This is a genomic window from Frankia sp. AgB32 (assembly GCF_023243045.1).
Lineage (GTDB): Bacteria > Actinomycetota > Actinomycetes > Frankiales > Frankiaceae > Frankia.
Genome location: NZ_JALKFX010000001.1, coordinates 1 through 57,671 on the forward strand (window position 1 = coordinate 1; position 57,671 = coordinate 57,671).

Consider the following 57,671-nt stretch of genomic DNA (forward strand, 5'->3'; position numbering starts at 1 on the left):
TCTTGGTGCGCCGCGGAACACTCGGATCTTGGTGCGCCGCGGAACACTCGGATCTTGGTGCGCCGCGGAACACTCGGATCTTGGTGCGCCGCGGAACACTCGGATCTTGGTGCGCCGCGGAACACTCGGATCTTGGTGCGCCGCGGAACACTCGGGGGTTGTCGGGTGATTAATGGGGTGCGGTCGTCCGGTGACTCCTATAGGAAACCTGTCATGGACAGCGGATTCCTTGGCTCCGAGGTGTATGGCGACACGATCGCTGACGTCTACGACGACTGGTTCTCCGGCTCGGACCGGCAGGTCGCGATCGACGCGGCCGCCGACTTCCTCCATGCCAGCGCCGGGGCGGGGCCGGCGCTGGAGCTTGGTATCGGGACCGGCCGGGTCGCGCTGCCACTGGCCGCGCGGGGAACGAAGGTGGCCGGTATCGATGCCTCGACACGCATGACGGCCCGCCTGCGCGAGAAACCCGGTGGATCGGACATTGACGTCAAGCTTGCCGATTTCGCCGAGATCGGTTTTCCGGCGGAGTCCTTCGGCCTGGTCTATGTCGTGTTCAACACGTTCTGTGTGCTCCCCGACCAGGACGCGCAGGTCCGCTGCTTCAGCGAGGTGGCCGACGTGCTGTGGCCCGGTGGGTCGTTCGTGATGGAGAACTTCGTCCCGGACCCCACCCGGTTCGACCGCGGGCAGCGGGTCGAGGTCGAGCGGGTTCTCGGGGACGCCACGCATCTCCACGCGGCGGTGCACGATCCGGTCGAGCAGCGGGTCCGCAGCCGGCGCCTCGTCTTCGGGTCGGACGGGGTGCGGACCTTCCCCGTCGAACTGCGCTATGCCTGGCCGAGCGAGTTGGATCTGATGGGCCGCCTCGCCGGCCTGACGCTGGCCGAGCGCTGGGCCGGCTGGACACGCGAGCCGTTCACCGGAAGCAGCCCGTCCCACGTCTCCGTCTGGCGCAAGCCGTAGCCGTAGACGTCCGCGCAGGCCGTGCCGCGGCCGGAGCGCGAGGGCGGTGCTGCGTGGGAGACGAGCTACCTGACTCCTCCACAGGGACGAATCGGGCGCGTAGCCCTGTGGAAGAGTCAGGAATCCCCGCTCCCACGCAGGAAGCGGCTGCCGGATCGCGGGCGGGTCAGGACTGGGCGGGCTCCGGGCGGCCGGGCTGTTCGCCGCCGCGGGCCTCGCCGTAGGCGCGCTTGGGGACCATCACCTTGCGGCGGTAGATGCAGACCAGGGTGCCGTCCTGGTTGTGGCCGCGGGTCTCGACGGTGACGATGCCGCGGTCGTCCTTGCTCTTCGACTCGACCTTGCCGAGCACGGTCGACTCGCCGTAGATGGTGTCGCCGTGGAAGACGGGGGCGACGTGACGCAGCGACTCGACCTCGAGGTTCGCGATCGCCTTGCCGGACACGTCCGCGACCGACATGCCGAGCAGCAGCGAGTACACGTAGTTCCCGACCACCACGTTCCGCTTGAACTGCGTGGTCTTCTCGGCGTAGTTCAGGTCGAGGTGCAGCGGGTGGTGGTTCATCGTGAGGAGACAGAAGAGATGGTCGTCGTACTCGGTGACCGTCTTGCCGGGCCAGTGCTTGTAGACGGCGCCGACCTCGAACTCCTCGTAGTAACGGCCGAACTGCATGAGTCTCCTCGATCTCGTCGTTGGGGTCGTGGGCGGAGCCGGCGGTCAGCCGCCCAGGCGGTAGTCCTTGAGCAGCGCCTTGCTGATGATGCGCTTCTGCACCTCGGAGGTGCCCTCGCCGATGAGCATGAACGGCGCCTCGCGGTAGAGGCGCTCGATCTCGTACTCCTTCGAGTAGCCGTAGCCGCCGTGGATGCGGAACGAGTCGGTGGTGACCTCGTAGCAGTACTCGCTGGCCAGGTACTTCGCCATGCCGGCCTCGACGTCGTTGCGCTGCCCGCTGTCCTTCTTGCGCGCCGCGCTGACCATCATCAGGTGGCCGGCCTCGACCTTGGTGGCCATCTCGGCGAGCTTGAAGGCAATGGCCTGGTGGTCGGCGATCTGGCGGCCGAAGGTGCGGCGCTGCTGGGCGTAGGCGATCCCGAGCTCGAAGGCGCGGATCATGATGCCGCAGGCGCGGGCGGCGACGTTGACCCGGCCAACCTCGACGCCGTCCATCATCTGGTAGAAGCCGCGGCCGGCCTTGTCCGCGCCGCCGAGGATCGCCGACGCCGGCACGCGGTGGCCGTCCAGGATCATCTCGGTGGTCTCGACGCCCTTGTAGCCGAGCTTCTCCAGCTTGCCGGGGATGCTGAGCCCGCCGTGGGTGCCGAAGCCCGGCTCCTTCTCCAGCAGGAACGTGGTCATGTTCTTGTAGACCGACTCAGCGCCCTCGTCGGTCTTGACCAGGGTGGCGACGACGCCGGAGCGGGCGCCGTTGGTCAGCCACATCTTCTGGCCGTTGATGACGTAGTCGTCGCCCTCGCGGGTGGCCCTGGTGGTGATCGCGGAGACGTCGGAGCCACAGCCGGGCTCGCTCATCGAGAACGCGCCGCGGACGTCCCCGGTCGCCATCTGCGGCAGCAGGCGGGCCTTCTGCTCGTCGCTGCCGTGCTGGAGCACGAGGTACGCGACGATGAAGTGGGTGTTGATCACGCCGGAGACGCTCATCCAGCCGCGGGCGATCTCCTCCACGACCAGGGCGTAGGTGAGCAGCGACTCGCCGAGGCCGCCGAACTCCTCGGGAATCATGATCCCGAAGAGGCCCATGTCCTTCATGTGGTTGATGATCTCTTCGGGGTACTCGTCCTTGCGTTCGAGATCACCCGCGTTCGGAAGGATCTCCTTGTCCACGAACGTGCGCACGGCCGCCAGGATGTCGGCCTGGACTTCGGTGAGCCCGTCGGTCTGCGCGATCCTGCCCATGTGTCCAGCTCCTCGTCTGGCGCGGTGGCGCCGGTCGTGCGGGTGGCCCTGCGGCCGTGGCGCGCTGCGGGGCGGCCGGGCCTACTTCGCCACGTCGGGACCGGCCCGGCGAAGCCCGGCGCGGTCCGTGGTTGACGGTAAGGGAAGCAGGGGTGTGGGTGCCTGCGTTCGGCGTCGAGGTCGCGTTTGGCACTGTGCCGGCGTGCGGCCGGGTGGCCGTGGCCGGCCGGACTGTCGCACGGCCGCACCACCTCGTCCCGCCGAGCCTGCCAACGCCAACGTTCCGCTTCGTCACGCGCCCGGAGCGGTCGCGCATCCCCAGCGCCGTAACGGGTCGTACGCGGCTTTCCGCGCGCGGCTCCGCTCAGGCAAGACGAGATAGCTAGCTTGTTAACATGATTGCGGTCTGCCGGGCAAGAAATGCCCGGCCCGGGTGACCTCGTCGGTAAAACCGATTCCGCCGGTCAGGTGTCGCACCACTCCAACCGGTCCCGGCCGCCGCCGCCGGGCACGACCTCGAAGGACTGGCCGGAGCGGGCGACGCGCAGGAAGTACCTGCACCGACTGATCGTGCCGATGTTCGTCGCCAGATCGATGGGATCGGCGAGCAGCCCGCCGGCATCGTAGTCGTGGACCTGGCGCAGCCCGGTCACGAAGGAGCTACGGGTGGGGCATGGCCCCGCGGCGGCCAGCCCGCGCAGGAACATGTCGGCCTCCGTGTAGGCCTCCCGCTGGATCGCCCCGTCGGGGTCGTTCACCTCCGGCGCGAAACTGTTCATCGTCGCCCGGTACGCGGTCTGGGCGGCGGACTGTGCTGTCGGGTTGAAGCCCAGCGCGATCGTGACGCCCGCGATCGACTGGCCGAAGTCGTGCAGCAGGCCGGCGTCGTACCCGAACAGTGAGAAGGCGGACTTGACCTCTCCTCCGTTGTTCCGGATGGCCTGCACCGCGGCGGCGAGGACGTCGGCCGCCCCCGAGGAGGCGAGGACGTCGGCCCTGGCCGCCTTCGCTATCGCGGCGATCTGGTCCGCGGAGAGGAACCCGGTGGTGTGGTCGATGGTGGAGACCACCGAGATGTTCTGCGAGGCGAGGCTCGCGCTGAGCTGGTCGCCGCCCTCGGTCGACGCCTGGTTCGCGCCCTCGCGGATCACCATCGCGCGGGTGCCGCCGCTGCGCGCGGCGAACTGCCCGAAGGCCGTCGTGGGCTGGTCCACGTAGCGGTAGCTGGCGGAGAACATGTTGCGGTGCCGCGCCCACTCCGCCTCGGTCGCCACGCCGGTCACCGGCACGTCGGCGGTGTCGAGGAACTGTGCCGAGCCCGTCGCCACGGCGGTCATCTCGATCAGGCCGAAAACGTCCTGGTGGTCGATCAGATCCCGGGCCGCGACGAGGTTGCCGGCGGCGGTCGACCCGTCGTCCTGCACCGTCAGCACAATGCGCCGACCGTTGATCCCGCCCGCGGCGTTGGCCGCCGAGATCCGGGCCTGGACGGCCGCCCGGGCCGAGGTGAATGCGGGGGCGATCGGACCGGTATTGGGAACGATCAGGCCGACCTTCACCTCGTCGGCGGTGACGCCGGGGGCCACGCCGGGACACTTTCCGGCCTCGGTCGATGAGTGATCGACCGAACACGCACAGGAGATGGTTGCGCTTAGCAGTGCCGCCATCGCCAACAGTAAATGCCGGCGAACCGGACGTATTGGCACGGTCCCTCCCCGTAAATCTACCGAAATGGGTAGGCGTAAGACGTATCACGTTGGCGGAGGACGTGGTCCCTGCTCGTGTGGCGGGGGAGATCATCCTTGGTCGGACAGTTGCCCGCCGGGCACACTCGGGTGGCGCGCGGACGCGGGGTGGCATGGCCGCCGGCATGCCGATCAGTTGCGGGTGGCCCAGTGGGCCATTACGATTTAAGAGGCATTTTGCTGTCTGTTGCGAGCCGGTTCTGTCGGGGAAGAACTCCTCGGCTGTGGCGCGCCGCGGCGGCGTCGACGCTGGCATTCTCGGAATGAATTTGGGCGGTGACGGTCGGGTGAGTAGTGAGATCGACGAGATAATCGCGTCGGTGCGCCGTTTCGTGCGGGACGAGGTTGTCCAGGCGGAGTCGGAGATCGAAGCCGGCGATGTTATTCCGGACCGGCTGCGGGTGGCCGCGGCGGATATGGGCCTTTTTGGTTTTGCGATTCCCGAGATTTACGGCGGGCTCGGGCTTTCGATGAGCGACGAGGCGCGCCTGGTGTTCGAGCTGGGCTACACCACGCCGGCCTTCCGCTCCATGTTCGGGACGAACAACGGCATCGCCGGCCATGTGCTGCTGGAAGGCGCCACCGAGGAGCAGAAGAAGGCGTACCTGCCTAAGATCGCGTCGGGCGAGTGGGTGGCCTCCTTCGCGCTGACGGAGGAGGGCGCGGGGTCGGACCCGGCGGGCCTGGCGACGACAGCGCGGCGCGACGGTGACGAATGGGTCATCAACGGCGCCAAGCGGTACATCACGAACGCGCCGAACGCGGACGTCTTCATGGTGTTTGCCCGCTCCGAGGAAGGGTCCACGGGCGGTCGCGGGATCAGCACCTTCATGGTCGAGCGGAACACTCCCGGTCTCAGCGTGGCCCCGAAGGACGCGAAGATGGGCCAGGCCGGCGCCTGGACCGCGGACGTCTACTTCGACAACATGCGGGTTCCGGCGGACACGCTCATCGGCGGCGCGGAGGGTGAGGGCCGCGGTTATGTGACCGCGATGCGCTGCCTGGCCCACGGCCGGATCCACATCGCCGCGCTGTGCGTCGGACTGTCGCAGCGGCTGGTGGACGAGTCGGTGTCGTACGCCTCGGCACGGGTCCAGGGCGGCAAGGTGATCGGTGAGCACCAGCTCATCCAGGGCCTGCTGGCGGACTCGGTGACCGACCTGTACGCGGCGCGCGCCCTGGTGAAGGAAGTGGCCGCGGCGTTCGACGACGGCAGCGACCAGCGGACCGGCCCGTCGTGCGCCAAGTACTTCGCGTCCGAGGCGGTCGGGCGGATCGCGGACCGCGCGGTGCAGATCCACGGCGGCAGCGGTTACATGCGGGGCGTGCCGGTGGAGCGGTTCTACCGGGACGCGCGACTGTTCCGCATCTACGAGGGCACGAGCCAGATCCAGCAGCTCGTGATCTCCAGGCAGGTCCTGAAGGACGCCGCCAGCTGAGACGGAGATGGCCCGCGCGGGTGCGCGGGCCATCCGTCCCGGTGCCGCCGGAGCTGCCGGCGGCACCGGGAGCAGGTCAGCGCCGGACGTGCTCGTGCAGCTCGGCCAGCAGTTCCCTGTCGAGCTCGTAGGGCGTGTAGAAGGCGGTCCGGGTGGCGTAGCTGCCGACCTTCGCGACGAGCTCGGGCCCGACCTCGGCCGGCGTGCCGACAAGGGCGAACGTTCGCAGCATGTCGTCGTCGATGAGGGTGCCGATCGCATCCCACTCGCCGAGCTTCGACAGCCGGGTCAGCTCCGGCTGCAACTCACCCCAGCCGTGCAGCTCCAGCACCGGCCGGTAGGCGGGGGTGGAGGCGTAGAAGGCGATCTGCCTGCGGGTGCCGGTCATCGCCTTCGTCAGCTCCTCCTCCGTGCGCCCGACGGCGACGAACGACGGCCCGGCGATCTCGAACCCGTCCAAAGTGGCGCCGACCTTGGCCCGGCCGCGCCGCAGCGCCGGCAGGGTCACCTCCTCGACGTACTGCCGGGTGGTGAACGGGTGCGCGAAGAACCCGTCCGCGGCCTCGCCCGCGACCTCGGTCATCGCCGTGTTCACGCCGGCGAGGTACACCGGCGGCGGGCCGTACTCGTGCGCCGTCGGGGAGAAGAACGGCGTCATCAGCGTGTGGGTGTAGAACTCGCCCTGGAAGTCGAGCCTGGACCCGTCCTGCCAGGCGGTCCAGATCGCCCTGAGGGCGAGAACGAACTCCCGCATCCGGGCGGCGGGGCTCGACCAGGTCATCGAGTACCGGCGCTCGATGTGCGGCTTGACCTGTGAGCCGAGGCCGAGGACGAACCGGCCCCTGGAGTACTTCGCCAGGTCGTACGCCGAATAGGCCATGGTCATCGGGCTGCGGGCGAACGCGATCGCGATCGACGTGCCCAGGGTGACGTGCTCGGTGTTCTGGGCGACCTGCAGCAGCTGCAGGAACGGGTCGTGGCCGAGTTCACCGACCCAGACGCCGTCGTAGCCGGCGGCCTCCAGCGCCCGGGCGCCGGCGGGCGTCGCGTCGATGTCGCTGCCCAGCGTAGAGTCGATCTTCATCGGTCCTCCTCAGACCACCTTGTCCGCGCGCAGTTCGGCGATCTGGTCCGCGGTGAACCCGATCTCGGCCAGCACCGTGTCGGTGTGCTCGCCCAGGCCTGGAACGGCGCCCATCGGCGACGACCAGCCGGTGGTGATCGGCGGCGGCAGCGGCGCGCGCCACGGCCCGGCCGGCGTGGCGACCTCCCGCCAGCGGTCGCGGGCGGCCAGGTGCGGATGGTCGATGACGTCCCGCACCCCGTTGAGGCGGGCGTTGCCGAGACCGGCGTCGTCGAGGATCTGCTGGGCCTGCTCGACGGTCACCGTCGTCGTCCAGGCGCGGATGGCCTCGTCGATGCGGGGCCGCAGCCGGACCCGGTCGTCGTTGTGGGCGAGCGTCGGGTCGTCGGCGAGGTCGTCGCGCCCCAGCACGGTGCGGGCGAGGCGCTGCCACTCGCCGTCGTTCGTCGTCCCGAGCACGACGTTGAACCCATCCGACGTCGGATAGGAGCCGTAGGGGGAGACCGCCGGGGAGCTCACGCCGTTGGGCACCTGCTCCTCGCCGGTGCCCAGGGTGATGTTCATGGTGTAGCTCATCCACTCGACGACCGTGTCGAACAGGCTCACGGAGATCGCCGCGCCGCGCCCGGTCGCGGTGCGGGCGTGGATCGCGGCGAGGACCGACATCACCGTGTACATGCCCGCGCCGATGTCGGCCAGCGGGATGCCCGGCTTGGCCTTCGCGTCGCCGTTACCGGTGATGGCGCAGGAGCCGGCCTCGGCCTGGACGAGCAGGTCGTAGGCCCGCTTGTGGGACAGCGGCCCGCCTTCGCCGTAGCCGGAGATATCGACGGCGACGACCCGGGGGAAGCGGGCGGCGAGCTGCTCGGCGGCGAACCCGTAGCGCTGTGCCGCGCCCGGGGCGAGGTTCTGCACGACCACGTCGGCGCGGGCGAACAGCCGCTCCAGGACCTGCGCGCCGCGTGGGTCGCGGAAGTTCAGGCTGACCGACTCCTTGCCCCGGTTCGCCCAGGTGAAGTGCGCCGAGAGCTCGCCGTGCACGGCCCGGTCGTAGTCCCGGGCGAAGTCGCCGCCGCGCGGGTTCTCAACCTTGATCACCCGGGCGCCGAGGTCGGCGAGGTGACGGGTCGCGATCGGGGCCGCGACCGCCTGCTCCAGCCCGACCACCACGAGGTCGCGCAGGGGGAGGAAGCCGGCGGTGGCCGGCGGGCCGTCAGTCGACAGGGACATCATCACTCCGGCGGGCGCGTCGTTCGGTGGCACGAGTCTGAAGCAGCCTGGTCACTGGAGCTGCCCGGTTACTGGGGCGCGCGCTGCCAAAGCGTCTCCCCCGCGTCGTGGCCAGCTCCGCGCCGAGCAGTAGTCGTAATCAATAAACCAGATGGGCGGGCCCGGTGCGGCGGTCCGCGCGGGCGTGAGGTCATAAATGTCACAGTCGGTAATTGCAGTGAAAGCGAGTGAATCGTCGAGCTGGTAGTGTCGCTCGCCGTCGGGCGTCGTGCTGATCACTGGTAGTCACACCCGCACTCCAGCCAGGTTGCCCACCCGGGAGACTTCAGATGCGCAGTGCCAAGGACTTCTTCGCTCCGCTCGCTGTGGGCGCGCCGGTGCCGCCGCGGGATATCCCGTGGCGGCCGTCCAGGGTGATCCATTTCTTCGATCCCAGCAACGCGAAGATGGCCGCGAAGCTGCCGACCCTCATTCCCAAGGTCGACGTGCTGCTCGGGAACCTGGAGGACGGCGTCCGGGCGGACAACAAGCTCGCGGCCCGCGAGGGCCTCATCAAGATCGTCGAGGGTGGCGCGGACTTCGGCGACACCCAGTTCTGGATCCGGGTGAACAGCATCGACTCGCCCTGGGGGCTGGACGACCTGCTCACCCTGGTGCCCGCCATCGGCGCCAAGCTTGACGTGATCATGCTGCCGAAGGTTCAGGGCGCCGAGGACATCCACTACGTCGACCGGCTGCTCGCGCAGCTGGAGGCGAAGGCGAACCTCACCCGGCCGATCCTCGTGCACGCGATCCTGGAGACCGCCCGCGGCGTCAGCAACGTCGAGGAGATCTGCGCGGCCTCCCCGCGCATGCAGGGCCTGTCGCTGGGCCCCGCCGACCTCGCCGCCGACCGGCGGATGAAGACCACCCGCGTCGGCGGCGGCCACCCCGGCTACCTGGTGCGCCAGGACCCCACCCCGGACGACCCGGCCGCCGCGCGCGCCACCTTCCAGCAGGACCCGTGGCACTACACCCTCGCCCGGATGGTCGACGCCTGCGTCGCGCACGGGATCATGCCGTACTACGGGCCGTTCGGCGACATCGCCGACACCCTTGCCTGCGAGGACCAGTTCCGCAACGCGTTCCTGCTCGGCGCGGTCGGTGCCTGGTCGCTGCACCCGGTCCAGATCGACATCGCGAAGAAGGTCTTCAGCCCCGAGGTGAAGGACGTCGCCTGGGCGAAGCGCGTCGTCGACAGCATGGGTGACGGGACCGGCGCCGTGATGGTGGACGGCACCATGCAGGACGACGCCTCGGTGAAGCAGTGCCGGGTCATCCTGGATCTGGCCCGCCGGCTCGCCGCCCGCGACGCCGACCTCGCCGGGGTCTACGACCTGCCCGGACCGTCGGCCTGAGCGGACTGACGTAATCCGCCGTAGTCGGCTGGGAACACCGGGTTCGCTCCGCGTCGGGAGGTCGCCGGGCCGGCCGGGACGGATCCGGCGAAGCGACCGGCCGGCCCGGCCCTTAGTGTGGCCCGGGAAGCGCGGATCCTCGGGCCAGCGGCGCCGTCGGTCCGCGAGACGCCGCGTGCGGGCCCGGCTCGCGGGATGCCGCCGCACCGGGCTGGGGCGGAGGATGAACCGGTTGGCGGACGACGAGCACGGCGACGAGGCCGGCCCGGCGATGAGTCCTGACCCAGCGGTCAACCCGGACCCGGTGATCGGCCCGGAGCCGGGCGACCGCCCCGCGGCGCGGGCCACCGGCCGGCGCTCGCGTCCGGGCGGTGGCCGGATGGTCCGACCCGACGTCGTTCCCGGCGGGCTGAGCTGGACGCGGGTCGCCGGCCGGGTCATCCCGCTGGTCGTCACAGCGGTGGCGCTCTACCTGCTGACCCCGCAGTTGCTGACGGTGTTCTCCGCCTTTCCCCGGCTGCGCGGGTTCCGACCGATCTGGTACCCGGCGATGGTCGCGCTGGAGGTGGCGAGCTTCGCCTGCGTCTGGCAGCTCCAACGGCTGGCCTTCGGCAACCTGAGCTGGTTCCTGTCGGTCACCTCGCAACTGGCCTCGAACAGCATCAGCCGGATCATCCCCGGTGGGATCGCGGTGGGTGGCGCGGTGCAGTTCCGGATGTTGAGCCGGGCCGGTTGCGATCCCGTGGCCGCCGGCTTCGCCCTCACCGCGGTCTCCATGGTGACGACCGGGATCGTGTTCGGCCTGCCCCTGTTCGTGCTGCCGTGGCTCATCTTCGGCCAGCCGGCGCCCGGTGGCCTGACCGCGGCGGCGACCCTCGGTGGCATGGCGTTCGCTGTGCTCGTCGTGGCCGGACTGGTGCTCGCCCGGTCGGACGGCACGGTCCGGCTGCTCGCCCGCGGCCTGGACCGGCTGCTGCGACTCGCGCGGCGACCGGTGACATCCGGGCTACCCGACCTGCTGGTCATCCGCCGCGACGAGGTGCTGCGCTCGCTGGGCCGGCGCTGGCCCGCCGCGGTCCTCGCGGCGGCCGGCAAGTGGGGACTGGACTATGGCGCCCTGCTCGCCGCGCTCGCCGGGTCCGGCCAGCATCCGCGCCCGTCGCTGGTGCTGCTCGCCTACGTCGCGGCGAGTGTCCTCTCGATGATCCCCATCACGCCCGGCGGCCTCGGGTTCGTCGAGGCCGGCCTGACCGGCACCCTCGCGCTGGCCGGGGTGCCCGCCGCGGCGGCGGCGCTGTCGACCCTGGTCTACCGGCTGGTGTCCTTCTGGCTGCCGCTCGCGGCCGGCGCGCCGGCGTGGATCGCGTACCGGGTCCGCTACCGCTGACCGGCCAGGCCGGTGGGGGTGGCCGGCGCGTTCCCGCGTCGACCACCCCCGACCAGCACCTTTCACCTCTGCCCTTCTGCCCTACCTCGGCCGGCCCGTCGGTTGCCGCCCGGGCCGGGCCGGTCAGTCGCCCAGCGCGGCGACCGTGTCGAGCGGGTGGCCGTCCGAGGACGTGCCGCCCAGCACGTAGACCCGGCCGTCGCCACCGGTGGTGGCGGTGCCGCCGGCCCGGCTGGACGCGTCCCCGGTGGAACCGGCCGTCCACTGGTCGTCGTCCGGCGTGTAGACCTGCACGGCGTCGGTGACGTCACCGTTGGAGTCCCGTCCGCCGACGATGTACACCCGACCGTCCGGGCCGGTCGCACCGGCCGCACGGGTCACCCCGGTGGGCAGGTCGGCCACCTGGTCCCAGGAGCCGCTGCCGCCGCCCGTGCCGGGCGTGTAGGTGTAGACCGCGGACGACGCGGTCGAGCGCGGGCCGCCACCCGTCGCGGAACCGCCGGCGGCGAGGATGCGTCCGTCGGGCAGCGTGGTGAGCACCGGCGCGAAGATGCTGGCCGGCGGCGCGTCCGCGGTTGACCAGCTGCTCGAGTCAGGTGCGTAGATGGCCAGGGTGTCGCCGCCAAGGACGTAGATCCGCCCGTCGGCCCCGCGGGTCGCCCGCGGGTCGCCCATCGGCTCCGGCAGGGGCGTCCCGGCCGACCAGGAGTCGGTGGACGGGGTGTAGATCTCCACGGTGTCGGTCGGACCGCTCGCGTCGCGTCCGCCGATCGCGTAGATCCGGCCGTCGGCGCCGGTCGCCGCGGCCAGACCGGACCGGGGCGTCGGCAGGTCGGCCGCGTCCGTCCAGCCGTTCTTCACCGGACCGAGGACGCTCACGTTGCCCAGCGGCGTGCCGCCGGCCGTGCTCAGCGTGGCGCCCGCCGTCGGAGACCCGGTGGCGCTCGCGGTCGGGCTCGCCGTGGCCGACGAGCTCGGCGAGCCGCTGGCCGTCGGCTGCTCGGACGGCGCGACGCCAGCGCCGGGCGTGGCGGACGCCGACGGGGTCGCGGCGCCGGCGGGCCGCCCGCCGATCGCGTAGATCCGGCCGTCGCACCCGGTCGTCGACGCGAGATCGACGCGAGGCGACGACAGCGCCGGGATGTCCTGCCACGTGCTCAGCGGCCCGGCGACCTGCGGGTACCGCGGGCAGCCGCCGCCCGGCACGCCGGCGGGCCCGCCGCTGGCACTCTCGCTCGGGCTGGTGCTCTCGCTCGGGCTGGTGTTCCCGCTCGGGCTGGTGTCGCTGCCGGGACTGGCGTCGCCACTCGTCGCGGTCGCGGCGCTGGGCGTCACGGCCGTGGGTGGCGTGGCGCCGGACGACAGGCCGAGCAGGCCGGGCGAGGCGAGTGCGGCCGTCATGGTGGTGGTCAGGACGAACGCGCGTGCGGCGCAACGTCGGGATGTGCGGGACCAGCTCATGGGTTCCCCCCTTCGGGCCCGCTCGGCGGACCCGGCAGCCGGGTGGGTCACGTGATTCGCCAGGCGCGAGGGCCGGGGCGGCTGGCAGCCGGCATCTCTGGCCAGCCGCGTCCGAACACGATGTCACGCACCGTACATGCGCGGAGAGTGTTCCCAGGAATCCCCAAGGTAACCTTCGGCGGGCCGTGGAGGGCGCGAAAGGATCACCGAGGTCGGGGCATAGCCTGCCCGCGTGACGAGTCAGGCATCGGATGATCTGTCGAGGGTGACCCGGCTGCACGCGCGGGTGCTCGCCCGGCTCACCGGTGCCGCCGAGGCCCGCCGCAGCGAACGCTTCTTCGCCGACCAGGGGCGGGTCGTCGCGGTCCTGGTCGGGCTGTCGGTCATCGGCTCGGCGGCCGTCGCGGCTGGGCCGTTCGTGCTGCGGCACCTGATCGACGTCTCGCTGCCCACCGGTCGGGTGCGCGATCTGGTGGTTCCCGTGCTGCTGCTCGGGGCGCTGCTGGTGTTCGAGTCCGCGGTGCTGTCACTGCGGATGGCGCTGATCGCCCGGCTCGGCGGGGTCGTCTCCGTCCGGATCAGGCAGGCCGTCAACGCCCACCTCCAGCGGCTGCCGTTCGCGTTCTTCCCGCGCAGCCAGCAGGGCGAGGTCATGACGGTGATGACCAACGACGTGATGGCCGCCCAGAACGCGATCTCCGCGACGGTGCAGGCGGTGATCTGCCGGTTGGCGGACATCGTCGTCGGCACGGTCGTCGTGTTCGTCCTGGACTGGCGGCTGAGCATCGCGGTCCTGGTGTTCGCGCCGGCGACACTGGCGATGATCCGGTCGGGGCGGCGCCGGCTGGCCGCCCTCTCGGCGCGCCAGCGGGAGCTCGACGGGGTGGTCATGGCCCGCCTGGCCGACACCTCGTCGGTGTCCGGCGCGCTGCACGTCCGGTTGTTCGACCGGGTCGACCACGAGCGGGAACGGTTCGACGTCGCTGGCGCCGAGCTGCTGGCCGCCGCCCGGGAGCAGGCCCGCCTCACCTCCCGGGTGCGGTTCCTGATCAACCTCGGTGTGGTGGCGACGATGACCGCGGTGGTGGCCCTCGGCGCGTGGCTGGTCTCGTCCGGACGGACCTCGCTCGGCACGGTCGCCGCGCTCGGCGGGGCGCTGCTGGTGTCGTTCGGGCCGCTGTCCTCGGCCGTGGACCTGCGGGCCGAGCTGGCCGGCGCGGGGGCCGCCTTCCGCCGGATCTTCGCCCTGCTCGACGTGCCGGAGGACGAGATCCGGGCCCGGTTCGACCCGCCCGCGCTCGCGAACCCCCGGGAGCCGGCCGGGCCGTCGGCGGGTCAGGACGCGCCGGCCGGCGCGGCGGTCGACCTGACCCTGGAGGACGTCTGGTTCGCCTACGAGCAGGCGGCACCCGACGCGGGACCGGCCGGCGGGGGGCGTGGCCGCGGGTCCGGCGCGGACGACGACGAGAGTTGGGATCTGCGCGGGGTCACGCTGCGCGTCGCGGCGGGGACGACGACGGCCGTGGTCGGTCCCAGCGGCGCCGGCAAGACGACCATCGCCTACCTGGCCAGTGGCGTGCACCGGCCGCAGCGGGGCCGCGTCCTGCTCGACGGTGTCCCGCTCGACGACATCCCGCCGGCCCGTCTGCATGCCGCCGTCGGCGTGGTCCCGCAGGATCCGCACCTGTTCCACGACACGATCGCCGCGAACCTGCGTTACGGGCGCCTCGATGCCACCGACGACGAGCTGCTCGCCGCCCTCGACGCCGCCCACCTCTCCGACCTGCTGGAACGGCTACCTGAGGGGCTGGCGACGCGGGTCGGCGCCCGGGGCTACCGGCTCTCCGGTGGGGAGCGCCAACGGCTGGCGATCGCCCGGGTGCTGTTGCAGTCGCCGCGGGTGCTCGTCCTCGACGAGGCGACCTCCGCGCTGGACACCGTCTCCGAGGCCGCCGTGCGCGCCGCGCTGGACCGGCTCGCCGTCGGCCGCACCTGCCTGGTGATCGCGCACCGGCTGTCGACGGTGATCGACGCCGACCGCATCTACGTGCTCGACCACGGCCGGGTCGTCGAGGACGGCACCCATCACGACCTGCTCGCCGACGACGGCGCGTACGCCCGGCTCTACCGGCCGACAACCGTCTGAGGGCGGCCCAGACGGTCAGAGGTAGCCGCGGCGGACCATCACGGCCAGGACGCACGCCGAGGGGGCCATCGGCAGCCACACGGTGACCAGCCGGTAGCCCAGCACCGCCGCCAGAGCGATCGCCGGTGACTGTCCGGCGGCGATGATCGCCGCGGTCAGGGCCGCGTCGAGGGAGCCGAAGCCACCCGGCGACGGCACCAGCGCCGAGGCGGCGCTCGCCGCGTAGTACAGCGTGAACACCGCGCCGACCCCGAGCGGCAGATGCAGTGCGTGCACGATCGCCCACAACGTGGCGGCGTGCAGCATCGGGATCGCGGCGGAGCCGCCCCACAGCAGCGCCGCCCGGCCGGGCGAACGCAACGTGGTGCGCATCGAGCGGACCTGACCGGCGATCCCGGCCCACCCGCGGGCCGACCACCGCCGGGCGGCCGGTACCAGCCGGCCGAGCAGCACCGCCGTCAGCACCACCGCCGCCACCACGGCCATGGCGGCCGCCACCGCGCCGGCGCCGGGCAGCCGGGAGGACTCCACCGGCAGGAACCCGCCGGCCAGCAGCACGGCCAGCACGGCGACGTGGGTCGTCATCCCGGCAGTCGCGTCCAGCCCGACCGCCGTCAGCGACTCGGGCAGCGAAAAGCCGTTGCGGTGCAGGAAACGCAGCTTCACCGCGCCCACGCCGAAGCCGGCGGGCAGGACGTGGTTCGCCACGCTGCCCGCCACCTGGGCCGCCAGCAGCGGCCGGACCGGCAGCGCCCGGGAGACGGCGCCCTGTTGGCAGGCCGCGCCGGCGAACCAGGTGAGCTGCGCGACGACGGCCGCCCCCACCAGCCACACCGGATGCGCGCCGGCCAGCGCCTCGACGCCGCCGCGGACCGTCGACCAGGACCGCACGAGCCACAGCGCCGCCAGCACCGGCGCGGCAACCGCCAGCACCGGGCGGACCAGCCTCAGTCGTCCGCGCGCCGACCGGGCCGCCGCGACGGTGGCGACGTCCGCGGGGGCGGGGAGCGCGGCGGCGACCGAGACATCGCCCGAGGGGACCCGCGGTGGCTGGGGCCTCATTGTTCTCCTGTCCTCGCGGCGCGCTCATCCGAGGCGCACCGCACCGTTCGCCCCCACCAGGCCGGGTCCGGCCCGTCCGGTCTGGTTACGCCGGGACCGTGACGGAGTCCCTCAGCGGCCCGGGCCCGCATCGACCCGGTCCGCCACGAACTGCTCGGTGACATCGCCGGTCCCGTCGCCGCCGTCATCGGCCGGATCCCGCGTGAGCAGGTCGGCGAGACGTCCGCTCAGGCCGTCCCAGCTCCACGCGGATCGCATCCATTCGCGTCCGGCCAGGCCCATCCGGGCGGCCCGGTCGCGGTCGTCGAGGAGTTCGACGACCGCGCGGGTCACCGCGTCAGTATCCCGCCCGTCGACGACCGTGCCGGTCCGGCCAGGCAGGACGACGTCCGGCGCGCCGCCCTGGGCGCCGGTGATGACCGGCAGGCCACTCGCCGCCCCCTCCAGCGAGGACAGGCCGAGTCCTTCCAGGTCCAGGCCGAGCCAGCGGGTCCGGGAGGGCATGGCGAACACGTCGGCGGCGTCGAGGTAGGCGGGCAGTTCCGCGTCGGGCACCGCGCCGGCGAAGCACACCTCGTCGGTGACGCCGCGGCGCGCGGCGAGCCGGCGCAGCCGGTCCTCGGCGGGGCCCTTCCCGACGAGGAGCAGACGGGCGTCGGGATGGCGCCGACGCACCTCGGGCCAGCCGCGGATCAGCTGGTCCTGGCCCTTGCGGGGGACCAGCCGGGCCACACAGATCACGATCGGGCGGTCGGACCAGCCCAGCGACCGGCGGATGTCCTCGCCGCCCGTCCGCGGCCGGAAGCGGTGCACGTCCACGCCGCCGGTGAGCCGGGCGAGGGTGGTGCCGGCGGGGGCGACCGCGGCCAGCCGGCGCCGGGTGAAGGCGGTCAGGTAGGTGAGCACGTCGGCCCGCGCGGCGACACCGCGCACGAGCGACCAGCCCACCGGCAGCCGCGACCAGGCGACCTCGTGACCGTGGCTGGATGCCACCACCCGGCGCACGCCGGCGTCCCGCAGCGTCGGCGCGAGCAGGCCGTAGGGCGCCGCGGTCGGGAACCAGGCGGCCTCGCAGCCCTCGTCCCGCACAAGGTCGCGCAGCAGCCGGCGGGACCGGGGCGAGGTCAGCACCCGCTCGCCGGCGCGGACCACCGGGAACGGCAACGTCCGGTCGAACGCCTCCGCCCCGGGCGCCGCCGGCGCGACGACGATCACCCGGTCGGGTGGCAGCCCGGCGGTCAGGTGGCAGGCGAACGTCTGAATGCCGCCGAGCACCGGCGGGAACTTGTCCGCGACCACCAGCGTGCGCGGCAGGCGCACGGGCGGCCGGCCGGATCCGGGCGAGCCCGACTGCGCCGGCACGCCGAACGCGGGCGTGGCCCGCGGTGGGGGGAGGCAGGCGTCGGGCCGCGCCACTGGCGGCAACGGTGGGCGGCGACCATCCATGAGGGGAGATGATGGCAGGCGGCCCATGTGTACCGGATGAGTGTCGCGACCGAGGATGTGACGGGCGTGCGGATCCGGCGTTCCCACCGGGAATCTCCCGTCGATTGTCACTACAGGTAGCCGACCCTGGCCGCGTCGGCGCCGCGGCGCCGGGTGACGCGGGGGCCGGTGGGTTGGACCGGCGGGCCGGACGGGTAGTTCCAGACACGTCCACGCGCCGTGGAGGGGGGCACCATCATGGGCGGCACGCTGACGGTCACCGAGCGTCGCAGCTGGCTGGATTGGGCCATGGACGTGTTCGACACCCAGGTTCGGGCTGTGCCGCCAGGGGCCTGGCAGGCCCCGACCCCGTGCCGTGGCTGGGACGTCCGGGCGCTGGTGAACCATCTCACGGTCGAGCATCTCTGGGTGCCGCCGCTGCTGGCCGGCCTCACCCGCGAGGACATCGGCACCCGCTACGACGGCGACCAGCTCGGTGACGACCCGGTCGCCCGGTGGACGGCGACGGCCCGGCGGTCCCGAAACGCCTGGAACCAGCCGGATGCCTGGGCGGGCAGCCCCGTGCTGTCCTTCGGCCCCACGCCCGCGGACGAGTACGCCTTCCAGCTCACCGCCGATCTGCTCATCCACGGCTGGGACCTGGCCCGGGCGATCGACGCCGCGGGCCGGCTGCCCGGCGACACCACGTCCGCGCGGACCGTGGGCAACAACCGGGAGCTGGTCCGCTGGGTCCATGAGGCCCTCGCCGCCCAGATCGACGCGTGGCGGGTCGTCGGCGTTTTCGCCGAGCCGGTGAGGGTTCCCGCCGGGGCCGACGAATGGGCCACGCTCATCGCGCTGACCGGCCGGGCGCCCGACTGGTCGCCACCCCCGCGGCACTGAGGTCGCGGGCCGCGCGGCCGCCGGGGCCGGGTCCGGTCCGCCACCTGTGCGGCAGAGCGGATCAGCACAGGGTGAAGATGGGGATGGGCAGGCCCGCCGTGTCGGCGGCCGTGTTCGGCGTCGCCGAGCAGGAGTGCACCGGAGCGGGTGTCGTCGGCCCGGGAGTCGACGCGGGGTGCTTGACCGCCCCGGCCGGCTCCTGCGGGGTGGCCGCGGCGGCGGTCCGCGCGGGCGCTGGCGCGGTCACCGGGGTCACGTCGGGGCCGGCGGCAAGGCGGCCGATCGCGCTGGCCGCGGCCGAGCCACCGCTCGGAGCCGCGTTCGTCCGGTGGCTGGCGACCGCGACCAGGCCGCCGACCGCGAAGGCGCAGACGGCACTGAGCACAATGACCAGGACGACAAGCAGGCGCATCGTGGACCGGTCCGGTGAACCGGCCGGGGGCTGGGCCGAATACGCGGCGGGAACAGCGAGCAGTGAATGCGGTGCGACGTCGCGGTCCGCGCCCGGTCGACCGGAGACGCGCCGCCCGCGGCTGGGTGTGGCTACGTCGGTCCGCATGGGCAGACCGTAGCGGAACGAGGGTGTGCACGCCGGGCAGCGGCACGCGGGTCAGCGATGTCGGATAACGACGGACGACCGGTTGATTGTGCCGTGATGTGTAAGAAGCGGAATTCGGGCGACAACAGACGTGTCGCCGATGCCCTCCGTGTCGGCCTCTTATGGAGGTGCGCACGTCATGGGCCTGCGATATACGCGTCGACCGCATTACGGACCGTTCTACGTCAACGTCAGCGAGAACGGGGTGTCCTCGGTCACGCTGAGGATGGGGCGGGTTTCCTGGCGGCTCTGGTCGCGTCACAAGCGCGGCGGGCTGTCCAGCGTCGACCTGCCCGGCCCGTTCTCCTACCGGCGAGACGGACACAGCCGGCGCGCCAAGGCATGAGCCTGCCAAGGCCCGGACCCTCCGAGGCACGTACCTCCTGGGCCGTGGCGGGACGCGGGCCGTTCGCCCTGGTCCGCGCGGACTGCCCCGGAACGGCGGGTTGCCGTCAGCCCAGGGCGACCCGCGCGGCCGGTGCCGTGTTCGAGGGGACCGCGACCGGCAGCCGTTCCGCGAGCAGAACCGCGAGGTCGTCGTGCAGGTCCCCGCCGGCGTGGTCGCTGAGGGCGGCCGTGAGCCGGTCGAGCGCCTCCTGCTGCCCGCCGCCGCGCAGCAGGTCGAGGCGGTCGTCGAGCGGGAAGAACGAACCATGGCGATCGCGGGCCTCGATGAGGCCGTCGGTGAACAGCAGCAGCCGGTCCCCGACGTCCCAGTGGTCGGTGGTGGTGGTGAACCGCTCGGCCAGCCCGAACGGCGGGCTCGGTGCGCGCAGCTCCAGCGTCCGCGCGCCGTCGAGGGAGACCAGCCGCGGCGGATGGTGCCCGGCGGAGCACATCCCGATGCGCCCGTCGGGATGGATGTCCAGGACGAGGGCGGTGACGAAGTCCTCGGGGCCCGCCTCGCGACTGACCGCTCGCGCGCACGCCGACGCGACCTGTTCCGGGTCGAGCCAGGTGACCGCCGCCTCCCGGAAGGCCCCGAGCACCACGGAGGCGAGTCGCACGGCCGGCAGCCCCTTGCCGCGGACATCTCCGATGATCACGCGGATGCTCTGTGCGGTGTTCACGACCTCGTAGAGGTCGCCGCCGACCGAGGCCTCCTGGGCGGCGGACAGGTAGCGGGCGGCGAAGCCGGCTCCGTCCAGCCGGCTCGGCACGTCCGGCAGCAGCGCGCGCTGCGCCACCTCGGCGACGGCCTGGACCCGGTGCAGCTTGGACCGCTGCCGCTCCCGGTAGACGCAGATGTAGACGGCGATCGCCGACTGGATGAGCACCAGGATGACGGCCGCGACGTGCGACGCCTCGCCGAACCGGTGATCCCAGAAGCCGGAGAGGATCGCGACGACGACCGTCACCGCGCCGATCGTCGCGGTGGTCAGCGGCGGACAGGCCGCGGCCAGGATCAACGGGCCGAGCCCGAAGTAGCCGGTGAGCGCGACGCACGGCGCGAGGTCCAGGACAAGGACGATGAGGAGGACGGCCGCACCGGCAATGATCAGCCGGAGACTGTCCGGCCCGCGCCCGGCCGGCACCGGGGTCGCGGCGGGTTTCGTCCGGGCGGTGAGCATGTGTCATTGTCCCGGCCTTGTCAGGCGTTCGCCCAGGTACCCGGCCAAGTCGTCCGGAAGGTGACGGCGATCTGACTGAATGGTCAGGTTTCGACTGCCCCGCGGTGACCCTTACCCGGCCGCGGTGAGCCGCTGGCCAGGCCGGCGCAGATGCCAGCGTTCGACCTGTTCGAGCTGCGCGGCCAGCGAGATCAGCCGCGTCTCGCTGCCTGCCGGCCCCAGGAGCTGCGCCCCGACCGGAAGCCCGGCGGCGGTGAGCCCGGCGGGGACGTTGACGGCCGGCCAGCCCAGCACGTTCCACGGCCAGGCGAACGGGCAGGCGGCGACGATCGCCTGGTCGGTTGCCCAGTTGGTCTCCCGGTTGAGCTCCCCGATCCGCGGCGGCGGGGTCGCCGTGGTCGGCGCGAGCACGACGTCCACCCGCCGGAAGATCCGGCCGATGTTGAGCCGGGCGAGCGGCTCGGCCGCGCGGGCCAGCGGGACGAACGGACGCAGCAGCCGGCCGGTGCGGGCGTTGGCCACCGTCCGTGGATCCAGCAGTGCCGGGTCCGGCACCCGCCCGGCCCAGTCGCGGATCGCGTCCATCGACCGGGGCAGGAAGATCGTGCCCAGCAGGCCGTACGGCGGCTCGACCGGCACGATGTCGTGCCCGAGGCCGGTGAGGACCTCGGCGATCCGCTCCACCGCGGAGCGCACCGCCGGGTCGAGGCTCGCGGGCATGCCGCTGTACGGGCGATGCAGGGACAGTCCGATCCGCAGCCGCGCCGGGGCGTGCCCGGCCGCGGACAGGAACGGTTCCGACGGCGGGGGGGTCCGGTCCCGGTCGACCGCCAGGCTGCCGGACAGCACGTCGAGCAGCAGGGCGCCGTCCGCGACCGTCCTGGTCAGGGGTCCGTAGACGGTCAGGCCGTTGAACTGTTCGCGGACGGGCGCGCTGGAGATCCGCCCGCGCTGGGGCTTGATGCCGACCAGGTGTGTCCAGGCAGCCGGGATGCGCACGGATCCGGCGCCGTCGGAACCGATGGCGGCGGGTACCAGCCCCGCGGCGACGGCGGCGGCGGCGCCCCCGGAGGATCCGCCGGGGGAGTGGTCGAGGTCCCACGGGTTGCGGGTCACGCCGAACGCCGGCCCCTCGGTGAACGGCCACTGACCGAACTCCGGGGTGTTCGTCTTCCCGACGATGATCGCTCCGGCGGCGCGCAGGCGGCGCACCATCTCGCTGTCCCGGGTTGCCGGCGGGAACTCGCCCATGGCGCCGAACGCCGTCGGCAGGCCGGCGAGGTCGGTGTCGTCCTTGATCGCGATCGGCACGCCGAGCAGCGGGCGATCCCGGCGGGCCGCGTCGAGGGCCGTGCGCTGCCCGGGGCCGCGCGCCGGATCCGCCGCGGCGGCGAGCGCGGCGTCGGCGGCTTCGGCCTCTTCCAGCGCCTCGCGGGTACGGACCCGCCGGAAGGCGTTGACGGTCGACCTGGTGGCCTCGATGCGACCGAGCGCGGCCTCGACGAGTTCCCGCGACGTCAGCTCGCCACGGGCGAGCCGGCCCGCGAGCGTCGCCACCCCTTCGAGCGGCTCCTCCCCACGCCACCCGGCCAGGGCGCCGGCGGCGCCCGGCGGGCCTGCCTCCGGCGGCTGGGCTTCGGGTATCCGGGCTTCCGACATCCGCCACCCCCTGACGCATCGGCCCTGCTGACGGCACGGTAACCGACAACGGGCCAGCTCCGTTGGGCCTTGCGCGATAGTTCCCGCTGTCTGTCGTTGCTGGCACTTTGTCCGAGATGTGAGCGCGCCGATCCCGGGCGGGACGGAGCAGTCGGGGTGTTCTGCACCGTATATACCAATTTGTATACCGATGGGGACGGGGGCGCGCCGGGAGTCGGGTAATCCACATCCCCGAACATCGTGTTATCAACAATGATGGCGGGGTACCGGCGTCCCGAGGAACAGGACGTGAACTCCTCGCGTCGGTCGCCGCCCGGCGCGCCGGCGGTCGTTTCCACTCGCCCGGGCGCACATCGCGGTCGCGTCACCGGCATCCCGGCGAGCCGGACCCAGGCGGGCCGGGCCCAGCGGGGGACGTCCGCGGCCGACAGCGCCGCACGCAGGCGACCGACGGCCGGCAGCCGAGCTCGGGTGGTACCAGGCAGACCAGGCAGACCAGGCAGACCAGGCAGACCAGGCAGTACCAGGAGAGAGGAAGCAGACCATGTCAGCGGACCCGAACCCGGAAACCCCGGCACCATCGCTGGTCCCGCCGCCCGACGGCTCGCGGCCCAGCGCCACCGAGCCCGCCACGGCGGAATCCCCCGTCGAGGCCGATGACCCGTGGGTCGCCGACACCCCGCCGACCGGCACCTCCTCCCCGGAGCCGTCGGGGCTGTCCGGAGCCGAGACGTTCACGCCCGTGCCGGCGACCATCGCGGCTCCGGCGCCCGGCGAGGCCCGGGCCGCCGAGTCCGCCGACTCGGCCGACTCGGCCGACGACGTCGGTGCCCGGGAGCGGGTCACGGCCGGCGCCGCCGAGGTGCGCCAGCGGGTCAGCGGCGCCGCGCAGACCGTCGCGCCGCACGTCATCACGGCAACGGAGCGCACCCGGACCGCGGCGGGCAAGGTGGCCGGCACAGTGCGGGACAAGGCCGCCGAGAACCCACGGGTGATCGCCGCCGCCGTGAAGACCGTGGAGACGCGGGACAAGGCGCTGACCGCCGCGCTCACCCGGCTGGCCGAACATCCGCAGGCGGCCGCAACCGCTGAGAAGACGTTCGCCACCAGCGGCAAGGCCGTGCGTTCCGCTCGTCAGCAGGCTCGGCGCAACCCGCGGGCCACCGGTGGCGCGGTGGCGGGCCTCGTCCTGTTGCTGCTGGTCCGCCGCAGTCGCCGGCGCCGACGCAGCGCCGACTGAACCCAGGCCGACCTCTCCCGCCACGCCCGACTTCGCCGTCCACATCCGAAAGAACGTGCATAGGGGTGTTTATCGCCTGTCCTCTCGGGGAGGAAGAAGTCAACCACCTCGGCAGGGAGAATAAAAAATGGTCACGTTCGTTGTCGTCATGATTCTGCTTGGTCTGGTCGCCGGCGCCGTCGCTCGCGTGGTGCTGCCCGGCCCCGATCCGATCGGCATTCTTGGCACGATTGTTGTCGGCGTCATCGGTTCTTTCGTCGGTGGCTTCCTGGGCTACGTTCTGTTCGGTAAGGACCTCGGCGAGGGCGCCCTGCAGCCGTCCGGCATCATCGGCTCCATCATCGGCGCCATCCTGGTGCTCCTGGTCTGGCGGAACGTCGGCGGTCGCAGCACCGCTCGCTCGCACACCCGCAGCCGTCGCTACGCCCGGCGGTAATCACCGGACCACACGTCGGTCACGGCGACACCCATAGGTGATCTCCGGGACTGCCGAGAGCACGTCAACGGCCGCGGGATCGGCCGGCCGGGAACCGAAAAGGTTCCCGCCCCGATCCCGCGGCCGTCGGTGTTTCCGCACCGTTCATACGAGGCCGAGCGGGCCGCGAAGTTCGTCGATCAGAGCGTCAATGTCGGCCACTCGTTCGACGGCCCGGGCAAATTCCGGTCTGCAACGCGGCGCCCATGCACAGGCAGCACGGCTCCACACTGGTGTAGAGCTCATGGTCGGCGAACGACCCCATGGGCAGCTGGGCGAGCGCGTTCACCTCGGCGTGGGCGATCCGCGAACCCGCGAGCTGACCTGGCACCGCGATGTCCTCATGGCGGGTGCTGCGATGGCCAACCAACACTTGTCCAGAACGCCAGGGGAATCCGGGAGCTCCGCCGCGTTCGGTCGGTTACGGACCTCGGTGTCAGCGCGGTTCCGTGGAACCGTCTGTGCCGCCGCCCCGTATGTCATCCGCCTGCGCGTCATCGGCCCGGATATCACGGTCACCAGACCGCTCGCCCGGATCCTCGTCGTCGGGGTCGGCCGGGGTCTCGCTGAAGTCGCGGGCCCGCTGGGCGCTGTCGGGGCTGGCGCCGGAGAACAGACGGGCGTCCTCGGTGGCGTCCGGGGGCGGCACGGACGGACCCGGGCGACCGGCGTCGCCGCGGCCCGCGGCGGCCGGGGCCTGGGGGGTGCGTTGTGCGGGCGGGGCATCCGCCGAACTGCCGGGACCCTTCCGGGGCGACAGCGTGACCGTGGTGATCGGCTCCCAGTCGGGGGAGCCGCCGCGCTTGCGCAGACGATCGGCGGCAGTGTCGTCGCGCTCGCGGATGAGGGTGCCGAGCCCGCGGCCGTCGCGGCCGTCGTCGGCGCCGGCGTGGCGGGCACCGTTGGCACGGTGGTCCGGGCGATGGCCGGCGGTGAACTCCGTGCCGGCGCCGAACAGGTGGGCGGCGGCGTCGAACTCGACCCGGGTGCGCGGCAACGCCGTGGGATGGTGGCGCTGCAGCCACAGCACGAGCGCCTCCCGCATGTGGCAGCGCAGGTCGAAGGTCGTCGGCCCGTCCTTGCCGCTGACCAGCACCCGGATCCGGATATGGTCCTCCACGGCATCGGTCACCTGCAGCACGCTCACCCGGCGGTCCCACAGGTCGGTGGCCTCCAGGACCCGGTGCATCTCGGCGCGCATCTCCTCGATCGGCACCTCCCAGTCGAGATCAAGCTCGACCGCGCCGAGCACGGCCGACTCCTTGCGGGTCCAGTTCTGGAACGGCTTCGTGGTGAAGTAGGTCGACGGCAGGATCATCCGTCGGTCGTCCCAGATGTGGACGACCACGTAGGTCAGCGTGATCTCCTCGATCCGGCCCCACTCCTCCTCGACGACCACCACGTCGTCGACCCGCATCGCGTCGGTGAACGCGATCTGCAGACCGGCGAAGACGTTGGCCAGCGACGTCTGCGCGGCCAGTCCGGCGACGATGCCGACGACGCCGGCGCTGGCGAAGATGCTCGCGCCGGCGACCCGCACGCTGGGGATCGTCATGAGCATCGACGCCGCCGCGATGACCGCGATGACCGCGACGGTGATCCGGCGTAGCAGGCTGACCTGGGTCCGGATCCGGCGGGCGTGCCGGTTGTCGACGACGTCCACGCGGTAACGCGCGAGTGCCAGTTCCTCGAGGACGAACGCCAGCACCACCACGCACCAGGCGATCCCGGCGACGAGCAGGATGCCGCAGACATGCTCCGTGGGCGCGGTCCAGTCCTGTTCATGGGTGGACCCCAGGGCGATCTGGAGCGCGATGAGGACCAGGGTCAACCGGACCGGCCGCCGACCTCGATGGGCAAGGTCGGCGACGATGCGCGAATGCTGGCCGATGCGCCGAGCAACCCGGTCTGTCAGGACGGCCGCGGCCAACGCGACGATCACCGCCCCGGCCAGCACGGTCAGTACGGCGATTGTTGACTGCATGTCGGAAAACGACAGATCGGGCGCGGCGCTTGGGCGCACAGGCAGGCTCCTCATCCTTCAGGGTCTCCGTCCCCGGGTTCCCTGCCCGTGATCGGGCCGAACGATGGAGTGATCCACGTCATAGTTTCTCGTTGGTGCAACAGCTCGCTGAGCGCGGACGGCAATCGCGTACGCACGTGGTGGAGCGTTGTGCGGAGCGGGCGGTCAGGTGCGGAGTGCGGCGCATCATCCACGTCGGGTGGAGGACGCGGACAGGCCCCGGCTCAGAGTTCGAGGGTGGGCAGGAAGCGGTACATGACGTAGAGGTCGACGTCGCCGTGCCAGGGATGGCGGAACGCGGCGGGCAGGGTACCGACCAGCCGGAACGCGAGCGAGCGCCACATCGCGACCAATTTCGGGTTGACCGAGATGACCGCGTTGAGCTGCATTGCCCGGTAGCCGCGGTCGGCGGCGTACTCGATCATCTGCTCGGCGGCCAGGCGGCTCGGGCTCTCCCGCAGGCCGGTCCGACCGCGGGTCAGGTACGGCGGGCCGCCATGGTCGACCCATTTCGGGTCCACCAGCAGCGTCGCCTGGACGACGTGGTCACCGAGCCCCGGCAGACTGGGCACCAGCAGGGCGGTGGCGACCACGGAGGTTCCGTTCGGGCCGTCTTCCTCGGCGACGAGGACCTCGGCGGGTGGCGGCAGCATCCACACCGCGCGGGCTGTGCCCTCGTCGGTGTCCGGTTGCCACGCGCACGTTTCGCCCTCGGCCACGACGGCGTGCCAGACGGGCCAGATTGCGTCCCAGTCGTCCCTGGACGCCAGCCGTGTGCGCACCTGTCCGATCCTGCCCGTTGACCGCTTCGCCCGAGTAACGGTTCGGCGCCGCCGACCGACGTGGGGGCACGAACGCGCCAGCCCTACGGCCTGCTACTGGCCGCGTCGTGTGCCGTCGACCTTGCGGTGCGCCGTCACTCGGTTCCCGTTCACGTTCCCATCCGTGACCATATGTCCGATCTCGATCATCCGCCCGAGTTTGTGTACGTGATCTGGTTCGCGTGCGGAATTCGCGGCGTGAAAGTCGGCGCCGGGCCTGCTTCAGCGCGCCGTTGGCCGGCCGGCCGCCTCGCTGCCGGCCGCCTGGCGGCCCGACTCCCGGTGGAGGCTGAACGTGCTGCAGTCGCTCAGGGTCACCCGGCCGCCCAGATCATCGGGTCGGTCGGCACGCGGCCGGGCGGTCAGGTTGACCATGTTGTAACCAGTCGGCTGGTTGATCCACCGCACGCCGCTGACGTTCATCGCTCCATCGGAGTAGATGACCCGCACGAGGTACGAGCCGCGCGCCACCGTCGGACTGACCGACACCGGGTAGAACTCGAACGTGCCCCACAGCGCGTGGTCGGGCGTCTCGATGATCGTCAGCAGCAGCCCGACCAGGCCCTGCGTGCAGGTGAAGCCGCCGCGCCAGTGGCCGACGAGCGCAATGGGCGGGGTCATGTCGGGGCTCGGGGATGTCGGCGGCGAGGGCGTGGCCGGGGCGAGCGTGGTGGGTGACGGGCTTGCTGGGGCGGTGACCAGCGGCGGCGCCGTCGCGGTACTGGCGGTCACGGGGCCGCCGTGTCCGCCGCCGCGGGTGAGAAGCGTGGCGACAATGGTCACGGTCAGCAGGCCCGCCACGGCAATCGAAGCCGGGATCCACGGGCTGGAAAGCCGCGCGTGCGGATGTCCCCGGGCCGGCCCCGACGGCTGCCGCGCTGTCGGTGGCGGTGTTGTCGGTGGCGGTGTTGTCGGTGGCGGTGCTGTCGGTGGCGGTGGGGGGAAGGCGTCCGGCCCGAACGGGGGACGCTGCTGGTCTGGCCCCGAGGGGGCGTGCTGCCTGTCTGGCCCCGACGGGGCATGCTGCTGGCCTGGCCCGGATGGGGGAGTCGGCCTTGGCGGAAAGGGCGCCGCCTGGGCCGAGCGGGCGGGGAGCCGCCAGTGCTCGTCGAGCAGCCGGGCGGTTGCCTCGGCCGGGTCCGCAGCCTGGGGCAACAGCCGCCGCAGCAGGACCGCCGCGGTCGGCCGGACAGCCGGGTCATGCTGGAGCGCGGCGCGCAGGACAGGCAGCAACCGCTCGGGGACGCCCGCGAGATCCGGCTGCTCCCCGATCACCCGGTAGATCAGTACTTCCGGGCGGCCCACTCCGTACGGGGGGCGTCCCGTCGCTGCGAACGCCACCGTCAACGCCCAGGAGTACACGTCGGTGGCCGGCCCGATCTGGTCGGTGGCGACCTGCTCCGGCGCCATGTAACCGGGGCTGCCCAGCACGGATCCGGGTCTGGTCAGCGGGGTCGACTCCGACAGTCGGGACACCCCGAAGTCGATCACTTTCGGACCGTTCGCCGACAGGATGACGTTGGACGGTTTGAGATCACGGTGGATCACGCCGACCTGATGCATGGCCTGGAGGGCTTCCGCGAGTCCCAGGGCGAGGGCGTCGAGCACGGTCGCCGGCAGTGGGCCCTCGGCCTCGACCACCTCGGCGAGGCTGGAACCGGCGACGTACTCGGTGGCAAGCCAGGGCCGGGGCGCGTCCGGGTCGGCGGCGACCACTCGGACCGCGCACGCTCCGCCGACCGCGCGCGCGGCCGTCACCTCCCGCCGGAACCGGCGCCGGAAGTCCGGCTCGCCGGCCACCCGGGAAGAAATGATCTTTATGGCGAGCGGTCGACCGGCCGGGTCGGTGGACAGGTACACGACCCCCATGCCGCCCGCGCCGATCCGGGCGGCGAGCTGATAGCCACCGATCTCCGTGGGATCGGAGGGACGCAGCGGTGAGACCGGCACGGTCGGGCGACTCCTCCCCGCGAGGACGGTATGCCTGGCGCGCGAAACCACAGCGAACCGGCATGAACCGGTGTTTCACCGTAGCCCGGTCGGGCCAGCGGCGCATGGTCGGTTTTGGTGGATGGTCCATCCCGCCAGCACTTTGCCCCACCGCGGTGAGCCACCGGCGGGGTCGCAGCCAGGGCCGGTCGGCGATCCAGGCGAGACCTGAACGTGGACCGGACGTAACAGGCCGGGGCTAAAGTCCCGGCAACGTGGCAGTCTCGGCCCGCGTTGCCGCCCCGGCACCGTGGCTGGCGCCAGCGTCCGGGCCCACGTCGACGGGAGGTTGCGATGCGAGTCCCCCGGCCACCCACCGCGTGGGTCGCAACCCTGTCCACGAGCTGGCGCGGCTCCGCCCGCGAGGCCATCCTCGGCGAGCTCAAGCGGGTCATCCTCGACGGCGCTGCGGGGCCCGGTCTGCCCATCCCGGTCGACGAGGTCGCTGCGCACTACCAGGTCAGCCGGATCCCGGTCCGGGAGGCGCTGATGATCCTGGTCGGCGAGGGACTGGTCGAGCACAGGGCCCGAGCGGGCTACATCGTCGCGACGCTCACTCCTGGTGAGCTGCGTGAGTTCTATCTGGTCCGGGAAGCGCTGGAGGCGGCGGCACTGGCCGCGGCGGTGCGGCGGGCGACCGACGCGGACGACGAGCTGGTCTCCGCGGCGCACCTCGCCACCTCCGCGGCGATCCAGGCTGGCGACTCCCGCGGGCACCACCGGGAGAGCCGCCGCTTCCACCTCGCGCTCATCAACGCCGGCGGGATGCCGCGGCTCGCGCACATGTTCGAGGCCGCCTGGAACATGACCGAGCCGGCCAGGCCGATGGACCACGTCTCCCGGGAGGCCGTCGCCGTCCTGAACGAGGACCACGAGCGGATGCTGGCCGCCTTCCGGGCCCGGGACACCAACGCGCTGCTGGAGATCTCGCGGCTGCACCACAGCCGCCTGCAGAACTTCGCACTGGACCTGCCCGAACACTGATCCGGGCTGCCCTCACTCCGGGGGGTCGGATATATCTGAGCCGTCATTCGACAGAAACATCGGCCCTTTATCTTTCTCAACAGCAGCCGGGCGGCGGAATCACTACGCCCGCACCGAGCGGTCTGGCGACGAAGTCGGCCGCAATGCCAGCGACCCGTCGCGCATTGACTGGCGCCCGCTCACCTCACGTGCAGCGCGCGGCCACACGAGGGAGAAAGAATGAACGAGTCCGACGTTTCCGCGCCGCCATCAGGCGCGGCAGCGGGCCACGGCGACCTCACCGAGGCCGCTGGTCAACCCGTGGGGGCGGGGCTGGTCAAGGCGAGCTACGACCCCCGGCTGGCCAACGAGGACCTGGCCCCGCTACGCGAGCAGACCTGGTCGTCCTACAACATATTCGCGTTCTGGATGTCCGACGTACACAGCGTCGGCGGTTACGTCACCGCCGGCAGTCTGTTCGCTCTGGGTCTGACCAGTTGGCAGGTTCTCGTCGCCCTTCTCGTCGGTATTACGATCGTGTATTTCTTCTGTAATCTCGTCGCTCGGCCGAGCCAGCAGGGCGCGGTGCCGTACCCGGTCGTGTGCCGTGCTCCGTTCGGCGTTCTCGGGGCGAACGTGCCGGCGATCATCCGAGGGCTCATCGCCGTCGCGTGGTATGGAATCCAGACGTATCTCGCCTCGGCCGCGCTCGACGTCGTCCTGCTGAAGCTGTTCCACGGGCTCACCCCGTACGCCGACGTCCACCAGTACGGCTTCCTGGGGCTGCCGCTGCTCGGCTGGTGCAGCTTCGCCGCGCTGTGGGTGCTGCAGGCCGCCGTCTTCTGGACCGGCATGGAGACGATCCGCCGCTTCATCGACTTCTGCGGGCCGGCCGTCTACGTCGTCATGTTCGCGCTCACCGGCTACCTGATCTACAAGGCCGGGTGGGGCGCGATGAGCCTGAACCTCGGTGGTGAGAAGCACGGCGGCTCCACGATCTCCATCATGCTCGGCGCGATCGCGCTCGTCGTCTCCTACTTCTCCGGGCCAATGCTCAACTTCGGCGACTTCGCCCGGTACGGAAAGTCCTTCGGCGCCGTCCGGAAGGGCAACATCCTCGGGCTGCCGTTGAACTTCCTGGTGTTCTCGCTGCTGGTGGTGCTCACCGCGTCACTGACGATCCCGGTCTTCGGCGAGCTCATCACCGACCCGGTGCAGACCGTCGCCCGCATCGACAGCACCTTCGCCATCGTCCTTGGCGCCCTGACCTTCACCACCGCCACCATCGGCATCAACATCGTCGCGAACTTCATCTCCCCGGCCTTCGACTTCTCCAACGTCAGCCCGCAGCGCATCAGCTGGCGCGCCGGCGGCATGATCGCCGCAGTCGGCTCAGTACTGATCACTCCGTGGAACCTGTACAACAACCCGGATGTCATCCGCTACACCCTGGAAACGCTCGGCGCCTTCATCGGCCCACTGTTCGGCGTGCTGATCGCCGACTTCTACTTCATCCGCCGTCGAGTGATCGTGGTCGACGACCTGTTCACGATGTCCGAGCAGGGCACCTACTGGTACCGCAAGGGCGTCAACCCGCCGGCGGTCATCGCCACCGTCATCGGCGCCGTCGTCGCGATGATGACCGTCGTCCTACCGGAGTCCGCCATCTCCTGGATCGACACCGCGGGCCAGTACAGCTGGTTCATCGGGATGGGCCTGGGCCTGGCCGTGTACTACGCCCTCGCCCGCCGCTCGCCGATCACGGCCTCGTCGCTGGGGGCACCCGTGCCTGCTCCCCGCGCCCCCCAGAGCCAGGGCAGCGAGCAGCCCGCCGCCTCCTGAGCGACTCCCCGCGCTGGCTGATCCTGGTCGCATCGGCTCGTGGGCCGGGCCCGTTCGGACGCTGCTCCCTCCGCGGCAGCGCCCGAACGGGCCGTCCCGACCTCCACCGTCAACGCCCCCCATCTGGACGGTCGACGTCATGCTCATCCGGGTCATCAATCCGAACACCACCGAGGCCATGACCAAGCTGATCGGCGAGTCGGCCAGGCTCGCCGCCGGTCCGGACGTCCTCGTCGAGGCCGTCACCCCGGCCATGGGACCCGCCTCGATCGAAAGCCGCTACGACGAGGCACTCAGCGTGCCCGGTCTGCTGGCCGAGATCGCCGCGGGAGAGGCGGCCGGCGCCGCCGGGTATGTGATCGCCTGCTTCGGCGATCCGGGCCTTGACGCCGCGCGGGAACTCGCGACCGGCCCGGTGCTCGGCATCGCCGAGGCGGCCATGCGCGCAGCCAGCAGCCTCGGCCGGGCCTTCAGCGTCGTCACCACCCTGGGGCGCAGCACCGGCCGGACCTGGGAGCTGGTCGACCGGTACGGCGTGCGATCCACCTGCCGCAGCGTGCGCGCCTGCGAGATCCCCGTGCTCGATCTGGAGAGCGATCCATCGGCACCTGCCCGCATCCTCGCCGAGTGCCGCGCCGCCCGCGACGACGACGGCGCCGACGTGATCGTGCTCGGCTGCGCCGGCATGGCCGACCTGTGCGCCGACCTCACCACCGCCCTCGGCCTTCCGGTCATCGACGGCGTGGCGGTCGCGACCGCCACCGTCGCCGCCCTCGCCCGGCTCGGCCTGCGCACGACCAGCTGCGGCGAATACGCCCCGCCACCCCCCAAGTCCTACAGTGGTGCGCTGCGCGACTTCGGCGCCTGAGCAAGTGGCACCAGGAGTGGCAGGAGGAGGTGGCGGAGGGCTGGCGGTGGACCCGTACGCTGCATCTGATGCTGGCCGTGCGAGACCGGAACAGGACGGGAGCGAGCAGAGCATGATCGACGGGGAGAACATGTTCGAGTCGGTTCTGCCCGACCTTTCGGGGGTGTCCCTCACGCAGCTTGGGGAGGACTCGAATCCCCATCTCGAACGGATTCTGGCCCGGCTACGCCGGGAGGCCGAGACCCCGGGCGCTTCTCATGCTGGGTTCAATTCCAGCGTTGGTCCTGACCGCGATCGTTGAACATCCGCCCGCGCCTCGCAGTTCCTGGTGTTGAACTCAGGGTGGCGGGGGGTCGATCTCGAGATCGATGCGGACGCCTTTTCGTACCCGGGTGGTGCTGGGGTGGTTTGACCCGAGACAATCCTCGAGATCTTGCAAAACGCTTTCCCGAACCGCGTTTCCGGTCGATTCCTGTCCCGTTCTTGCCAGGCTGGCGGCATGATTTGCAGCGACGAGCATCGTCAGTGGATGGCCGCCGCCGAGCTTCGTGCGCATGTTCGCCTCAACCCGCTGATCGAGCTCGCGCGCGCGTATGAAGTTCGCCGCATCGTAGTGACAGTTGGCGAGGTTGGCGGTGCAGTAGAAAATAAACGGGTGATCTTCCGGAAGTGATGTTGCGAGCGTTTCCACCGTCTGTTCCGCGAGTCGGATTGCGGCTGTGTTCCCGCCATCGTGGCGAAGCGCAATGATCAGTGCGTTCGCGGCGGCGAGGGTGTACAGGCTGTTGGCACCGAGTCGCCGATCGGCCTGGCTGTGGGTGTCTTCCGCCAGCCTGCGCGCCGCGGAGTAGTCCTGGGCCAGACAAAGATCGCAGACCAGGCTGACGGCGGTTGCCAGCGTCTCCGGATGATCATCGCCGACTCGGTCCCGCAACATGTCGAGGGTGCTCGCGGACTCACTGCGAGCCCGCTCCGTCTGGCCGCACCAGCGAAGTGTGATCGCCCGGTTGCGCAGCGATCGAAGGGTGTCGGCGTGGCTGTCGCCGAGAAAATCACGGCAACGCTCCACCGTCGTCTCGAGAATCGAAAGCGACTCCCGGTACCGACCGAACTCCCGGAGATCCCGAGCATAGCTGTCGGCGAACTGCAACGCAGAGACGACATCCTCGCCGTGTAGTCGACGCTCCCTGTCAAAGACATCACGACTCAGTTCAAGCGCATGCTTGAGGTCGCCAACAAAGCGTAGCGATACAGCGAGGTTGTTTGCGATCTGGATCCCATCCGGACGATCAAGCCAGCCGTTGGCACGGAATCGCTCGTATGTCTCCTCGTCCAGCCAACGAGCCTCCTGGTAGCTGTGCATTCCCCGCAGATCGCCACCCAGCGCCATCGCGGCTCGCAGGGTGAGCGTCGCTTCGGGCCCGAGCGTGCGCAGTAGCCGTCGTCTGGCCGTCTGGTCCAGGTCCCTGGCCTGTTCCGGATGCCCCAGGGCTCGCAGGCTGTCGGCAAGGTCGAGGGCGAGTTTCAGGGTTCGCTGGTCATCCTCGCCCAGAATGCTCCGCCAGATCTCGAGGGTCTCCTGGGCAAGCTCCCGACAACCGCTGTGGTCACGTTGCGTATACAGGCTGCGGACGACGTTGGCGACCAGGCCGGAAACCTCCGGCGAGTCGGACAGAGCCGCGCCCGCCGGCCCGATGTGCGGGCGAAGCAGGGAGTAGCGGGGCCAGCTGGCTGGATCGTCCGGCGTGCCCGGGTCGGCGGCCGCCAGAATGGCCTGGACGCGGCGGCTTACGTCCGCCCGCCGCGGGGGCGCCAGGTCGTCCCGGATCACCGCTTGCACGAGCCGGTGCATCTCCAGGCTCTGATCCTTCTCGTCCACCCGCGCCAGCGCATGTTCGGTGACATGTCGTACGGCGGTGCCGAGCGTGATCTCATCCCGGAACACCTGGTCTCCCGGCTCCGGGAGATCTTTCAACCCATCCCCGTACAAGATCGTGAGGCTGATCGGCTCGGGTCCGAAGAACGCACAGAGCTCGGCCAGGCGGGCTGCGGTGGGAGCCTTCTCGCGAAGTCGATCGACCGACAGCATCCACGTCCGGGCGATCGGACTTGCATTGGTGGTGATCTCCCCCTCCCAGAGGAGCGGGCCGGGGTCGCTCTCCAGTAGTTGAAGATAGCGTTCCGCGCTCATACCGGTCTCAGCGTGCCAGGCGCCCGCGAGTTCGAGCGCCAATGGCAGATCGCCGAGCGCTACGGCGAGCTGGGCGGCGACTTCGGCGGTCAACGCCGGCGCACGCCGGCGAAGCAGAGCGATGCTCTCGGCCCGGCTGAACGGGTTGACCTCCACTCGGTCCTGGCGACCATGCCAGCGCCGGTTCCGGGAGGTGATGAGCACGTGTCCGGGACCATGCGGGATCAGCGGAATGATGTCGTCGGGGCTGTCGGCGTTGTCGAGGACGAGTAGCCAGCGCCGGTATGGATCGCCGAGGCGTAGTGCATTCAGGACCTCGTCAATTGGCTCGTGACCGGAGCGGCTGTCCAGCCCCAGTACCGGTGCCAACGCCGCCAGGCCGCTGCGGACCAGGGCGGGCTGTTCGGAACCAACCCAGCAGACCAGGTCGTAGGAAGATCTGAACCGGTAGACGTACTCCACGGCAAGCTGGGTCTTGCCCACACCGGCGAGGCCCTGCAGCACCTGGGTGCTGGACGGCGGGCCTTCGCGGCCGACAAAACGGTCGCGGACGTGGGCGAGCACGCTTTCGCGGCCGACGAAGGCAGGATTGCGGGCCGGAACCCCCGCCCAGACCTGCGGGGGCGCGCCGGGGAACCGGAGGGCGCCGGCCACGTCGGCCGTCGTGCGGTCGGCCGTCGTGCGGTCGGCCGTCGTGCGGTCGGCCGTCGTGCGGCCGGCCGTCGTGCGGCGGCGCGGACGACCCGCGGCGGTCAGCAGAGCCCGGCGTGCAGGTGTCTCGTGCAGACCGACGAGATCCACGTGCTCGTACTCGTTGAACTCGACCGGAGGTTCGAAGTCCTCGATGCGAACGGGAAGAAGGCGCCGGGCAAGTCCATCCGGGTCGCGGGCGGCCGCGCGATGCCATCTGTCCTGGCCCTGCGCCGACCGGACGTAGGCGGACGACAGAAGAGCGACCGTCAGGTGGACGGGATCGGCATCGGCGTCGGGCTTCGACAGGCCGCCGTCCAGCCATCCCATCGATTCGCCTGCGAGCGGCTCCAGCGTTACGGCGAAGCCGACCGCGTGGAGCTCGGCGGCGATCCAGTCGGCCCAGCTTCGATCTCCGCCGGAATAGCTGACCACGGCGGCGGACGGGGTCGCGACCCGGGTCCGCTCGAAACTGGCCAGAACGCGGCGGCGTAGCCCCTCGTTCTGTTCGAGCAGGGCGTCCACCTGGTGATCGGTCAGATAGGAGACCAGTCGCTCGTAGGCGGCAAGGAGCGTCCCCTCCTGGCGTGGCCGATCTCCGAAGACGGCGAGAATCTCCTCGTACGCGTAATAGGGTTTGTATGGAATCTCCACATCACCCCAGTACTGCTCGCGCTCCGTGCCGTCGAAATCCTGGACGAAGGCGTCGAAGGTCTCCCGGGAGAGGTCCCGGCCAAGCTCGAGCTTTTTGTGCTCACCGTCTTCGACCCGCATCGGGACTGGTAGGATTCGGATCCCTTGGGTGGCATTTCTGATCGAACGTGCGACAGCCGCCGCACCTTCGATACTCTGTGTGCTGAGCGTAAAACAGTTGACGACAATGTCGGGCAGCTGGACTGTGCAGATTCCCGCGGTGTCGCTCAACCCGGTCCTGCTGTCGATGAATATCCAGTCGTAGCTCGCGCGCATGTTCGCGCCGAGACTGTCGATGAATTCGGCGCCGTCCCGCTCCTCGTAGAACGCGCTCCAGTCGAAGGTACTTACCCGCTGGGAGTATGCCGGGTCGTGGCGGCCGGAGCAGACAAAGTCGATCGTCCCGTCCTTCGGGAAATCCCAGTTCAGGGACTCGGCGTAGGGAGTGATCGCGGTTGCTCTTTCGAACCAGTCCTCCTCGCCGCGCACCGGCGGCGACAGCACTGTCGCGGTGAAGTCCCAGATCATGTCCATGATCCCGCGCATCGACCGTAGCTCGGGATCGTGTAGGAAAGGATGGAAGTACCGCTGCAGGCCGGGTGCCTCCAGGTCCCAGTCCACGACGAGAACGCGCTGGCCGCTGCTGGCGATCAGCCAGGCAACGTTGGCCAGCGCCATGGATCGACCGGTTCCGCCCTTGTATGAGTAGAACGTGACAATGCGCCCTGGTGGTGATCCCGTCACCGAAATCCCCTACGGGCCCTGGAGGAGTGGCCGGCGACGGGCTGGGGTGTCCCGGGTGCGAAGCGAGGCACGCGAGGAGAAGATGCGTGCCTGCGAGTCGGCGAGCAGCTGAACGAGCGCGGTGGTGAACTCCTCGGGTGAGGCAATATCCATGCGGAAGAGTGTGTCCCGGCGAACCATGTTGTTGGGGAGTGCCTCGGCGAGGGCGGCTCTCAGCTCGGTGGCATTTTCGACCGTCTCGACATCATCCGGATTCCAGGGAACCAGCACGCCGGTGGTCGGCTCGTTGCGCCGGTCGTACTCGATCAGTGCGGTTCGGAAGGGCTCCAGCTTCGCCGTCCACACGTCGACGACGAAAACAACGATCTCGTTTCGCTCTCTCGACCTCTCGAGCAGTTCGGTGATCTCGGCGCGCAGTGGCATGATGCTCGACGCCATCTCCTGGCTCGCCGCGACGGCCTGCGCCGCGATGCACACCCGTTGCTGGAAATGTGGATGGTAGGGCGCCCAGTCATCGAAATCATTGCCATAGTAATCCAGTTGCTGGCGTAGTGCCGACAGCGTCCGGGCCGACGTGACCGCGAACACGAAGGTGACCCGCTTGGGGCCGCCTCCCTCGGGATCGGACGTCGCGGCCACCTTGTGGCCGGGGGCCTGGGCCGCTGTTCGCTGCAGCTCGCGGGACCTGCCGATCCAGAAGTCAGGGCCGGGCCTGGGTGCGCGCGTACGGTCTGCCATCCGAGGGATGTCCCGGGCGTCGTCCCTCTCCGGAGGCGAGGTTGGCGGGACCGGCTGCGGGGAGGAAGGCGCCCCGGGAGTCGGCGTGGTCGGCGGCGCCGAGGGTCCTGGGGGATCTGGTGGATCCGGGGGCTCCTGTGGATCTGGAGGCGCCGCCGGGCCGAACGCGTTACGTACCAGGTGGAAGTCGGGTGCCTTCGTCATCGCCGGCAGTGGGGACTCCTCGGCCAGATGCACGATCCGCTCGGCCAGCGCCACCAGGAACTCCTGGTACTCGTCGTGGTTCCGGTTCAACTGCAGGAGATATCGCAGGCCGTTCTCGGCGTAGCACGCCCCTAGATCTTCGTGATTGTACTGTAGCCGGGCCAGGATCGTCGGCGGAGGCCGTAACGGCGTCCAGATCACCGGGAGTAGCGCTGGCAGACCTGCCGTCGCCCGGAGTCGGTCGCTGAAGACCTGCCACTCCCGGCCGCAGTACTCGGAGGTGAAGAAGGTGCGTGAGCAGATAGCCACAAAGGTCCGACACTTCCCGAGGGCGTTAGCCAGCTCGTCCGACCACGCCTGGCCCGCCTGAATACTCGAGGTATCGAGGAAGCCGACCTCCTCCGCGCTGGGATGCCCGCAGCGAGTCCGCACCTCGTGCCGTAGATCGGTGAAGAACCTCTTGAGGTAGGGGCCGTCGTTGAAGTCCGCCCGGGCGTAGCTGAGAAAGAGGTACGGGGGGCGCGTCATCAGCGTCAGGACTCGGCCAAAGGGGCGGACACCCATGAGATCATCTGGAGGGGAAGGGGGACGGTGCGCACTGAGAGTGGTCCGCCCGCGATGTTTTCAGGCGCGGCCGCACGCTGCCTTCGTTGGCAGGCCGACGCGGCGTGGACGATCTCCCCCGACGGCACTGGCCCCCTCGATTCTCACTCGACGGCGCTGGTCCGGCGCCTCCGCCAACCGCTCCAGCACCAGTTGTCGTTGAGTGAGAACAGAGTCTACGTGGTGGTCCTGCCGTATGCGGCGGCTGGTTTGGAGCCAGCCCGACACGGTACGGTCTGCCGCGGAAGAGTTGGGTGACTCGGCGTCGACCTAACGGCTGCGGCGCCGCGTTCAGAAACCGGCGAAGGACGGTTTTTGGGGGTCGTGGAGGTGCGAGCATCGGTCTCGGTTGTTGCTGTCCCGCCGCCGGAACCGATAATCTTATCGAGGTATTGCGCCTAGGCCCGCTCTACAGGCGTCCGACGGCGCCCCAGGCTACATTGGATGGCGGGGGCGGGCGGAGGAGGTTGCTGGTGGACAGCTGGTCGACGGGTATCGAGACACGCCTACCCGACATAAGTGGGTGGCCGCTTGACGTGATCGAGTCGGTGGACAACCCAACGTTGCGTCGCGCCGCGCGCCGGCTGGGCCGGGAGTCCGCACAGCAGCCCCCGACGCACGCCGGTTTCCAGTCGAGCGTGGGATTCAATTCCCAGATCTCGACCCCCTAGGCCGACGGAGACGTGCAGAATCTCAGCGTCGGGGCGCGGGGATCCGAGTGGCCGTACGGCTTCGTGCCGGATGAGGAGCTTTACCGCTCGGGCTGGCGTCCGCTGCCGTTCCGGCAGATCGTCCTCAAGGTGCACAGCCGCTGCAACCTCGCGTGTACCTACTGCTACGTCTATGAGCAGGCTGACCAGGGGTGGCGTAGTCAGCCGATCGTGATGAGCGGGCGCACCGTCGCCGCGACCGCCGAGCGGGTGGCGCGGCACGCCCTTGGGCATGGGCTGGACGCAATGGCGATTGTCCTCCACGGCGGCGAGCCCCTGCTGGCTGGTGCTGATCTCATCGGCGACCTGGTCACGACGTTCCGTGCGGCGGTGACGCCGAATACTCGCATCAACTTCACCCTCCAGACCAACGGTGTTCTCCTTGACGAGCGAATTCTCGAACTTTCCCTTCGTCATGGCATCGGCCTGGGAGTGAGCATCGACGGGGGAGCCGAGCAGCACAATCGGCGACGGCCGCGTCGCGATGGCGGCAGCAGCCTGGTGGGGACTCATGCCGGACTCGAGCGACTGACCTCGGCGCGGTTCCGTGCTGTCTTTGCCGGGCTGCTCTGCGTGATCGATCTGGGCAGCGATCCCGTGGAGGTCTACGAGAGTCTGCTCGCGTGGCAGCCCCCTGGCGTCGACTTTCTGCTGCCACACGGAAACTGGTCGGTCCGCCCGCCGGGACGGGTTGCCGACGAGTCCTCCACGCCCTACGCGGACTGGCTCATCACGCTGTTCGAACGCTGGTATACGGCCCCGGAACACGAGACGGACCTGCGCCTCTTTGATGAGATCATCGCGGTGCTCCTGGGTGGAAGCAGCCGGGTCGAGACCGTGGGTCTGACGCCGTCGACGGTGGTCGTGGTGGAGACTGATGGCTCGATCGAGCAGGTCGACGCGCTGAAGTCGGCCTACCACGGGGCGGCTTCCACCGGGCTGCACGTCGATCGAGACGATCTCGACGCCGCTCTTGATCATCCGGGTATCGTGGCTCGGCAGATCGGCGCGGCAGCTCTCGGGGAGGAATGCGCTCGCTGCCCGATCCACAAGGTCTGCGGTGGCGGCTATTACCCGCACCGGTACCGGCCGGGTAGCGGCTTCCGTAACCGCTCTGTTTACTGCCCCGACCTGGTGAAACTGATTATGTATATCGCCGATCGGATCCATGGTGATCTGGAGCCTGTCCGCCGCGATCTGGGACGAGTATGAAGTTCCACCGGCTGACCGCGGCCGATCTCGACGAGCTCGCCTGCGGGCGCGGAGGAGCGGAGCTTGTTCACCGGCTGCGGGTCACGCAGCTCAGCAGGCGGTTGCTGGTCCTGCGTGCCTTCCTGGATGATTCGGCTGACCTGGCGCCGGAAGCTGTCGAGAGGAGCGGACTCAACGCCAGCTTCGAGGTACTGGTCGCAGCCCAACGCCTCGGCGCCGACGTGGTCGATGATCTGCTGCTCTCCCCGGGTTTCGGGTTGTGGGCGATGCACTGCCTGCGCCGACTGCATGGCACCGTCACAGCGCCGACCCCGCTCGAGGACGAGTTGGCCGGTCTCGGTGCCTTCGCCGTCGCCGCGGCCCTGCGCTCCGGGCTCGACGTGGAGTTGACTCTGCTGATCAACGAGCACGGTCTGGTCCTGCCCACCCTCGGCCGCTACCGTGGCGGGCCGACCGGCCGAGTCCGAGTCCGCACCGGCCGCCGGCTGTTGACGATCTATGCTGATGATCCCGCCGATGGCCCACCGGTCCTGATCGACTGGCGACAGCCGGAACCGCCCGGTGATGTTTCGCCCGCAAGCGCGGGCTGGCAGCCGTTGCTCCTGCTCGGCAGCGAGGCGGATGGTGAGCGCATCGACCTTCACCTGGACTTCCACGACCCCTCCCGCCACCGGCTTGACCTGCCGATGGCAGACGAGGTCGGACCGGACGCGACTGACCTGTGGCAACAGCGGATCGACGAGGGTTGGCGGATCCTGTGTCGCTACGATCCATCGGTCGCCGAGGCGCTTGCCGCTGGACTCACGACGATCTATCCGCTCCGCTCGACGAGCGACGCCAACGAGCTCAGCGCCTCCGCCGGCGAGGCGTTCGGCGCGGTCGCGATGACGCTGCCGAAGGATGGCCTGTCGTGCGCGGCCGCGCTGATCCACGAGTTCCAGCACAACAAGCTGTCGGCGCTTCTCGACCTCGTCATCCTGGCCGAGCCGGTCGAGGGACGCCTGTTCTACGCACCCTGGCGCGCCGATCCGCGTCCCCTCCTCGGGCTGCTCCAGGGCGCCTACGCCTATCTCGGGCTTACCGAATTCTGGGACTTCCAACGGCGAGTGCTGACGGATTCGCCCTTTGCGCATTTCGAGTTCGCTCGGTGGCGGGAGGAGGTCTGGCGTGTCCTCGTGGCGATGCGGCTTTCCGGTGTCCTCACCCCGCTCGGACTGCGTTTCGTCGATGGCATGCGGACTGTGATCGGCCGGCACCGCCGGGCCGCGATACCGGCGGAGCCGCAGCGGTTGGCCCGGCAGGTCAGTGCCGACACCTGGACGACGTGGCGTCTGACCAACCTGGAGCCCGCTGCTGATCTGGTGGCGGGCCTGGCCGATGCCTGGACGAGGGGCCAGCCACCCGGGGGTGAGATGCGGGTCGACGCCGCTGTCCGGCCAGGCCGCCGCGGCCTGGTACACAACGCCCGACTGAATCTCGTGTATGTCCGGCTGAACGAGCCGAAGGTGTTCGCGGCGGCGCGGGAGGGTGTCCCCGGCGTGCTCGAGCAGGAGTACTCACTCGCTGACCGGGCTCAGGCATTCGGTGACGTCCAGCTGGCGGCAGAGGCCTACAAAGCGGGGATTACCGATGATCCGGATGATCTCACTGCCTGGGCGGGTCTCGCCCTGTGCCGGCGGGAGACCGGCCCAGCCCGCAGCCGGGTCCTCGTCGCCCACCCGGAACTGGTCCGGGCGGTGCATCGAGGGATCGAGGAGCGCACGGGAGAACGTGTCGACCCCGATACTCTGACCTCCTGGCTGCCCGAGCCGGTCCCCGCCGGGACCGCGCCGGGGACCGCGATGCCGTGACGGCGCGGCGGCGGCCCTACAGCGGCGGCGGCTCGAAGTCGAAGTCCAGCCGTTCGCCGCGAAGCCCGGCCTGCACATCCGGATGATTCTCCCCGAGGACGCGCCGGTAGCGGCGCATGGTGTCCTCGGTGAGCTGCTCTCCCTCTTCGCCTCGGCCGACGGCGGCGAGGTCCAGTGCCACGTTGGTCGCGCAGACGAGCGTGTGGGGGTGATCCGGCCCGAGGAGATCGCGGAACCTCGTCAGCGCCGCCTCGCCCATCTTCAGCGCCTCGTCCGTACGTCCGAGGACGGAACGCGCCGTTGCCAGGTTCGTCTGGCAGGTGAGGGTGTAGTGATGGTCGCTGCCCAGCCTTGCCTCCAGGCCGGTAAGCGACGCCATCAGCAGGCTCTCCGCCGTGTCGACCTGCCCGAGCTGGCGGTGGACGAGTGCCAGGTTCAGCGCGCAGCCGAGGGTATAAGGATGATCGGGGCCCAGCACGTCGCGGTACCGACGGACCGTTTTCTCGATCCGGACGGTGGCCTCTTCCGGCTCGCCGCCCACTCGCTGGGCGTTGCCGAGGTTGATCCCGGCGGCGAGGGTGTCCGGATGCTCCGAGCCGTACTGACTGCTGTTGGTGTAGCGGCTGTGCACCTCCTGCGCCAGCTCCAGCGCAGCGGTGAAGTCACCGGCCTTGCGGCGCGCCACGGAGAGCTCCTTGGCGTGCAGCAGGACATTGGGATGATCGACGGACAGGACGCGGCGTTGCACCATGTCCTGATAGATCATATAGGCCTGCTCGGACCGCTTCCGACCCTCGAGGTACTGCCCGGCCTGGCGGAGGTCGCGAGCCAGCGCGGCCATCGCGTGTACCACCCAGGTGCTGTCATCCCGGCCGTGGAGGGCCCGACGATCGGCGAGGTTCTGCTCGTCGGCGGCGAGAGCGCGCGCGTAGGAGCTGGTGAGGCTGTAGTCGACGGCGAGATTGTTGGCGGCGTTCTGGGTGGCCCGGTGCTCGTCGCCGAAGACCGTCTGGTGGCGCGCCAGGGAGAACTCGTCGAGCTCCCGGGCGGCCTCGAACTCGCCGCGGGCGCGTAGGTCTGCACCGTGGCCGTTGAGGATGACCAGCGTCTCCTCGTGGTCGGGGCCCAGCGCCGCGGTGATCGCCTCGAGAGTGGGACGCCGTAGGTCGTAGGCCTCGTGATACTTGCCGAGCGCCCAGAGAATGTCTGCTTTGACACCCTGGAGAATGAGGACGTCGGGGTCGTTGTCGCCGGAGTCGGCGATCCAGCGGGTCAGCGCCCGGTCCGCCTCGACGAGGCCGGTGGTGAAGTCACCGGTCTGGAACAGGTACCGGACGATGTGCTCGATCAGCTGGCGCGACGGCGAGTCCTGAGCCTGCTGGACCTGGGAGGGCACGATGTGGGGCAGCAGGCGGGCGAACTGGGCCCAGTTCGCCTCGTCGGCGTCACCCGGATCCGCACCGACGAGCAGCTGGTGCACCTCACCGCGGACGCGGGCCTGGTCCTCGGGGGTCAGCTCGTCGCGGATGAGCTTCTGGACGAGCCGGTGGACCTGCAGCGTTCGGTTGTTGGTGTCGATGCGGGCGAGCGCGTAGCGGCCGAGTTCCCGGATCGCTCGGCTGACCAGCAGCCGGTCCTGCATGGCGACGCCGAAGTCGGACTTCAGGATGTACTTGCCGCGGTCGAGCATCTCCATCGAGATCGGTTCCGGGCCGAAGAACGCACAGCGGCGCAGCAGCTCCAGCGCGAACGGCGACTGATCCTGCAGACGGCTCACCGACAGGCTCCACGCCGCCGCCACCGGTCTGGAGTAGTCGGCGGCGGCGTTCTCGGACAGCAGCCTGCTGCCGGCGTCGCGCAACAGCTCGAGGTACTCCTGGGCGTCCATGCCCGTCTCGGACTGCAGCGCGCCCGCCTGCTCCAGGGCGAGCGGCAGGTCACCGAGGGCCTCGGCCAGCTCGTTGGCGTCGGGAGCGGAGATCTCCGGAACCCGGCGGCGGAGGAACTCCAGGCTCTCCCGGCGGTCGAAGACGTTGACCTCGAGCGTGTCGACGTGGCTCATCCAGCTTCGGTTGCGGGAGGTCACGATGACGTGCCCCGGCCCGTGCGGGATGCTGGGGCGGATCAGCTCCGGCTGCTCGGCGTTGTCGAAGATCAGAAGCCAGCGGCTGTACGGCTCCCCGCGGCGCAGCGCGTCCAGCACCAGGGTGACCGCGTCATCGACCCGGAGCGGAGTGGCGTCGGAGAGGCCGAGTCGCGGGGCCAGCGCGGCGAGCGTCGATCTGACCAGCGACGGCTGGTCAGCCGGCACCCACCAGACGAGCTCGTAGTCAGTTTGGAAGCGGTGGGCGTACTCGATCGCGAGGTGGGTCTTGCCCACACCGCCGAGTCCGTGCAGGGCGTGCGGCAGCACCGCGGTGACGTCACGCGCGTCGGAGGTGATCCGCTCACGCAGCTCGGTGAGCAGACCTTCCCGGCCGGTGAAGTTCTTGTTTCGTTGCGGGACGCTTCCCCAGATGGTCGGAACCCGTCGACCGGTGTCCTGAACCGGAACTGACTTCACCACCGACGACTCCACTGTGCCCCCGCGTTGTCCGATGTGCACTTCACCTCTGCGTTGCCCCAAGCATCACGGCTGGCCGGCTCGCTCTGGCCGGCTTGCTCTGGCGCGAGACCCTGTTGGCGAAGGACAGTTTATATTACGCTCCGGCTCTCGCCTGGGAAGCGCCTGGCAAGCATTTCCTGTCGTTCTAAGCGGTTGCCTCGCAGCTACCTCCTTATATCTACCATGTGAGGTTTGCTCCGATCGTGGCGTCTCTCCCACCGATCTGATGGAGAAAAGCCCAGGTCGGACGCTTGGGTAGACGAACCGTGTGCCCTGTGTGTGCGGGTGAGCGGTGAGGCGGCCAGGTCGACCGAAGTCCAAGCGATGTGTGGTCGCCTCGCCCGGGTGGGCCGGCGCGGATCGCCGAGTGGGATTCCGGCCTCCGCCGGACGTCGGATCGCGCCGGCCACCGTCCGGTCCGGTCCGGTGTGCGGCGGGGGCGCGGAATCTGCTGCCGGCCCGGTCGCGTCTCCCGGCGGCACGCCGTTCGGACTGGCACACCGTGCGGACTTCGGTGCGACCCGACATACCCGACGATCCGTCGGTCGTCGACCGGTGACCTTGGTGATCAGCGTCGGCCGAGGACAATTTTCATCCCACTGGCATTTGCCCCGCTCGATCTGCCGGGCGTCGCCCGGTTGCGGCGGCGGCGGATCCCGCGTCCGATAGTATTTGACGACGTCAAGCGGTTGGCAACGAGGGGCTCTACCACATTGTTTACTGGAGAAATCGCAACTGTGGGCCTGACGGTAAGTTTTCGAGGCGCCGTCCTCGGTCGACCCGTTCGTCGTAGGTCGGACGGTGCTGGTCACGGGGGGCGTAGCTCCGTGGTGTCGGCCGAACCTTCGAAGCTCGACCGGCGTCTCCTGGAGTACGGGGTTGTCTCGTTGCCGCTCCATAGCGCACGAGGTGTGTGATGGTAGTAGTTTCGGGTGAGTCGCCGTTCCCGGGCCAGCGCTCTTTCCTGGAGGCTGACTCGGCGCAGTTCTTCGGGCGGGCTGCCGTGGCTCATACCCTCTCGGCTCAATGGCTTGAGAATCGCCTGGTTGTCGTGTACGGACCAATCGGGGTGGGAAAAAGTTCCCTGCTTAGGGCCGGGGTGATGCCACATCTTCCGTCGGACGTCGCCGAGGTGCTCCCGGCCGGGCGGATCTCGCCGGCGCCGGAGGCGGCCGGGACGGGTTCCTCCGGCGCCGGACAGCGAGCCAATCCCTACGCCGAGGCGCTGCTGCGGAGCTGGTCTGGTCAGGGCGCCGCCGGGGCGCTGCCAACCCTGCTCCGACACCGTCTGGGACACTGGTCGCCGAGCCCGGCCGAAGCCCTCTCCGAAGGCGGCGACCCCCGCTTCGGCGGGGGTGACAGTGACGATGAGGGCCGTCGGGACGGCCCGGCACCCCGACGGAGTGGTGACGCGGGCGGGAAGTGGCACGACTCCCTGGACCCGAACCGGCTGATTCTGGCCGCGATTGATCAGTTCGAGGAGTTGTTCGCCCCACGGACACCGCATCTCGAGGTGTTCCGTGAACATTTCGTGACCATGTTGGCGGACATGCTCGCGGCGCTGCCCAATCTGCGGCTGCTCCTCGTGATCAGGCAGAACTTCCGGACGGCGCTCGCCCGCTACGAACGCACTCTGGCTGGCGACGGCGACATTGCCTGGGCGGCCGTCGAGCCGCTGGACCGCGGCGCGGCGATCTCCGCGCTGGCCGAGCCGATGCGGCAGGTGCAGCGCCCGCTGCCGCCGGGCGTTGCGGCGGCCTGCGTCGACGACCTGCGATCGAGTCGGGTGGTCGACGCCGCCGGGACGCCGGAGCTCCTGGTGGCCGACCGCATCCAGCCGGCCTACCTGCAACTGGTGGCTGCGGAGATCTGGCGGGGCGAGGCCGGGTTCGCCGAGGCCTCCACTCTCGGCGCGCTGACGCGGACCGGAGGGTCGGACGCGGTCCTCGGGGCGTATCTGACGCGGGTTGTCGTGGCCGAGTCGCGCCGGCACGGACTGGATGACGCGGTGGTGCGTCGCTGGCTGACCCAGACGTTCATCACCGAGCGCGGGCGGCGCGCGGCCGTGGACGAAGGCATCGCGACGACCGCCGGCATGCCCAACGGGCTGCTCGCCGCACTGGCGGAGCGCTACGTTCTCGCTTACGAGTGGCGTTCGGGAGCACGGCGTTTCGAGCTCTTCGATGATCGACTGATCCCGCCGCTGCAGGCAGCGGTGCCGGACTGGGCGCTGGCCGGCGCGACGGCAGTGGACATCACCGCGGCCGACTACCTGTGCGCGGCCCTGGTCTGCCAGGGGGACGGGGACCTCGCCGCCGCGTCCGACCAGGTCGACGAGGCTCTGCGGCGCGGCGTCGACGAGCCGCGCATCCTGGTGCGGGCCCTGATGCTGCGCGCCGAGCTCGACCAGGCGGCGGGGCGGGTCGAGCAGGCGGAACGGCGCTATCGCGAGGCCGCGCAGCTCGGCGAGTCGCTGCCCGACGCCGAGGCGTCTGGTCGGGCGCTGGCAGCGGCCGGGCGACTGCTGCTGCGGCTCGGTCGGCTCGGTCGCGCGGTCGAGGACCTGCAGGCAGCTGCGGTGCGGCTGTCGGCCGACCTGGGCGTCCAGATCGACCTTGCCCGCGCGCTGTGGTACTCGGGCCAACGTTGGGCGGCCGTCGCGATCTTCTCCACGGTGCTGACCATCGCGCCCGAGTCGATGACGGCCCGGACCGAGCGCGGCCGGCTGATGCTCGAACTGGGCGACGACGTCGCTGCCCTCGACGACCTCGAGCAGGCGGTCCGCCGCAGCGCACCGAACACTCCCCGGGCCACCGAGACCCGGGCAGCCCGGGCGCTCGCGCTGGCCCGGCTCGGGCGGTCGGCCGTCGCCTCGGCCGAGGCGGCCGCCGTCCTCGACGATGCCCCGGACAGCGGCCCGGTCCTGTGGTGCGCCGGCGGCGTGCTTCGCGCCATCGGCGAGGACTCGCGCGCCGATGACCTGCTCCGGCGGGCACTGCATGCACACGGGCCCGCCCTGCTGCCGCATCAGCGGGAGCAGGTTCGGCGGATGCTGCACGGCCCGGGAGCCATGGCCTGATCGGGCCGGTCGAGTGAGCCGAGGTCGACGATGACGTGGACATGGACTGTGGCTGGAGGTGCCCTGGATGGCGCTGCACGGGCAGGCGAGTGGAGATCGGGCGGGGCAGACGGTCGAGGTGCGGGCGCGGCTGGTCCAGCCGGGGGGTGACAGCAGTGTGCCGCGGTTTCGGCTGCCGGCGGAGTCGATGGCGCCGGAGACGGCGTATCAGCTCGTGCATGACGAACTGCTGCTCGACGGCAACGCGCGGCTGAACCTGGCCACGTTTGTCACCACCTGGATGGACCCGGCGGCCGATCGGCTGATGGCCGAGTGCGCATCCAAGAACATGATTGACAAGGACGAGTATCCGCAGACCGCGGAGCTGGAGGGGCGCTGCGTCAACATCCTCGCCGACCTGTGGCACGCGCCTGACGCCGAGCACGCGATCGGCTGCTCGACGACCGGATCGTCCGAGGCGTGCATGCTCGCCGGGCTCGCGATGCAGCGCCGTTGGCGGGCGCGGCAGCGGGCCGCCGGCGCACCGACCGACCGGCCGAACATCGTGATGGGCGCCAACGTCCAGGTGTGCTGGGAGAAGTTCGCCCGCTACTGGGACGTCGAGCCGCGGCTGGTGCCGGTCGCGCCCGGGCGCACCCATCTGACCGCCGACGAGGCGGTGGCCCGCTGCGACGAGAACACGATCGGGGTCGTGGCGATCCTCGGGTCGACGTTCGACGGGACCTACGAACCGGTCGCCGAGATCGCCGCGGCGCTCGACCGGCTGGCCGCCGGCGGCGGCCCGGACATCCCGGTGCATGTCGATGCCGCCTCAGGCGGGTTCATCGCCCCGTTCTGCGACCCCGACCTGGTCTGGGACTTCCAGCTCGACCGCGTCGTGTCGATCAACACGTCGGGGCACAAGTACGGGCTGGTCTACCCGGGCGTCGGCTGGGTGCTGTGGCGAGACCGCGCGCACCTGCCCGACGAGCTCGTCTTCGAGGTCGACTACCTCGGCGGGACGATGCCGACGTTCGCGCTGAACTTCTCCCGTCCCGGCGCGCAGGTCGTCGCCCAGTACTACACGCTGCTCCAGCTTGGTTTCGCCGGCTACCGACGGGTCGCGCAGGGCTGCCGGGACAACGCCCGCTGGATCGCCGAGCAGGTCGCCGGAATGGGGCCGTTCGAGCTGGTCTCGGACGGCAGCGGCATCCCCGCCTTCGCCTTCCGGCTACGCGAGGAGATCACGGACTACACCGTCTTCGACGTCTCCGAGCTGCTGCGGATGCGCGGCTGGCTGGTGCCCGCCTACCGTTTCCCACCGGCGTTGACCGATCTCACCGTTCTGCGGGTCGTCGTCCGGCACGAGTTCAGCCGGGACCTCGCCGGACTGCTCGTCGCCGACCTGGGCCGGGTTGTCGACCGCCTGTCCAGCGCTGGCCGCCGACTCCCGCCGGCCCCGACCGACACGGCAGCCGCCTTCCATCACTGATCCGGCAGGCCACCTCGATCAGGACGGCCTCTCGATCAGGACGGGCGCAGGACAGGACGCAGGGCATCGAGGACGGCGGGGTCCTCGATGGTCGGCGGGACGGCGGGGGAGCGGCCGTCGGCGATCTCGCGCATCGTGCGGCGCAGGATCTTGCCGGAACGGGTCTTCGGCAGCGCCGGCACCACGTCGACCTGCCGGAACACGGCCACCGGGCCGATTCGCTCCCGGACCCGCGCGACCAGCTCGGCCGCCAGCACGGCCGGGTCGATCTCCGCGCCGGCCTTGACCACGACGAGCCCGCGCGGCACCTGGCCCTTGAGCGGGTCCGCGACGCCGACGACGGCGCATTCCGCGACGGCGGGATGTTCGGCGAGCACGGCCTCCATCGAGCCGGTCGACAGGCGGTGCCCGGCCACGTTGATCACGTCGTCGGTGCGGCCGAGGACGAACAGGTAGCCGTCGTCGTCGAGGTAGCCGCCGTCGCCGGTCAGGTAGTAGCCGTCGAACGCCGACAGGTAGGACGCGACATACCGGTCGTCGTCCTCCCACAGGGTGGGCAGCGTGCCGGGTGGCAGCGGCAGGCGCAGGCAGACCGCGCCCTCCGTGCCGGCCGGCACGGGCTGGCCGGCGGGGTCGAGTACCTGGATGTCGTAGCCGGGCATCGGCACGGTCGCGGAGCCCGCGCGGATCGGCAGCAGTTCCAGGCCGAGCGGGTTCGCGACGATCGGCGCTCCCGTCTCGGTCTGCCAGTAGTTGTCGATCACCGGGATGCCCAGGGTCGACGCCGCCCAGTCGTAGGTCGGCGGGTCGAGCCGTTCCCCGGCCAGGAACAGGGCGCGCAACGAGGAGCGGTCGTGGTCACGCGCGAGGGCGCCGTCGGGGTCCTCGCGACGGATGGCGCGGATCGCGGTCGGCGCGGTGAACAGCACGTTCACCCGGTGCTGCGCGACCACCCGCCAGAAGGCGCCGGCATCCGGCGTGCCGACCGGTTTGCCCTCGTACAGCACGGTCGTGGCGCCGGTGAGCAGCGGAGCGTAGACGGTATAGGAGTGGCCGACGGCCCAGCCGACGTCGGAGGCCGCCCACATCACGTCGCCGGGTCGGATGCCGTAGATGTTGGTCATCGACCAGGTCATCGCGACAGCGTGGCCGCCGTTGTCGCGCACGATGCCCTTGGGCCGTCCGGTCGTGCCCGACGTGTAGAGGATGTAGAGAGGGTCGGTCGCCGCGACCGGGACCGGCGGGTGTGGGACGGCGGCGGTGAGCGCGTCGTCCCAGTCGTGGTCTCGGCCCGGGACCAGCACGCAGGGCTGCTGATCGCGCTGGACGATCAGAGTCGCCGCGGGGGCGTGCTCGGCCAGCGCGATCGCCTCGTCCAGCATCGGCTTGTACGGGACGATCCGGGTCGGTTCGATCCCGCAGGAGGCGCTGACCACGACCTTCGCCTGGGCGTCGTCGAGGCGGGCGGCGAGCTCGGCGGCGGCGAACCCGCCGAAGACCACGGAATGCACCGCGCCGAGGCGGGCGCAGGCGAGCATGCTCACCACCGCGGCCGGGATCATCGGCAGGTAGATGATGACACGGTCGCCGCGGCCCACGCCGAGGGCGGCCAGCGCCCCGGCGGCGCGCGCCACCTCGTCGGTGAGCTCGGCGAAGGTGAAGCGGTGGATCGTGCCAGTGACCGGCGAGTCGTAGATCAGGGCCACGTCGTCGCCGCGGCCGGCGGCGATGTGCCGGTCCAGGGCGTTCGCGCAGGTGTTGAGCTCCCCGTCGGGGAACCAACGGGCGAACCTCGGGTCGGTCGCGTCGAGGGTTCGCCGCGGCGGTCTCGTCCAGGTCACGGAACGGGCCGCGTCGGCCCAGAACCCGTCGGGGTCGGCGGTGGCCCGGTCGCGTTCCCGTTGGTAAGCGCCCATGGTCGTCATCCTCCCGCGCCTCGCCGCCGGCCGGGGTGATTCCGGCTGGGGAACCGCCGCTCCCCGCGTGCGCGAGGTGTGATCCTCACGTGGCATCGAAGGAGGGTGCGGCAGGAGCGATGAAATTTTGTCGGTGGCGGGGTCCAAGGTGGTGACGGCATCGACAGCCGCCCGCACAGCGTTCCTCGCAACCGAAGGAGACACCATGGCCACCCGTGAGCACTCCCCGGCCGGCGCCCCGATCTGGGTCGACCTGCTCACCTCCGACGCCGACCGCGCCCGGGCCTTCTACGGCGAGCTGTTCGGCTGGGAGGCGCCGGAGGGCTCCGCCGAGTTCGGCGGTTACGCCAGCTTCACCAAGGGCGGCGTCCAGGTCGGCGGCCTGATGCCCAAGCAGCCGGGGATGGAGGCGCCCGACGGCTGGTCGATCTACCTGTCCACGCCGGACGCGGAGAAGACCGTCGCCGCCGCGACGGAGCACGGCGGCGGCGTGATCGTGCCCCCGATGGCCGTGGCGGACCTCGGCGTGATGGCCGTCGTCACCGACCCGACCGGCGCCGCGATCGGCATGTGGCAGCCCGGGACCCACGCCGGGTTCGGCATCATCGCCGAGCCGGGCGCGCCGGGCTGGTTCGAGCTGTTCACCCGCGACCACCCCGCCGCCGTCGCCTTCTACCGCGATGTCTTCGGCTGGGACGTCCACATGGTCAGCGACACCCCGGAGTTCCGCTACGCGACCTACGGCGAGGGCGAGGCCGCCTACGGCGGGATCATGGACGCGTCGGCCTTCCTGCCCGACGGCGTGCCCGCGCACTGGTCGGTGTACTTCGGCACGGCGGACACCGACGCCACCCTGGCGCAGGCCACCGCGCTGGGCGGCCAGGTCCTGCAGCCCGGTGAGGACACCCCGTACGGCCGCCTCGGCATCGCGGCGGACCCGACCGGTGCCGTTTTCAAGCTGATCGGGCCGAACGTCGCGCCGTCCACCCCGCCGGCCGCGAGCTGATCCGGCCGACGCCGCGAACGGTCACCACCGGGGTCGAGCGCCGGCCCCGTTTCGCCCCGCGCGGTCGTCGCCCGTCGACGGACCGTCGCGGGGGAGGGCGCGCGGGATCAGCCGGTCGACGGCTCGGCGCGCAGCAGGGTCGCGAGGACCGAGCCGGCCCTGCGGAGGCCGGCGTCGTCGATGTCGAGGTGGGTCACGAGGCGCAGCGTGGTCGGGCTGATCGCGCCGACCAGCACGCCGGCGTCGGCTGCCTGTCGGGCGAACCGGCCGGTGTCGGCGACGGCGACGAGCACCATGTTGGTCTCGACCCGCTTGGGATCGACGCGGTCGGGCGCGGCGTCGGCGAGCAGCGCGGCGAGTTCCGCCGCCCGCCGGTGATCCTCCGTGAGGCGCTCGAGGTGGTGGCGCAGCGCGTGCAGGCCGGCGGCGGCGAGCACCCCGGCCTGGCGCATCCCGCCACCCAGCCGGCGCCGCCACTCCCGCACGGCGTCCTCCCGGCCGGCATCGCAGATCACCAGTGAGCCGACCGGCGCGCCCAGCCCCTTGGACAGACATACCGACAGCGTCGTGAACGGTTCGGCGAGCTGGCGCGGCTCGACGCCACCCGCGACGGCCGCGTTCCACAGCCGCGCCCCGTCGCAGTGCAGCACGATCCCGGCGGCGGTGGCGATGTCCCGCAGCGCCGTCAGCCGGGCCGGCGGGACGACCAGCCCGCCGGAGCGCGCGTGGGTGTTCTCCACGGCCAGCACCGCGGTGCGGACCATGTTGTAGTTCCCGGCGCCGCCGATGTCGTGCGCCCGGATCGCCGCGCTGACCTCGGCGAGGTCCGCGCGGTCGGCGAGGCCCGCCACGGTGCGCGTCTGCACGCCGCCGAGCGCCGCCAGCCCGCCCATCTCGTAGGTGACGATGTGCGCCTCGGTGTCGGCGATGATCTCGGTGCCGACCGCGGCGCTGGCCCGCAGCGCGACGAAGTTGCCCATCGTCCCGCTCGGGACGAACACGGCCACCTCGTGGCCGAGCAGGTCGGCGGCATACTCCTCCAACGCACGGACTGACGGGTCCTCGCCGTAGTGGTCGTCGCCGACCTCCGCGGCGGCCATCGCCCGCCGCATGTCCGCCGTCGGCTGGGTGACGGTGTCACTGCGCAGATCGATCGGGGCGCCGGCAGTGGGCGCATCGCCCGTAGGGGATTCGTCACTCGATGCGTTGATGGCCATGTTTTGCGATGGTAGCCGGCTCGACCTGGAACGCATGTCCTCGCGGGTGGTGCTGTCCTCGCGGGTGGGGGGTACTACGCGGCGACGCATATCGGCGCCGTGTCCCGAACCGTCACCGCCGAAATGTTTTTATCGGTGGTTCGACTTCGGCCGCGGCGGCGGGGGAAGAATCTTCTTGAGGGGCCTGGCCACGTTCCTTTCGTCTGTCGGCCGGGTTGTCGACGAGAGCCACGTCAACGGGCCGATGGGTGGATTGACTGTGCGTAACCTGGGCGTACCTGTGCTTTTCCTGTGGGGTGGCCCCGACCTGGTGATATGTGGACGTCGCGTTTCTCTGCGGCGTGATCGGGTTGGCCTGATCGGGTAATGTGGGACGCCTTTCTGGCCTGTGGCGGCGAACTGTGATAGCGCGGTGGTCGGCCGTCGTCGTCCCGGCCCGGCGCCGGTGGACACCGGCGGCAAGGGCCGCGTCTGGCGGCGAATGCTGATAGGTGTGTTGCCAACGACAAAGCCGAACGGAGACGCTGATGAGCTCACAACCGCGGACACTGACGGTCGAGCGCGACGGAGCGGTGGCGATCATCACCCTCCACCGTCCCGACGCCGCCAACGGCATCACCCAGGAGCTCGCCGCCGAGCTGGGTCAGGCCGCCTACGACTGCGCCGCGGACTCCGCCGTCCGGGCGGTCCTCCTGACGGGCAGCGGCCGGTTCTTCTGCGCCGGCGGCGACGTCAAGGAGATGGTGGGCTATGGCGAGCGCGCGGGCGCCGAGACGAAGAAGCTCGCCGACCTCCTGCACCGCGCCGTGACGTCGCTCGCCCGGCTCGGCACGCCCCTGATCGTCGCCGTCAACGGGACGACCGCGGGCGCCGGGGTCGGGCTCGCGATCGCCGGCGACCTGGTCCTCGCCGCCGACACCGCGACCTTCACGCTCGCGTACACGAATGTCGGGCTCAGCCCGGACGGTGGCACGACGTTCGCGTTGCCGCGTCTGATCGGCCTGCGTCGCACCCAGGAGCTGCTCTACACGAATCGCCGGCTCTCCGCCGCCGAGGCGTTGGACTGGGGTCTGGTCACCCGCGTCGTACCCGCCGGCGAGCTCGCGGGCGAGGCGTTGGCGCTCGCCCACCAGCTGGCGGCCGGGCCGGCGGACTCGCATCGTACGATCCGCCGGCTGCTGCTGGACACGTTCGACAACAGCCTGGAGACGCAGTTGGAACTGGAGGCGCGGGGCATCGCCGCCTGCGCGGAGACCGACGGCCGGGAAGGCGCCTCGGCCTTCGTCGAGAAGAGGGCGCCGAAGTTCCACTGACGGACCCGGCGGACGGCGTCAGGGCGCCGGCACCGGGATGCCGTCGCCGCGCTGGGCGGGGGGCGCGGCCGTCGCGCGTTCGCCGGGGCCGGCGAGGTTCCCGCGGGCCACGGTCCAGCGCAGCAGCGGCGGTGCCATGATCGACGTGGCCACCGCCACCAGCACCACGACCGTGTACCCGGCGGGGCTGATGACCCCCAGGCGCAGGCCGGTGCCCGCCACCACGATCTCCACGACCCCGCGAGCGTTCATGCCCGCGCCGAGGGCCAGCGACTCCCACCAGCTCAGCCGGCTCACCCGGGCGCCGAGCAGGGCGCCGAGGAACTTCCCGACCACGGCGACGACGAGCACGACGGCGGCGGCCGCGAGGACGCCCGGCCGCCGCAGCTCGGTCAGATCCACCCGCAGTCCGGCGGTCGCGAAGAACAGCGGCGCGAGCACCCCGGTCACCACCAGCCGCACCGGCGCGACCAGCCGGGGGTCGAAGGACCGGCGGGAGCCGATGACCATGCCGGCGACGAACGCCCCGAAGATCGCCTCCAGCTTCAGGGCCTGCGTCGCGGCGGCGCCCCCGAGGATCATCACGACGCAGGCCAGGCTCGCCGTGGCGGCCGGTGAGTCGGTGGGCGCGCGGCGTCGGCCCGCCCAGCCGAGCACCGTCTCGGCCACCGGACGCCCGACCACGACCGCGACCGCGACGGTGGCGAGGACGCACCCCACCGACGTGAGCACGTTGCCGGCGCGCACCCCCGTGGTCGCCAGCGCCGACACCACGGAGAGCAGCAGCCAGCCGACGGCGTCGTCGACGGTGCCGGCGGCGAGGGTCAACTGGCCCGTCCGGCTGTGCAGCAGGTTCAGATCGACGAGGATCCGGGCGATGACCGGAATGGCGCTGACCGCCATGGCGACGCCGAGGAACATCGCGAAGACGCCGGTGTCGACGTCACCGGACAGCAGGCCGGTGGGCAGCAGAAGGCCCGTGGCGATGCCGAGCCCGAGCGGGACGAGCAGGCCGCCGAGACTGACCTGCACGGCGGTCCGCCCGCGTCGCAGGACGCCGGCGACGTCCATCTCCGTGCCCGTCATGCCGACGAAGAGGATCACCCCGATCTGGCCCACCGCCTCCACCAGATGGAACTGGTTCGGGTCGGTCGGGAAAATCCAGTGCGCGGCACCCGGCGCTGCCTTCGTGAGCACCGATGGTCCCAGCAGGACACCCGTGGCCAGCTCGCCGACAACGGCCGGCAGCCCGATCCGCTCGGCGATCCGGCCGAGGACCAACGCTCCCGCCAGCAGTGTGGTGACGGCCAGCAGAAAAACCAGGAGGCTGTGCGGCGGAATAGCGGCCACTGGCCTTGTTGCCGCAGCCGTCGCGGCGAATGCCGCAGGGGAGTCGCCGACCACGTCGAGCCTCCAATCATTCCCGGCCACGCGGGAGAGTGACAGAAATGCTGCGGTCGGCGACCAGTATCGCAGTGCGGTGCGATCGCCGGTGCGGTTTCGTGGGAATGCATCAGTGGCGGACGCCGTCGTTTCGGCGCGGAAGCAAGCGGAGTTCGGAATTGGAGCTCCGGTGTCGGACGTCCTGTCGTCGGCCGGGGGAGGCCCGCCGGCTGGCCGTTCGGCGCCGCCGTGCCCGCGTACGGTGGGTGAGCGGCATGTGCTGGAGAATGTGGTTATGACACATTTCGAGCTGGTTCGGACGCCGACGTTCGCCGGCGCCGCGCTGCTTCGGGACGAGCACCTACGGCGCGACACCGGCCGGCAGAAGGACGGCTGGGCGAGCGCCCGGATCCTCGTCGTCGACGCGGACGCCCGCGTACCCGTGATCTGGCCGGAGCCGTCGCCGAGCCGTTCCGAGGAGCCGCGGCTGTGGACCCGGGCCGCGATCGAGCTGGCCGGCTCGCCGCCGCCGGACGCGATGCTGCTCGGCGAGGCCGACGGCGTCGCCTACTGGGCCCTGCGGGGCGACCAGGCGCAGGCCGGCGCCGGACCGGACGTGCGCTGGCTGAACCCGCACGCGTTCGGCGGCGAGCTGGGCGCGCTCGACGGCACCCTGCTGGCCGCCGCGGTCGCGCTGGTCCGCTGGCACGACGGCGCGCGGTACTGCGCCCGCGACGGTTCGCCGACCCGCCTGTCCAACGCCGGCTGGGCCCGGACCTGCGAGGTCAGCGGGCACGAGGAGTACCCGCGCACCGACCCGGCGGTGATCGTCCTGGTGCACGACGGTGGCGACCGGGTGCTGCTGGGGCGCCACGGCGCCTGGCCGCCGGGGCGGTTCTCGGTGCTCGCCGGCTTCGTCGAGGCGGGCGAGTCGCTGGAGTCCTGCGTGGCCCGCGAGATCGCCGAGGAGGTCGGGCTGGACGTCACCGACATCCGCTACCTGGGCAGTCAGGCATGGCCCTTCCCCCGGTCGCTGATGGTCGGCTTCCACGCGGTCGCCGATCCCGCCCAGCCGCTGCGCCTGGACGAGGCCGAGATCCGCGAGGCGACCTGGCTCAGCCGCGACGAGCTGCGCCAGGCCGTGGCCCGCGGCGACTGGCGGAACCCGCCGGACGGCAGAGACGGCAGCGACGGCAGAGACGGCAGCGACCGAGAAGGCATCGGGCGCGACGGGCGCGGCGAGGACGGCCCGCCCCCGCTCCTGTTGCCGGGCCGCATCTCGATCGCTCGCAACATGATCGACTCCTGGTTGGCCGCCGGCTGACCCGCCCGGCCGTTCCTCCTCGCCGGACGGGGAGCCACCGCGGCGGTGCGCCGCGCCGGGTCGTGGGGCGCCGGGTCCGTGGGGCGCGGATCGGCCGTGTGCTGAGTAGTGCGCCGCGGCGCCCTCGGCCACCGTCTCGCGGCCGGCTCACCGGCCCGGACGGCCGGCGGCCGGCGTCGGCGGCGGGTCCGCGGCCCGCGGCACGGGCAGGTCCGTGGGTGGCGCCCGCCGCTCGGCGCGGGGCGCGAGCAGGGCCGCGCCGAGCTGGGTCGCGGCGACGCAGGCGACGGTCGCCGGCCAGCCGGCCGTCGTCCAGGCCAGGCCGATCAGCGTGCCCCCGAGGCTCGAGCCCAGGTAGTACCCGAGCAGGTACAGCGCCGACGCCTCCGACCGTCCGGTGCCCGCCCGGGCGCCGACCCAGCCGCTGGCCACCGAGTGGGCCGCGAAGAAGCCGGCGGTGAAGATCACCAGGCCGGCGAGGACGCAACCGAGGTTGCCCGGGACGGTCAG

General features: G+C 71.1%; 44 protein-coding genes (1 of these 44 running past the window's edge). 21 read left to right on the plus strand and 23 right to left on the minus strand.

Annotated features, from left to right (window positions below; genetic code table 11):
- Positions 1–213: 213 nt before the first annotated feature.
- A complete protein-coding gene (locus MXD60_RS00005; RefSeq protein ID WP_248816574.1) occupies positions 214–966 on the plus strand; it encodes a class I SAM-dependent DNA methyltransferase in 753 nt (250 codons plus the stop codon).
- Positions 967–1,132: 166 nt separating this feature from the next.
- Here MXD60_RS00005 and MXD60_RS00010 read toward each other — a convergent pair whose 3' ends face one another.
- The 3 genes from MXD60_RS00010 to MXD60_RS00020 all read right to left on the minus strand — a co-directional run bounded on the left by MXD60_RS00010 (position 1,133) and on the right by MXD60_RS00020 (position 4,470).
- Positions 1,133–1,639 (minus strand): MaoC family dehydratase, encoded by a 507-nt coding sequence (locus MXD60_RS00010; RefSeq protein WP_248816575.1) that lies wholly within the window; start codon positions 1,637–1,639, stop codon positions 1,133–1,135.
- 45 nt (positions 1,640–1,684) lie between these two features.
- Positions 1,685–2,884, minus strand: a complete 1,200-nt coding sequence (locus MXD60_RS00015; RefSeq protein ID WP_248816576.1) for an acyl-CoA dehydrogenase family protein — start codon at positions 2,882–2,884, stop codon at positions 1,685–1,687.
- A gap of 464 nt (positions 2,885–3,348) precedes the next feature.
- Positions 3,349–4,470, minus strand: a complete 1,122-nt coding sequence (locus MXD60_RS00020) for an ABC transporter substrate-binding protein (protein ID WP_248816577.1) — start codon at positions 4,468–4,470, stop codon at positions 3,349–3,351.
- 422 nt (positions 4,471–4,892) lie between these two features.
- On the opposite strand from MXD60_RS00020, the gene MXD60_RS00025 reads away from it, so the two are divergent.
- Positions 4,893–6,068, plus strand: a complete 1,176-nt coding sequence (locus MXD60_RS00025; RefSeq protein ID WP_248816755.1) for an acyl-CoA dehydrogenase family protein — start codon at positions 4,893–4,895, stop codon at positions 6,066–6,068.
- Positions 6,069–6,144: 76 nt separating this feature from the next.
- Here the strand turns inward: MXD60_RS00025 and MXD60_RS00030 are convergent, their stop codons facing one another.
- Positions 6,145–7,152 (minus strand): LLM class F420-dependent oxidoreductase, encoded by a 1,008-nt coding sequence (locus tag MXD60_RS00030; protein WP_248816578.1) that lies wholly within the window; start codon positions 7,150–7,152, stop codon positions 6,145–6,147.
- A 9-nt stretch (positions 7,153–7,161) separates the two neighbouring features.
- Entirely contained in the window at positions 7,162–8,385 is a 1,224-nt protein-coding gene (locus tag MXD60_RS00035) for a CaiB/BaiF CoA transferase family protein (protein WP_248816756.1), read from the minus strand.
- A 326-nt stretch (positions 8,386–8,711) separates the two neighbouring features.
- Here MXD60_RS00035 and MXD60_RS00040 point away from each other — a divergent pair, with 326 nt between their 5' ends.
- Together MXD60_RS00040 and MXD60_RS00045 are read left to right on the plus strand one after the other, a co-directional pair.
- Positions 8,712–9,779 carry an HpcH/HpaI aldolase/citrate lyase family protein gene (locus tag MXD60_RS00040; RefSeq protein ID WP_248816579.1) on the plus strand — a complete coding sequence of 356 codons (1,068 nt, stop codon included), beginning with the start codon at positions 8,712–8,714 and terminating at the stop codon, positions 9,777–9,779.
- Positions 9,780–10,011: 232 nt separating this feature from the next.
- Entirely contained in the window at positions 10,012–11,166 is a 1,155-nt protein-coding gene (locus MXD60_RS00045; RefSeq protein ID WP_248816580.1) for a lysylphosphatidylglycerol synthase transmembrane domain-containing protein, read from the plus strand.
- A gap of 123 nt (positions 11,167–11,289) precedes the next feature.
- On the opposite strand, the gene MXD60_RS00050 is transcribed toward MXD60_RS00045, so the two are convergent.
- Complete coding sequence (locus MXD60_RS00050; protein ID WP_248816581.1) at positions 11,290–12,627, minus strand: Kelch repeat-containing protein; 1,338 nt, start codon at positions 12,625–12,627, stop codon at positions 11,290–11,292.
- Positions 12,628–12,859: 232 nt separating this feature from the next.
- Between MXD60_RS00050 and MXD60_RS00055 the strand changes: the two genes are divergently transcribed.
- Positions 12,860–14,773 carry an ABC transporter ATP-binding protein gene (locus MXD60_RS00055; RefSeq protein WP_248816582.1) on the plus strand — a complete coding sequence of 638 codons (1,914 nt, stop codon included), beginning with the start codon at positions 12,860–12,862 and terminating at the stop codon, positions 14,771–14,773.
- 15 nt (positions 14,774–14,788) lie between these two features.
- On the opposite strand, the gene MXD60_RS00060 is transcribed toward MXD60_RS00055, so the two are convergent.
- From MXD60_RS00060 to MXD60_RS00070, 3 genes are all read right to left on the minus strand, one after another.
- Positions 14,789–15,835: a lysylphosphatidylglycerol synthase transmembrane domain-containing protein gene (locus tag MXD60_RS00060; protein WP_248816583.1), complete on the minus strand. Its 1,047-nt coding sequence runs from the start codon at positions 15,833–15,835 to the stop codon at positions 14,789–14,791.
- Between the two features lie 111 nt (positions 15,836–15,946).
- Complete coding sequence (locus tag MXD60_RS00065) at positions 15,947–17,149, minus strand: glycosyltransferase family 4 protein (protein WP_283097542.1); 1,203 nt, start codon at positions 17,147–17,149, stop codon at positions 15,947–15,949.
- Between the two features lie 242 nt (positions 17,150–17,391).
- A complete protein-coding gene (locus tag MXD60_RS00070; RefSeq protein WP_248816584.1) occupies positions 17,392–17,571 on the minus strand; it encodes a hypothetical protein in 180 nt (59 codons plus the stop codon).
- Between MXD60_RS00070 and MXD60_RS00075 the strand changes: the two genes are divergently transcribed.
- Positions 17,570–18,163 carry a TIGR03086 family metal-binding protein gene (locus MXD60_RS00075; protein ID WP_248816585.1) on the plus strand — a complete coding sequence of 198 codons (594 nt, stop codon included), beginning with the start codon at positions 17,570–17,572 and terminating at the stop codon, positions 18,161–18,163. The genes MXD60_RS00070 and MXD60_RS00075 overlap by 2 nt on opposite strands.
- Before the next feature lie 61 nt (positions 18,164–18,224).
- Here the strand turns inward: MXD60_RS00075 and MXD60_RS00080 are convergent, their stop codons facing one another.
- Positions 18,225–18,722 (minus strand): hypothetical protein, encoded by a 498-nt coding sequence (locus MXD60_RS00080; protein ID WP_248816586.1) that lies wholly within the window; start codon positions 18,720–18,722, stop codon positions 18,225–18,227.
- A 178-nt stretch (positions 18,723–18,900) separates the two neighbouring features.
- Here MXD60_RS00080 and MXD60_RS00085 point away from each other — a divergent pair, with 178 nt between their 5' ends.
- On the plus strand, positions 18,901–19,107 hold the full coding sequence (locus tag MXD60_RS00085; protein ID WP_248816587.1) for a DUF4236 domain-containing protein: 207 nt from the start codon (positions 18,901–18,903) through the stop codon (positions 19,105–19,107).
- Between the two features lie 106 nt (positions 19,108–19,213).
- On the opposite strand, the gene MXD60_RS00090 is transcribed toward MXD60_RS00085, so the two are convergent.
- Both MXD60_RS00090 and MXD60_RS00095 read right to left on the minus strand, forming a co-directional pair.
- Positions 19,214–20,332 carry a PP2C family protein-serine/threonine phosphatase gene (locus MXD60_RS00090; RefSeq protein WP_248816588.1) on the minus strand — a complete coding sequence of 373 codons (1,119 nt, stop codon included), beginning with the start codon at positions 20,330–20,332 and terminating at the stop codon, positions 19,214–19,216.
- Between the two features lie 111 nt (positions 20,333–20,443).
- Entirely contained in the window at positions 20,444–21,991 is a 1,548-nt protein-coding gene (locus MXD60_RS00095; protein WP_248816589.1) for an amidase, read from the minus strand.
- A gap of 544 nt (positions 21,992–22,535) precedes the next feature.
- Here MXD60_RS00095 and MXD60_RS00100 point away from each other — a divergent pair.
- Both MXD60_RS00100 and MXD60_RS00105 read left to right on the plus strand, forming a co-directional pair.
- Positions 22,536–23,231, plus strand: a complete 696-nt coding sequence (locus tag MXD60_RS00100; RefSeq protein WP_248816590.1) for a hypothetical protein — start codon at positions 22,536–22,538, stop codon at positions 23,229–23,231.
- Between the two features lie 127 nt (positions 23,232–23,358).
- The gene (locus MXD60_RS00105; protein ID WP_248816591.1) at positions 23,359–23,667 is read left to right on the plus strand and encodes a GlsB/YeaQ/YmgE family stress response membrane protein; all 309 of its coding nucleotides are present in this window, start codon (positions 23,359–23,361) and stop codon (positions 23,665–23,667) included.
- Between the two features lie 187 nt (positions 23,668–23,854).
- Here MXD60_RS00105 and MXD60_RS00110 read toward each other — a convergent pair whose 3' ends face one another.
- From MXD60_RS00110 to MXD60_RS00125, 4 genes are all read right to left on the minus strand, one after another.
- Positions 23,855–24,037 (minus strand): cytidine/deoxycytidylate deaminase family protein, encoded by a 183-nt coding sequence (locus MXD60_RS00110; RefSeq protein ID WP_248816592.1) that lies wholly within the window; start codon positions 24,035–24,037, stop codon positions 23,855–23,857.
- Positions 24,038–24,142: 105 nt separating this feature from the next.
- Complete coding sequence (locus MXD60_RS00115) at positions 24,143–25,690, minus strand: mechanosensitive ion channel family protein (RefSeq protein ID WP_248816593.1); 1,548 nt, start codon at positions 25,688–25,690, stop codon at positions 24,143–24,145.
- A 263-nt stretch (positions 25,691–25,953) separates the two neighbouring features.
- A complete protein-coding gene (locus tag MXD60_RS00120) occupies positions 25,954–26,511 on the minus strand; it encodes a GNAT family N-acetyltransferase (RefSeq protein WP_248816594.1) in 558 nt (185 codons plus the stop codon).
- A 261-nt stretch (positions 26,512–26,772) separates the two neighbouring features.
- Positions 26,773–28,500, minus strand: a complete 1,728-nt coding sequence (locus tag MXD60_RS00125) for a serine/threonine-protein kinase (protein ID WP_248816595.1) — start codon at positions 28,498–28,500, stop codon at positions 26,773–26,775.
- Between the two features lie 333 nt (positions 28,501–28,833).
- Here MXD60_RS00125 and MXD60_RS00130 point away from each other — a divergent pair, with 333 nt between their 5' ends.
- The 4 genes from MXD60_RS00130 to fxsA all read left to right on the plus strand — a co-directional run bounded on the left by MXD60_RS00130 (position 28,834) and on the right by fxsA (position 32,513).
- Positions 28,834–29,523, plus strand: a complete 690-nt coding sequence (locus MXD60_RS00130) for a GntR family transcriptional regulator (protein ID WP_248816596.1) — start codon at positions 28,834–28,836, stop codon at positions 29,521–29,523.
- A gap of 219 nt (positions 29,524–29,742) precedes the next feature.
- Positions 29,743–31,344 (plus strand): NCS1 family nucleobase:cation symporter-1, encoded by a 1,602-nt coding sequence (locus MXD60_RS00135; RefSeq protein ID WP_248816597.1) that lies wholly within the window; start codon positions 29,743–29,745, stop codon positions 31,342–31,344.
- 139 nt (positions 31,345–31,483) lie between these two features.
- Positions 31,484–32,212, plus strand: a complete 729-nt coding sequence (locus MXD60_RS00140) for an aspartate/glutamate racemase family protein (protein ID WP_248816598.1) — start codon at positions 31,484–31,486, stop codon at positions 32,210–32,212.
- 130 nt (positions 32,213–32,342) lie between these two features.
- The gene (fxsA, locus tag MXD60_RS29615) at positions 32,343–32,513 is read left to right on the plus strand and encodes an FxSxx-COOH cyclophane-containing RiPP peptide (protein WP_368861156.1); all 171 of its coding nucleotides are present in this window, start codon (positions 32,343–32,345) and stop codon (positions 32,511–32,513) included.
- A gap of 36 nt (positions 32,514–32,549) precedes the next feature.
- Here fxsA and fxsT (MXD60_RS00145) read toward each other — a convergent pair whose 3' ends face one another.
- Positions 32,550–36,464 carry an FxSxx-COOH system tetratricopeptide repeat protein gene (fxsT, locus tag MXD60_RS00145; protein ID WP_248816599.1) on the minus strand — a complete coding sequence of 1,305 codons (3,915 nt, stop codon included), beginning with the start codon at positions 36,462–36,464 and terminating at the stop codon, positions 32,550–32,552.
- Positions 36,465–36,539: 75 nt separating this feature from the next.
- Positions 36,540–38,000: a TIR-like protein FxsC gene (locus tag MXD60_RS00150; RefSeq protein ID WP_248816600.1), complete on the minus strand. Its 1,461-nt coding sequence runs from the start codon at positions 37,998–38,000 to the stop codon at positions 36,540–36,542.
- A gap of 548 nt (positions 38,001–38,548) precedes the next feature.
- Between MXD60_RS00150 and MXD60_RS30170 the strand changes: the two genes are divergently transcribed.
- Genes MXD60_RS30170 through MXD60_RS00160 form a run of 3 tightly spaced genes read left to right on the plus strand, consistent with a single transcriptional unit; the run spans position 38,549 to position 41,847 of the window.
- Entirely contained in the window at positions 38,549–38,746 is a 198-nt protein-coding gene (locus tag MXD60_RS30170; RefSeq protein WP_518467072.1) for an FxSxx-COOH-like cyclophane-containing RiPP peptide, read from the plus strand.
- Between the two features lie 12 nt (positions 38,747–38,758).
- Entirely contained in the window at positions 38,759–39,997 is a 1,239-nt protein-coding gene (locus MXD60_RS00155) for an FxsB family cyclophane-forming radical SAM/SPASM peptide maturase (protein ID WP_248816601.1), read from the plus strand.
- Entirely contained in the window at positions 39,994–41,847 is a 1,854-nt protein-coding gene (locus MXD60_RS00160; protein ID WP_248816602.1) for an HEXXH motif domain-containing protein, read from the plus strand. The genes MXD60_RS00155 and MXD60_RS00160 overlap by 4 nt, the downstream gene beginning before the upstream one ends.
- A 16-nt stretch (positions 41,848–41,863) precedes the next feature.
- Here MXD60_RS00160 and fxsT (MXD60_RS00165) read toward each other — a convergent pair whose 3' ends face one another.
- Positions 41,864–44,413: an FxSxx-COOH system tetratricopeptide repeat protein gene (gene fxsT / locus MXD60_RS00165; RefSeq protein ID WP_248816603.1), complete on the minus strand. Its 2,550-nt coding sequence runs from the start codon at positions 44,411–44,413 to the stop codon at positions 41,864–41,866.
- Positions 44,414–45,368: 955 nt separating this feature from the next.
- Here fxsT (MXD60_RS00165) and MXD60_RS00170 point away from each other — a divergent pair.
- Positions 45,369–47,531, plus strand: coding sequence for a tetratricopeptide repeat protein (locus MXD60_RS00170; protein ID WP_368861152.1), 2,163 nt, complete (start codon positions 45,369–45,371; stop codon positions 47,529–47,531).
- A gap of 67 nt (positions 47,532–47,598) precedes the next feature.
- Positions 47,599–49,002 carry a glutamate decarboxylase gene (gene gad / locus MXD60_RS00175; protein WP_248816605.1) on the plus strand — a complete coding sequence of 468 codons (1,404 nt, stop codon included), beginning with the start codon at positions 47,599–47,601 and terminating at the stop codon, positions 49,000–49,002.
- Between the two features lie 35 nt (positions 49,003–49,037).
- On the opposite strand, the gene MXD60_RS00180 is transcribed toward gad, so the two are convergent.
- Positions 49,038–50,927: an AMP-binding protein gene (locus MXD60_RS00180; protein ID WP_283097534.1), complete on the minus strand. Its 1,890-nt coding sequence runs from the start codon at positions 50,925–50,927 to the stop codon at positions 49,038–49,040.
- Between the two features lie 196 nt (positions 50,928–51,123).
- On the opposite strand from MXD60_RS00180, the gene MXD60_RS00185 reads away from it, so the two are divergent.
- Positions 51,124–51,924: a VOC family protein gene (locus tag MXD60_RS00185; RefSeq protein WP_248816607.1), complete on the plus strand. Its 801-nt coding sequence runs from the start codon at positions 51,124–51,126 to the stop codon at positions 51,922–51,924.
- 107 nt (positions 51,925–52,031) lie between these two features.
- Here MXD60_RS00185 and MXD60_RS00190 read toward each other — a convergent pair whose 3' ends face one another.
- On the minus strand, positions 52,032–53,141 hold the full coding sequence (locus tag MXD60_RS00190; RefSeq protein WP_248816608.1) for a GntG family PLP-dependent aldolase: 1,110 nt from the start codon (positions 53,139–53,141) through the stop codon (positions 52,032–52,034).
- Positions 53,142–53,668: 527 nt separating this feature from the next.
- Here MXD60_RS00190 and MXD60_RS00195 point away from each other — a divergent pair.
- A complete protein-coding gene (locus MXD60_RS00195) occupies positions 53,669–54,454 on the plus strand; it encodes an enoyl-CoA hydratase/isomerase family protein (protein ID WP_248816609.1) in 786 nt (261 codons plus the stop codon).
- A gap of 18 nt (positions 54,455–54,472) precedes the next feature.
- Here MXD60_RS00195 and MXD60_RS00200 read toward each other — a convergent pair whose 3' ends face one another.
- A complete protein-coding gene (locus MXD60_RS00200) occupies positions 54,473–55,804 on the minus strand; it encodes a cation:proton antiporter (RefSeq protein ID WP_248816610.1) in 1,332 nt (443 codons plus the stop codon).
- 328 nt (positions 55,805–56,132) lie between these two features.
- On the opposite strand from MXD60_RS00200, the gene nudC reads away from it, so the two are divergent.
- Positions 56,133–57,161, plus strand: a complete 1,029-nt coding sequence (gene nudC, locus MXD60_RS00205) for an NAD(+) diphosphatase (RefSeq protein WP_248816611.1) — start codon at positions 56,133–56,135, stop codon at positions 57,159–57,161.
- 147 nt (positions 57,162–57,308) lie between these two features.
- On the opposite strand, the gene MXD60_RS00210 is transcribed toward nudC, so the two are convergent.
- Positions 57,309–57,671 carry the final stretch of an MFS transporter gene (locus tag MXD60_RS00210; protein ID WP_248816612.1) on the minus strand. Its footprint extends 894 nt past the window's final position, so only the last 363 of its 1,257 coding nucleotides appear in the window; its start codon lies beyond the right edge, outside the window; the stop codon is at positions 57,309–57,311.

Bases quoted from the DNA above. Each gene is read 5' to 3' on its own strand.
- MXD60_RS00005 (WP_248816574.1), top strand. From the start codon at position 214: ATGGACAGCGGATTCCTTGGCTCCGAGGTGTATGGCGACACGATCGCT.
- MXD60_RS00010 (WP_248816575.1), bottom strand. From the start codon at position 1,639: ATGCAGTTCGGCCGTTACTACGAGGAGTTCGAGGTCGGCGCCGTCTAC.
- MXD60_RS00015 (WP_248816576.1), bottom strand. From the start codon at position 2,884: ATGGGCAGGATCGCGCAGACCGACGGGCTCACCGAAGTCCAGGCCGAC.
- MXD60_RS00025 (WP_248816755.1), top strand. From the start codon at position 4,893: ATGAATTTGGGCGGTGACGGTCGGGTGAGTAGTGAGATCGACGAGATA.
- MXD60_RS00030 (WP_248816578.1), bottom strand. From the start codon at position 7,152: ATGAAGATCGACTCTACGCTGGGCAGCGACATCGACGCGACGCCCGCC.
- MXD60_RS00035 (WP_248816756.1), bottom strand. From the start codon at position 8,385: ATGATGTCCCTGTCGACTGACGGCCCGCCGGCCACCGCCGGCTTCCTC.
- MXD60_RS00040 (WP_248816579.1), top strand. From the start codon at position 8,712: ATGCGCAGTGCCAAGGACTTCTTCGCTCCGCTCGCTGTGGGCGCGCCG.
- MXD60_RS00050 (WP_248816581.1), bottom strand. From the start codon at position 12,627: ATGAGCTGGTCCCGCACATCCCGACGTTGCGCCGCACGCGCGTTCGTC.
- MXD60_RS00060 (WP_248816583.1), bottom strand. From the start codon at position 15,835: ATGAGGCCCCAGCCACCGCGGGTCCCCTCGGGCGATGTCTCGGTCGCC.
- MXD60_RS00075 (WP_248816585.1), top strand. From the start codon at position 17,570: ATGGACGTGTTCGACACCCAGGTTCGGGCTGTGCCGCCAGGGGCCTGG.
- MXD60_RS00070 (WP_248816584.1), bottom strand. From the start codon at position 17,571: ATGGCCCAATCCAGCCAGCTGCGACGCTCGGTGACCGTCAGCGTGCCG.
- MXD60_RS00080 (WP_248816586.1), bottom strand. From the start codon at position 18,722: ATGCGGACCGACGTAGCCACACCCAGCCGCGGGCGGCGCGTCTCCGGT.
- MXD60_RS00085 (WP_248816587.1), top strand. From the start codon at position 18,901: ATGGGCCTGCGATATACGCGTCGACCGCATTACGGACCGTTCTACGTC.
- MXD60_RS00090 (WP_248816588.1), bottom strand. From the start codon at position 20,332: ATGCTCACCGCCCGGACGAAACCCGCCGCGACCCCGGTGCCGGCCGGG.
- MXD60_RS00095 (WP_248816589.1), bottom strand. From the start codon at position 21,991: ATGTCGGAAGCCCGGATACCCGAAGCCCAGCCGCCGGAGGCAGGCCCG.
- MXD60_RS00100 (WP_248816590.1), top strand. From the start codon at position 22,536: ATGTCAGCGGACCCGAACCCGGAAACCCCGGCACCATCGCTGGTCCCG.
- MXD60_RS00105 (WP_248816591.1), top strand. From the start codon at position 23,359: ATGGTCACGTTCGTTGTCGTCATGATTCTGCTTGGTCTGGTCGCCGGC.
- MXD60_RS00115 (WP_248816593.1), bottom strand. From the start codon at position 25,690: ATGCAGTCAACAATCGCCGTACTGACCGTGCTGGCCGGGGCGGTGATC.
- MXD60_RS00130 (WP_248816596.1), top strand. From the start codon at position 28,834: ATGCGAGTCCCCCGGCCACCCACCGCGTGGGTCGCAACCCTGTCCACG.
- MXD60_RS00135 (WP_248816597.1), top strand. From the start codon at position 29,743: ATGAACGAGTCCGACGTTTCCGCGCCGCCATCAGGCGCGGCAGCGGGC.
- MXD60_RS00140 (WP_248816598.1), top strand. From the start codon at position 31,484: ATGCTCATCCGGGTCATCAATCCGAACACCACCGAGGCCATGACCAAG.
- fxsA (WP_368861156.1), top strand. From the start codon at position 32,343: ATGTTCGAGTCGGTTCTGCCCGACCTTTCGGGGGTGTCCCTCACGCAG.
- fxsT (WP_248816599.1), bottom strand. From the start codon at position 36,464: ATGGCGCTGGCCAACGTTGCCTGGCTGATCGCCAGCAGCGGCCAGCGC.
- MXD60_RS00150 (WP_248816600.1), bottom strand. From the start codon at position 38,000: ATGACGCGCCCCCCGTACCTCTTTCTCAGCTACGCCCGGGCGGACTTC.
- MXD60_RS00160 (WP_248816602.1), top strand. From the start codon at position 39,994: ATGAAGTTCCACCGGCTGACCGCGGCCGATCTCGACGAGCTCGCCTGC.
- MXD60_RS00170 (WP_368861152.1), top strand. From the start codon at position 45,369: ATGGTAGTAGTTTCGGGTGAGTCGCCGTTCCCGGGCCAGCGCTCTTTC.
- gad (WP_248816605.1), top strand. From the start codon at position 47,599: ATGGCGCTGCACGGGCAGGCGAGTGGAGATCGGGCGGGGCAGACGGTC.
- MXD60_RS00180 (WP_283097534.1), bottom strand. From the start codon at position 50,927: ATGACGACCATGGGCGCTTACCAACGGGAACGCGACCGGGCCACCGCC.
- MXD60_RS00185 (WP_248816607.1), top strand. From the start codon at position 51,124: ATGGCCACCCGTGAGCACTCCCCGGCCGGCGCCCCGATCTGGGTCGAC.
- MXD60_RS00190 (WP_248816608.1), bottom strand. From the start codon at position 53,141: ATGGCCATCAACGCATCGAGTGACGAATCCCCTACGGGCGATGCGCCC.
- MXD60_RS00195 (WP_248816609.1), top strand. From the start codon at position 53,669: ATGAGCTCACAACCGCGGACACTGACGGTCGAGCGCGACGGAGCGGTG.
- nudC (WP_248816611.1), top strand. From the start codon at position 56,133: ATGACACATTTCGAGCTGGTTCGGACGCCGACGTTCGCCGGCGCCGCG.